Annotated in this window: 54 protein-coding genes and 3 pseudogenes (2 of these 57 cut by a window edge); 21 read left to right on the forward strand and 36 right to left on the reverse strand. The window is 41.4% G+C overall.

All coding sequences use genetic code 11. From position 1 onward, the window contains the following. Window positions 1-418 carry the 5' portion of an exodeoxyribonuclease III gene (gene xth / locus L6494_RS17870; RefSeq protein WP_237989030.1) on the reverse strand. 371 nt of this gene lie to the left of the window's left edge, so 418 of the gene's 789 nt are visible here — the first part of the coding sequence; the start codon lies at window positions 416-418; its stop codon lies off the left edge, out of view. Between the two features lie 425 nt (window positions 419-843). Between xth and L6494_RS17875 the strand changes: the two genes are divergently transcribed. From L6494_RS17875 to L6494_RS17885, 3 genes are all read left to right on the forward strand, one after another. Further along, window positions 844-1,905 (forward strand): glycosyltransferase family 4 protein, encoded by a 1,062-nt coding sequence (locus tag L6494_RS17875; protein ID WP_237996123.1) that lies wholly within the window; start codon window positions 844-846, stop codon window positions 1,903-1,905. Between the two features lie 63 nt (window positions 1,906-1,968). Further along, window positions 1,969-2,160, forward strand: a complete 192-nt coding sequence (locus tag L6494_RS17880) for a hypothetical protein (RefSeq protein WP_237996125.1) — start codon at window positions 1,969-1,971, stop codon at window positions 2,158-2,160. 158 nt (window positions 2,161-2,318) lie between these two features. Further along, window positions 2,319-3,341: a zinc-dependent alcohol dehydrogenase gene (locus L6494_RS17885; RefSeq protein WP_237989031.1), complete on the forward strand. Its 1,023-nt coding sequence runs from the start codon at window positions 2,319-2,321 to the stop codon at window positions 3,339-3,341. Window positions 3,342-3,384: 43 nt separating this feature from the next. On the opposite strand, the gene L6494_RS17890 is transcribed toward L6494_RS17885, so the two are convergent. Beyond that, window positions 3,385-3,693 (reverse strand): type II toxin-antitoxin system RelE/ParE family toxin, encoded by a 309-nt coding sequence (locus L6494_RS17890; RefSeq protein WP_237989032.1) that lies wholly within the window; start codon window positions 3,691-3,693, stop codon window positions 3,385-3,387. Further along, window positions 3,690-3,956 (reverse strand): type II toxin-antitoxin system ParD family antitoxin, encoded by a 267-nt coding sequence (locus tag L6494_RS17895; RefSeq protein WP_190704487.1) that lies wholly within the window; start codon window positions 3,954-3,956, stop codon window positions 3,690-3,692. Before L6494_RS17895 ends, L6494_RS17890 begins: the two co-directional genes overlap by 4 nt. 202 nt (window positions 3,957-4,158) lie before the next feature. Here L6494_RS17895 and L6494_RS17900 point away from each other — a divergent pair, with 202 nt between their 5' ends. From L6494_RS17900 to L6494_RS17910, 3 genes are all read left to right on the forward strand, one after another. Further along, window positions 4,159-4,770, forward strand: coding sequence for a hypothetical protein (locus tag L6494_RS17900; protein ID WP_237989033.1), 612 nt, complete (start codon window positions 4,159-4,161; stop codon window positions 4,768-4,770). A 182-nt stretch (window positions 4,771-4,952) separates the two neighbouring features. Further along, complete coding sequence (locus L6494_RS17905) at window positions 4,953-5,288, forward strand: DUF5674 family protein (RefSeq protein WP_237989034.1); 336 nt, start codon at window positions 4,953-4,955, stop codon at window positions 5,286-5,288. After that, the gene (locus tag L6494_RS17910) at window positions 5,288-5,650 is read left to right on the forward strand and encodes a hypothetical protein (RefSeq protein ID WP_237989035.1); all 363 of its coding nucleotides are present in this window, start codon (window positions 5,288-5,290) and stop codon (window positions 5,648-5,650) included. Before L6494_RS17905 ends, L6494_RS17910 begins: the two co-directional genes overlap by 1 nt. 25 nt (window positions 5,651-5,675) lie before the next feature. On the opposite strand, the gene L6494_RS17915 is transcribed toward L6494_RS17910, so the two are convergent. Both L6494_RS17915 and crtD read right to left on the reverse strand, forming a co-directional pair. Continuing rightward, window positions 5,676-6,035 carry a Dethiobiotin synthetase gene (locus L6494_RS17915; protein WP_237989036.1) on the reverse strand — a complete coding sequence of 120 codons (360 nt, stop codon included), beginning with the start codon at window positions 6,033-6,035 and terminating at the stop codon, window positions 5,676-5,678. Between the two features lie 180 nt (window positions 6,036-6,215). Next, window positions 6,216-7,730 carry a C-3',4' desaturase CrtD gene (gene crtD / locus L6494_RS17920; protein WP_237989037.1) on the reverse strand — a complete coding sequence of 505 codons (1,515 nt, stop codon included), beginning with the start codon at window positions 7,728-7,730 and terminating at the stop codon, window positions 6,216-6,218. A 173-nt stretch (window positions 7,731-7,903) separates the two neighbouring features. Here crtD and L6494_RS17925 point away from each other — a divergent pair, with 173 nt between their 5' ends. Then, on the forward strand, window positions 7,904-9,631 hold the full coding sequence (locus L6494_RS17925) for an ABC transporter ATP-binding protein (protein WP_237989038.1): 1,728 nt from the start codon (window positions 7,904-7,906) through the stop codon (window positions 9,629-9,631). A 367-nt stretch (window positions 9,632-9,998) separates the two neighbouring features. Here L6494_RS17925 and L6494_RS17930 read toward each other — a convergent pair whose 3' ends face one another. Together L6494_RS17930 and L6494_RS17935 are read right to left on the reverse strand one after the other, a co-directional pair. Next, the gene (locus tag L6494_RS17930; RefSeq protein WP_237989039.1) at window positions 9,999-10,724 is read right to left on the reverse strand and encodes a peptidylprolyl isomerase; all 726 of its coding nucleotides are present in this window, start codon (window positions 10,722-10,724) and stop codon (window positions 9,999-10,001) included. A gap of 167 nt (window positions 10,725-10,891) precedes the next feature. Beyond that, on the reverse strand, window positions 10,892-11,266 hold the full coding sequence (locus L6494_RS17935) for a c-type cytochrome (RefSeq protein WP_237989040.1): 375 nt from the start codon (window positions 11,264-11,266) through the stop codon (window positions 10,892-10,894). 209 nt (window positions 11,267-11,475) lie between these two features. On the opposite strand from L6494_RS17935, the gene petG reads away from it, so the two are divergent. After that, complete coding sequence (petG, locus tag L6494_RS17940; protein ID WP_010995538.1) at window positions 11,476-11,589, forward strand: cytochrome b6-f complex subunit V; 114 nt, start codon at window positions 11,476-11,478, stop codon at window positions 11,587-11,589. Between the two features lie 300 nt (window positions 11,590-11,889). Here the strand turns inward: petG and L6494_RS17945 are convergent, their stop codons facing one another. The 5 genes from L6494_RS17945 to carA form a co-directional block, all read right to left on the reverse strand. Continuing rightward, a complete protein-coding gene (locus tag L6494_RS17945) occupies window positions 11,890-12,192 on the reverse strand; it encodes a DUF1816 domain-containing protein (protein ID WP_237989041.1) in 303 nt (100 codons plus the stop codon). A 97-nt stretch (window positions 12,193-12,289) separates the two neighbouring features. Further along, entirely contained in the window at window positions 12,290-13,258 is a 969-nt protein-coding gene (gene rlmB, locus L6494_RS17950) for a 23S rRNA (guanosine(2251)-2'-O)-methyltransferase RlmB (protein ID WP_237989042.1), read from the reverse strand. A gap of 94 nt (window positions 13,259-13,352) precedes the next feature. Continuing rightward, window positions 13,353-13,832: a Mini-ribonuclease 3 gene (locus tag L6494_RS17955; protein WP_237989043.1), complete on the reverse strand. Its 480-nt coding sequence runs from the start codon at window positions 13,830-13,832 to the stop codon at window positions 13,353-13,355. 477 nt (window positions 13,833-14,309) lie between these two features. Then, window positions 14,310-14,681: an STAS domain-containing protein gene (locus L6494_RS17960; RefSeq protein ID WP_190697503.1), complete on the reverse strand. Its 372-nt coding sequence runs from the start codon at window positions 14,679-14,681 to the stop codon at window positions 14,310-14,312. 190 nt (window positions 14,682-14,871) lie between these two features. Beyond that, a complete protein-coding gene (carA, locus tag L6494_RS17965) occupies window positions 14,872-16,038 on the reverse strand; it encodes a glutamine-hydrolyzing carbamoyl-phosphate synthase small subunit (protein WP_237989044.1) in 1,167 nt (388 codons plus the stop codon). Window positions 16,039-16,380: 342 nt separating this feature from the next. On the opposite strand from carA, the gene L6494_RS17970 reads away from it, so the two are divergent. Beyond that, window positions 16,381-17,463: a retropepsin-like aspartic protease family protein gene (locus L6494_RS17970; RefSeq protein WP_237989045.1), complete on the forward strand. Its 1,083-nt coding sequence runs from the start codon at window positions 16,381-16,383 to the stop codon at window positions 17,461-17,463. Here L6494_RS17970 and trpD read toward each other — a convergent pair. The 5 genes and pseudogenes from trpD to L6494_RS17995 form a co-directional block, all read right to left on the reverse strand. Then, complete coding sequence (gene trpD / locus L6494_RS17975) at window positions 17,393-18,502, reverse strand: anthranilate phosphoribosyltransferase (protein WP_237989046.1); 1,110 nt, start codon at window positions 18,500-18,502, stop codon at window positions 17,393-17,395. The genes L6494_RS17970 and trpD overlap by 71 nt on opposite strands. A 139-nt stretch (window positions 18,503-18,641) precedes the next feature. Further along, the gene (locus L6494_RS17980) at window positions 18,642-19,601 is read right to left on the reverse strand and encodes an inorganic phosphate transporter (protein WP_237989047.1); all 960 of its coding nucleotides are present in this window, start codon (window positions 19,599-19,601) and stop codon (window positions 18,642-18,644) included. A gap of 15 nt (window positions 19,602-19,616) precedes the next feature. Then, window positions 19,617-19,745, reverse strand: a pseudogene (locus tag L6494_RS17985) (arsenosugar biosynthesis arsenite methyltransferase ArsM); the annotation flags it as partial. Window positions 19,746-20,023: 278 nt separating this feature from the next. Beyond that, window positions 20,024-20,389 (reverse strand): annotated as a pseudogene (locus L6494_RS17990) (response regulator transcription factor); the annotation flags it as partial. Window positions 20,390-20,609: 220 nt separating this feature from the next. Further along, entirely contained in the window at window positions 20,610-20,897 is a 288-nt protein-coding gene (locus L6494_RS17995; protein ID WP_237989049.1) for a Mo-dependent nitrogenase C-terminal domain-containing protein, read from the reverse strand. A gap of 296 nt (window positions 20,898-21,193) precedes the next feature. Here L6494_RS17995 and L6494_RS18000 point away from each other — a divergent pair, with 296 nt between their 5' ends. Next, the gene (locus L6494_RS18000) at window positions 21,194-21,802 is read left to right on the forward strand and encodes a class I SAM-dependent methyltransferase (protein WP_237989050.1); all 609 of its coding nucleotides are present in this window, start codon (window positions 21,194-21,196) and stop codon (window positions 21,800-21,802) included. 58 nt (window positions 21,803-21,860) lie between these two features. On the opposite strand, the pseudogene L6494_RS18005 reads toward L6494_RS18000, so the two are convergent. Then, window positions 21,861-22,315, reverse strand: a pseudogene (locus L6494_RS18005) (GNAT family N-acetyltransferase). A gap of 198 nt (window positions 22,316-22,513) precedes the next feature. Between L6494_RS18005 and L6494_RS18010 the strand changes: the two are divergent. Beyond that, the gene (locus L6494_RS18010) at window positions 22,514-22,720 is read left to right on the forward strand and encodes a hypothetical protein (protein WP_237989051.1); all 207 of its coding nucleotides are present in this window, start codon (window positions 22,514-22,516) and stop codon (window positions 22,718-22,720) included. A gap of 189 nt (window positions 22,721-22,909) precedes the next feature. Here the strand turns inward: L6494_RS18010 and L6494_RS18015 are convergent, their stop codons facing one another. Then, window positions 22,910-23,359 carry a DM13 domain-containing protein gene (locus tag L6494_RS18015; protein ID WP_237989052.1) on the reverse strand — a complete coding sequence of 150 codons (450 nt, stop codon included), beginning with the start codon at window positions 23,357-23,359 and terminating at the stop codon, window positions 22,910-22,912. Window positions 23,360-23,597: 238 nt separating this feature from the next. Here L6494_RS18015 and L6494_RS18020 point away from each other — a divergent pair, with 238 nt between their 5' ends. Continuing rightward, window positions 23,598-24,401 (forward strand): sulfite exporter TauE/SafE family protein, encoded by an 804-nt coding sequence (locus tag L6494_RS18020; RefSeq protein WP_237989053.1) that lies wholly within the window; start codon window positions 23,598-23,600, stop codon window positions 24,399-24,401. 43 nt (window positions 24,402-24,444) lie between these two features. On the opposite strand, the gene L6494_RS18025 is transcribed toward L6494_RS18020, so the two are convergent. The 4 genes from L6494_RS18025 to L6494_RS18040 form a co-directional block, all read right to left on the reverse strand. Continuing rightward, on the reverse strand, window positions 24,445-24,984 hold the full coding sequence (locus tag L6494_RS18025) for a L,D-transpeptidase (protein ID WP_237989054.1): 540 nt from the start codon (window positions 24,982-24,984) through the stop codon (window positions 24,445-24,447). 339 nt (window positions 24,985-25,323) lie between these two features. Further along, window positions 25,324-25,653: a ribulose bisphosphate carboxylase small subunit gene (locus L6494_RS18030; protein WP_237989055.1), complete on the reverse strand. Its 330-nt coding sequence runs from the start codon at window positions 25,651-25,653 to the stop codon at window positions 25,324-25,326. A gap of 43 nt (window positions 25,654-25,696) precedes the next feature. Further along, window positions 25,697-26,104 carry a RuBisCO chaperone RbcX gene (gene rcbX, locus L6494_RS18035; protein ID WP_237989056.1) on the reverse strand — a complete coding sequence of 136 codons (408 nt, stop codon included), beginning with the start codon at window positions 26,102-26,104 and terminating at the stop codon, window positions 25,697-25,699. An 84-nt stretch (window positions 26,105-26,188) separates the two neighbouring features. Beyond that, window positions 26,189-27,619: a form I ribulose bisphosphate carboxylase large subunit gene (locus L6494_RS18040; RefSeq protein ID WP_237989057.1), complete on the reverse strand. Its 1,431-nt coding sequence runs from the start codon at window positions 27,617-27,619 to the stop codon at window positions 26,189-26,191. A gap of 804 nt (window positions 27,620-28,423) precedes the next feature. Between L6494_RS18040 and L6494_RS18045 the strand changes: the two genes are divergently transcribed. The 4 genes from L6494_RS18045 to L6494_RS18060 all read left to right on the forward strand — a co-directional run bounded on the left by L6494_RS18045 (window position 28,424) and on the right by L6494_RS18060 (window position 32,110). Continuing rightward, the gene (locus L6494_RS18045; protein ID WP_237989058.1) at window positions 28,424-29,545 is read left to right on the forward strand and encodes a ligand-binding sensor domain-containing protein; all 1,122 of its coding nucleotides are present in this window, start codon (window positions 28,424-28,426) and stop codon (window positions 29,543-29,545) included. A gap of 75 nt (window positions 29,546-29,620) precedes the next feature. Then, the gene (gene panB, locus L6494_RS18050) at window positions 29,621-30,391 is read left to right on the forward strand and encodes a 3-methyl-2-oxobutanoate hydroxymethyltransferase (protein WP_237989059.1); all 771 of its coding nucleotides are present in this window, start codon (window positions 29,621-29,623) and stop codon (window positions 30,389-30,391) included. 49 nt (window positions 30,392-30,440) lie between these two features. Next, window positions 30,441-31,166, forward strand: a complete 726-nt coding sequence (locus tag L6494_RS18055; RefSeq protein WP_237989060.1) for a Uma2 family endonuclease — start codon at window positions 30,441-30,443, stop codon at window positions 31,164-31,166. A gap of 89 nt (window positions 31,167-31,255) precedes the next feature. Then, complete coding sequence (locus L6494_RS18060) at window positions 31,256-32,110, forward strand: HIT family protein (protein WP_237989061.1); 855 nt, start codon at window positions 31,256-31,258, stop codon at window positions 32,108-32,110. A 92-nt stretch (window positions 32,111-32,202) separates the two neighbouring features. Here the strand turns inward: L6494_RS18060 and L6494_RS18065 are convergent, their stop codons facing one another. From L6494_RS18065 to hemF, 5 genes are all read right to left on the reverse strand, one after another. Beyond that, window positions 32,203-32,574: a hypothetical protein gene (locus L6494_RS18065; RefSeq protein ID WP_237989062.1), complete on the reverse strand. Its 372-nt coding sequence runs from the start codon at window positions 32,572-32,574 to the stop codon at window positions 32,203-32,205. Between the two features lie 368 nt (window positions 32,575-32,942). After that, entirely contained in the window at window positions 32,943-35,585 is a 2,643-nt protein-coding gene (locus L6494_RS18070; protein WP_237989063.1) for a DNA polymerase III subunit alpha, read from the reverse strand. A gap of 365 nt (window positions 35,586-35,950) precedes the next feature. Beyond that, window positions 35,951-36,283 carry a hypothetical protein gene (locus L6494_RS30985; protein WP_330911023.1) on the reverse strand — a complete coding sequence of 111 codons (333 nt, stop codon included), beginning with the start codon at window positions 36,281-36,283 and terminating at the stop codon, window positions 35,951-35,953. Window positions 36,284-36,746: 463 nt separating this feature from the next. After that, window positions 36,747-38,150 (reverse strand): tyrosine phenol-lyase, encoded by a 1,404-nt coding sequence (locus tag L6494_RS18080; RefSeq protein ID WP_237989064.1) that lies wholly within the window; start codon window positions 38,148-38,150, stop codon window positions 36,747-36,749. A 798-nt stretch (window positions 38,151-38,948) separates the two neighbouring features. Then, on the reverse strand, window positions 38,949-39,992 hold the full coding sequence (hemF, locus tag L6494_RS18085; RefSeq protein ID WP_237989065.1) for an oxygen-dependent coproporphyrinogen oxidase: 1,044 nt from the start codon (window positions 39,990-39,992) through the stop codon (window positions 38,949-38,951). Between the two features lie 254 nt (window positions 39,993-40,246). Between hemF and acsF the strand changes: the two genes are divergently transcribed. From acsF to L6494_RS18100, 3 genes are all read left to right on the forward strand, one after another. Beyond that, a complete protein-coding gene (gene acsF / locus L6494_RS18090) occupies window positions 40,247-41,302 on the forward strand; it encodes a magnesium-protoporphyrin IX monomethyl ester (oxidative) cyclase (protein ID WP_237989066.1) in 1,056 nt (351 codons plus the stop codon). A 696-nt stretch (window positions 41,303-41,998) separates the two neighbouring features. Next, on the forward strand, window positions 41,999-42,340 hold the full coding sequence (locus L6494_RS18095; protein ID WP_237989067.1) for a hypothetical protein: 342 nt from the start codon (window positions 41,999-42,001) through the stop codon (window positions 42,338-42,340). A 114-nt stretch (window positions 42,341-42,454) separates the two neighbouring features. Beyond that, entirely contained in the window at window positions 42,455-44,677 is a 2,223-nt protein-coding gene (locus tag L6494_RS18100; RefSeq protein ID WP_237989068.1) for an SUMF1/EgtB/PvdO family nonheme iron enzyme, read from the forward strand. Window positions 44,678-45,535: 858 nt separating this feature from the next. Here the strand turns inward: L6494_RS18100 and L6494_RS18105 are convergent. The 8 genes from L6494_RS18105 to L6494_RS18140 form a co-directional block, all read right to left on the reverse strand. Continuing rightward, complete coding sequence (locus L6494_RS18105) at window positions 45,536-46,801, reverse strand: glycosyltransferase (RefSeq protein WP_237989069.1); 1,266 nt, start codon at window positions 46,799-46,801, stop codon at window positions 45,536-45,538. Between the two features lie 117 nt (window positions 46,802-46,918). Further along, a complete protein-coding gene (locus tag L6494_RS18110) occupies window positions 46,919-48,175 on the reverse strand; it encodes a glycosyltransferase (protein ID WP_237989070.1) in 1,257 nt (418 codons plus the stop codon). 29 nt (window positions 48,176-48,204) lie between these two features. Further along, on the reverse strand, window positions 48,205-49,464 hold the full coding sequence (locus tag L6494_RS18115) for a glycosyltransferase (protein ID WP_237989071.1): 1,260 nt from the start codon (window positions 49,462-49,464) through the stop codon (window positions 48,205-48,207). A gap of 194 nt (window positions 49,465-49,658) precedes the next feature. Then, window positions 49,659-50,126 (reverse strand): DUF2141 domain-containing protein, encoded by a 468-nt coding sequence (locus L6494_RS18120; RefSeq protein ID WP_237989072.1) that lies wholly within the window; start codon window positions 50,124-50,126, stop codon window positions 49,659-49,661. A 35-nt stretch (window positions 50,127-50,161) separates the two neighbouring features. After that, complete coding sequence (locus L6494_RS18125) at window positions 50,162-51,169, reverse strand: glycosyltransferase family 2 protein (protein WP_237989073.1); 1,008 nt, start codon at window positions 51,167-51,169, stop codon at window positions 50,162-50,164. Between the two features lie 101 nt (window positions 51,170-51,270). Next, window positions 51,271-52,272, reverse strand: coding sequence for an NAD-dependent epimerase/dehydratase family protein (locus tag L6494_RS18130; RefSeq protein WP_237989074.1), 1,002 nt, complete (start codon window positions 52,270-52,272; stop codon window positions 51,271-51,273). A 165-nt stretch (window positions 52,273-52,437) separates the two neighbouring features. After that, window positions 52,438-53,616 (reverse strand): ABC transporter permease DevC, encoded by a 1,179-nt coding sequence (gene devC, locus L6494_RS18135; RefSeq protein WP_237989075.1) that lies wholly within the window; start codon window positions 53,614-53,616, stop codon window positions 52,438-52,440. Between the two features lie 77 nt (window positions 53,617-53,693). Continuing rightward, window positions 53,694-54,902, reverse strand: coding sequence for an ABC exporter membrane fusion protein (locus L6494_RS18140; protein WP_237989076.1), 1,209 nt, complete (start codon window positions 54,900-54,902; stop codon window positions 53,694-53,696). Window positions 54,903-55,595: 693 nt separating this feature from the next. On the opposite strand from L6494_RS18140, the gene L6494_RS18145 reads away from it, so the two are divergent. Both L6494_RS18145 and L6494_RS18150 read left to right on the forward strand, forming a co-directional pair. After that, a complete protein-coding gene (locus L6494_RS18145) occupies window positions 55,596-56,924 on the forward strand; it encodes a ParB/RepB/Spo0J family partition protein (protein WP_237989077.1) in 1,329 nt (442 codons plus the stop codon). A 686-nt stretch (window positions 56,925-57,610) separates the two neighbouring features. Then, window positions 57,611-57,671: the 5' end (the start) of a hypothetical protein gene (locus tag L6494_RS18150; RefSeq protein ID WP_237989078.1), read on the forward strand. It continues 218 nt past the right edge of the window; only the first 61 of its 279 coding nucleotides appear in the window; its start codon is at window positions 57,611-57,613; its stop codon lies off the right edge, out of view.

The following is a 57,671-nucleotide window of genomic DNA, read 5'->3' on the forward strand; positions in this document are numbered from 1 at the left end:
GTGTTTGCAAATATTCCCGCAGCACTGTCAACCAGCGTAGTTTAAATTCGTACTTCTCGCTGCCCACGGATGAACCATTGGGAACATAGAGGTTCACAATCCGCACACCATCTATTACACCAGTGATTACCCGTTTTTGCTCGTCCCATGCTGGATCAATATCTGGTAAAACTGCTGTGAATCCGGTAGTAACATCTTTAAGTGGTTGCTGACTAATGAAGGCCACACCGTTATAGGCTTTTTGTCCTGACACATACAGGTGATAGCCTAAATCTTCTAAAGGCGATCGCGGAAAATCTGCATCTACAACTTTGGTTTCTTGCAAACAGAGAACATCTACGGGATTTTGCCTTAACCAATCAATAACCTGTTCTAGACGAGTGCGAATTGAGTTGACATTCCAAGTAGCGATTTTCATTAGTTAATTAACAGTGTCTGTATAGAGAACAAATTTTTAACGATGATTTTTTAGAATTATTTAATATTTATCAGGTTTCTTTATTTTTAGCCATTTTCTCTAAATGGACACCATAAAAAATTGATCCCATCTATAATTTTTAGTATTGTTAGCTACAAAATTTCACTATATTGTGAGTTCTGCTACAAAATATTTTACTAGTTTCTGATCCCCAAGGTAGATGAAACTTAGAATACATGAGTTATATTTAAAAGGCGGTGGGTTAGTGGCTATGACGTATGATCTCAAATTAACCAAGATTACCCTTTAAGGAGTCTATTAGGTTAATTTAAATTGCAAAATTGTCAGTAATAATTTTATTTCCTCATAATATTATTAAAGATTTTATTGTGGGGAGCATCTTACCGACAGAACCAAAACAATTTATGAAAATCGCTCAAGTTGCCCCCCTGTGGGAACGAGTTCCACCTCCCAATTATGGAGGGATTGAACTGGTAGTGAGTCACTTGACCAATGAATTAGTACGTCGTGGTCATGAGGTTACATTATTCGCTTCTGGTGATTCTCAAACCTTGGCTAATTTAGCAGCAGTTTACCCACGTGCATTACGCTTCGACAATACAGTCCAAGAGTATGCCGTGTATGAAATGCTAGAACTTAGTCAAGTTTACCAACAAGCAGAGAAATTTGACCTGATTCATTCTCATATAGGGATTTCGGCATTACCCTTGGCGAGTTTGGTTTTAACTCCGACTGTACACACTCTGCATGGTAGTTTTACTAAAGATAACCAGAACCTTTTTAGTTATCACCAAAAACAGCCATACGTCAGTATTAGTAACGCCCAGCGTCAAATTCATCTCAACTATATTGAAACCGTTTATAACGGGATTGAACCAGCAGATTATCCATTCATTGCCCAACCGCAAGAACCGCCTTACTTAGCATTTTTAGGGCGATTTTCTCCCGAAAAGGGGCCACAATATGCGATCGCAATGGCTAAAAAAACTGGCTGGAAATTGAAGATGGCGGGGAAAGTTGATGTAGTCGATGCCAATTTTTTTGAACAAGAAATTTTTCCCCAGATAGACGGGCAGCAGATAGAATATTTAGGCGAAATTAACCATACACAAAAAGCTCAATTACTTGGTAACGCTGCAATAACTCTTTTTCCTATTAGCTGGCAAGAACCCTTTGGGTTAGTGATGATTGAATCAATGGCAACTGGTACACCAGTAATCGCCATAAATCGAGGTTCTGTAACAGAGGTGATAGAACAAGGCAAAACAGGTTTTATTTGCGAAACCTATGATGAAATGGTTCAGATGATTCCGGCGGCTCTGGAATTAAATCGTCGCCAGTGTAGAGAATATGTAGAAGACAAATTTAGTGTTATCCAAATGGTTAACAAATATGAAGCCGTCTATGAACAAGTGATCAATAATCAAATCCAATTAAGCAGTTATATTCATGCGGCTCAAATCTAATTTTAAACAACAACTTTTTTTAACATTTTTCAACAATAATTTCTTGAAGAGGAGATTGGTATGATGAGTATGCGAGTAAACAATTGCCCATGTTGCGGTGGTTCTCTCCTGCGCCACGTTCGTCACAATGAATTGTATTGGTTCTGTTTGTCTTGTAGACAAGAAGTTCCGCTTTTAAATACTAATCGCTTACCAAATGTGGATACGCGCAATACTGGTGTTGTTGCTCAATCGTCTGTGAGTGCTGAGTTGTGAGTGCTGAGTTGTGAGTGCTGAGTTGTGAGTGCTGAGTTGTGAGTGCTGAGTGCTGAGTTGTTTCTCTCTCGTGTACTGTAATCTCTTGGGTTTTCAATGTGTAGTTTTTGGCTCTACCTGATAAAATCAGGTGGAGCTAAATTATGGGGTAGAAGGCTGTGTTAGCAGCATTACTATATGGTCAAGAAGATTTACGCTTAGAACAAGTTGCAGACCCCTATCCAGATGTAAGTGAAGTAGTAATTAAAGTAGGGGTTGCTACTACTTGTGGTACAGATTTAAAAGTGTGGCGGCGTGGTGGTCATGCCAAGATGTTGAAACCGCCAACTTTGTTTGGTCATGAAGCCGCAGGACAGATTGTTGCAGTGGGTGCAGGTGTAACAGGTTGGCAAGTAGGCGATCGCATCATTGCTAATAATTCTGCCCCCTGCATGAAATGCTTTTTTTGTCAACGCCAAGAATATTCTCTATGTCCGCATTTAACTTGGAATAACGGCACATTTGCGGAATATTTGAAAATTCCTGCCCCGATTGTGCAGCATAATATGTTGCGTGTTCCTGATGATTTGCCGTTAGAATTGGCGGCTATGACTGAACCATTGGCTTGTGTGCTGCATGGGGTCGCCCGTTCTAATGTTAAACCCAAAGATAGAGTTGTGGTTTTAGGAGATGGGGCAATTGGGTTGATGTTTGTTGCAGCGTTGGCGGATACTACTGAGGTGCTGCTGTGGGGAGGTAATGACCACAGACTAGAAATTGGTCAAAAACTGGGTGCAGCTAAAACCTTTAATTATCATCAAATTACCGATATTCCTGGTGTGGTGAAAGAACTAACCCCAGGTTGGGGTGCAGATGTGGTGATTGAAGCAACGGGAGTACCCAGCGTTTGGGAAACTGCGATCGCCTGCGCTCGTCCTGGTGCTACAGTCAATTTATTCGGTGGTTGTCCACGAGATACAACAATTACGGTCAACACAGAACAATTACACTACAGCGAACTCACCTTAAAAGGCGTATTTCATAACACCCCCGAATATGTGCGGGCTGCGCTGTCATTGATTGCTAGTCGTAAAATCCCCTTTGAATTATTGATTAGTGAACAGCGACCATTAAAAGATTTAGAACAGGTTTTTCATGATATGAAAGCGCGGAAAGTAATAAAAGTGGCTATTAATCCTTAATAATAAAATAAGGTATTTAATATGGCACTAATAAGTTTATTAATTATAGGTTTTCTTCTGGATTTGCAAATAGAGATGTTAAATTACGTCTGGCACTGACAACTCTAACAATTTCAATTCCGTCGTTAGTAGTTATGTAGAAAATAATATATCCATCTAATGGAAGTCCTCTTAAGTCTGGAAGCAAATCTTGGTATTTTCTTCCCATATGAGGAAAGTTAACGAGTTGTTGACATTTTTGATTAAACGCATATAAAAGTCGTTCACCAGCCTCAACATTTTCTACCGCGAAGTAATCTGCAATAGCTTGTAAATCACGAGAAGCAGGTAGTGAGATAATATACCGATTCATTTCTCAGCCTTTTTTGCTTGCTGCAACTGTGTTAAAAGCTGATTCACAAAAGTTTCACCATCAATTCCTTCTCCCCTTTCAAGTGATGCTATACCTTCATCAATCTTGGTGCGAGTTTCTTCCAGCCACCCTTGATTAGAAATAGTCTCTTCTTCTAAAAGGCGTAATGCACTTTTAATTACTTCATCAACGCTGTGGAATCTACCTGTGGCTAGCAAAACTTGAATTATCTGTTCTTGCTCTGGGCTTAAGGTAATACTCATAAATATTCCATTTCTTGCCTTTCTCTTATGATAGAGCGTATATATAGCGTTGCCTTGTCTGCTGAGGTACAAATTTAACGGTTGTCAAGACACATTACCCTTCTAATTTGACATTATCTTTCTATAAAACGGGAATCCTATAGTTATCCCTTCATTGTCACCACACAATGAAGAAATTTCTCTGTGAGTCCCGTATAAGAAAATGCTCAAAACATCTCAGCTTAACTTTTTGATTTGCGCCTGTTCTCTAGTTTCTGGGCTAGGCGTGGGAATGGTATTTGATACCAAAGCGAATGCTTTACCAGGACAAAGTACAGAGGATGTTGGTACTTGGATTAAAGCCCATCCCACCTTACGCCCTGGTAGGGGAGAGAAATTATATATTCAAAAAAGTGATACAGCAGCCCAGCGATTTACTTTTCAGGCTTCCGTGTTGCCTCCTGGTAGAGTAGAATTCAGCAAAGACCGGAGTAGGATTCGCTACGAGCGTCTAGCTATGTACGATGCTGTTAATGGCATGAGCTTTCAGCGTTTGCAAGAATCATTGCGGGTAATTTACGGTTTAGATATTTATCAAGACTTTAAAAATGCCCAAACTATATATGAATATCCTAACCAGAGTGCAATTAACTCGGCGCGTTTTGCGAAAACTCCTATTAGAGAAGCTTTAAGGGGAGAATTACGAGTAGGCGATCGCTACGCCTATTGGGTAGAAATTGCCCAACCACGAACTGGTAAAGCTTTCACAGGACAAATGACTGTTTTACTCAAAACTGACTTAGATAAGTTAGAAGCAGAACTGCGAAATCGTTAGTTAGTCTATGACAGCCCTAATTTGTTTTGAGAAACTAGAACCCCGACTTTTCAAAAGAGTCGGAGTTTTGTTGTTCAGATTGCTGATTTTTGCACTTGCAACTGAGAATCACCCACTTGGCTAGGCTACGTTAATTAGTGTATAAATTGACGTTGTTGATTGCTGAGTAGGATTAATTTCAATTGGTTTTAATCATCCGTGAACCTGCTACCTCTGAAGAGATAGAGGAAATGCTGAAAACTTGGGACGTATTTATTAAGATAGCAGTAGACATAGAACGCAAAATTCTTGCAGGTGGAGGCGTTCGCCACTACGAATGTGAACAAGAGTTGCTGAAAGACGGTAGCAGACAAAAGGATATTTGGGGTGCTGATTGGTCTCCTTACACTGAGGAAATCGTGTTTGAGTCAATCATCAATATCCGCCCTAGCCAAAACAACCGTAGTATGATCATCCAATCTCCACAAATTCGAGAACAAGTTAATCAAATTACCAAACGATTGCTAGGAGGATTGTAATGCCAAACTGGAGTGCAATTGAAGCTATTTTTGTACGCCAACCCCACGCACAACAGTTGGGAGAATTGGCAGCTTGTTTAGCACGCCTCAACTCTTGGTCACAAAAAAATGCTAACCGTGAATTAGTTCCAGTATTGTTGGAAGAAAGTTTGTTGTATTTGTCTTTGGTACAACAAAAAAATGAGACAAATAATTTTGAATTAAATCAACTCCAAGACTTGCTACAGGGCTGGAAACAAGATTGGATAAATATTTGGGACAAGCCAACAGAGACAGCACGTATTGCATCTGCTGCATCTAATTGGTCACAGCGAGTATTGGATATGTCTGGGTTGCTGACCTCTGAATCTATGAGTGCTTAGTCTCAAGTTATCTATTTCCTACTTCCTAAAAACTTCCAGAAGGTGGAGTTTGCCAAACGCCAGAAAAAATACTTTCTACAGCTAAAGCGATTCTCAGCAAATCTTCCTTGAGTAATGGCGGCCAATCTACACCAGCCCTTCGCCCTGCTACAAATAGCTGTTGCGCCTTAATACTTAATTGATAAAGGGCAAAAGTTAATTCTCTATCTAGGCTGGGGGATTCTTTCAGTGCTTCAAATACAACCTTCAAAGCTAATAAAATCGAAGTGATTTGACCGGGTACCGGTGGCTTTCCCCACTTCATCCGCGTCAATAGGGCATCTGGGTTATCCTCAGTTGCTATTGTTTGCCCTACTAGAAGTTTGCGAGCTGTTTCGTAATTCATCTATCCAGCGTAGCGTAAGTTTTTACACAGTATAGATACTTGGTTATGCGCTATCTTTTGCTATCTGGAATGTCACCGTTTGGTGCTAAGTCCTCAAGGGCAATGTCTGACGACAAGCCAATTTAATCTACGCATCCCGTAAGCCTAGGATAAATATATCCTTATATGTTGTGTATAACATTAAGATTCCGCTTGAATTTGTCTGACAACTGTCAAGGCGGAATAACTTACCCCGGCTGTACCTTCTCCTGGATGGGTGGAGTCACCAACTAACCATAAATCTTGGATGGGTGTCCGATTAGCAAAACCAAAGGGGCCAAAGGTGGGGATTCTTTGACCAATACCGCCAACTATACCGCGATCGCGCGCAGTATAGTAAGCAAAAGTTCGGGGCGTAGCGGCTTCTTGATAAACTATGGTTTCTGGTTTGAGATAAAAGTATTGTGCTAGTTTTGCGATCGCTTCTTGGGTAAACTTTTGTTTGAGTCCTGAATAATCTTCAGTACGCCTCCACTGTTCAGGGTCTACAAAGGATGAGGCGATAATTGTGGCTTTCCCTGCTGGTGCGCGACCATCACCCGCGTGACTGACAGAGACAAACAAAGAATTATTTTCGCCAATCTCTCCATCAGCATCATACAGAAACTGTAAGTGGGGCGGACAATCCAGAGGTATAGCACTAGCATCTACACCCAAATACACCACAAACGCACCAGATGCAGAAGGTAGCTTTTCTACACGCTGTTGATAACCTGATGGTGCGGATTCTCCTAGGAGTTGTACTAAATTTTGGACAGTGACGTTAGCAACTACATGATCTGCTGTTTCTGTCCAGACTTCGCCTGTTTTTTGATTCCTAATCACAACAGCCGTAGCTTTGCCATTCTCAACTTTGATGTGTTCGACAGTGTGGCGCATTAATAATTTACCACCGTCTCTTTCTAAAGCTTCAACTAGGCGATCGCTTAATACCTGCATACTACCCTGAAGATGAAATAATCCTTGGGGTAGTTGGGATACACTCAAGGCTGTAGCGGCGTAAAGTAAAGCCGTTTCTTCAGCACTGACTTGAGAATATAGCTTCAGTTGTAAATCTAAAAATGTCCGCAGTCGTCGGTCATTTCCCAACCCAAATAACCTTAAAGCATCACCTACAGTGAACAAAGTGAAGGGTGCAGTAATAAATGTACTCGGACGCACTGCTTGAATTAACTGACCTAAATCCCACAAATTGCGGGGAGGTAGCACAGGGTCACGTCCTTGGAATTCCCAACTGGCGTTAAATAAAGTTGCCATCAGTTGCCAAAAAGGTGCGCTACCAGGAAACTGCCTTTGTCGTTCTGCTTGCCATTTTTCAGGGTCACGCCAGACATTAATCGGTGTATTTTCTCCAGGTAAAAAGACTGCACAAGCTGGGTCACAAGGGATTGCATCTGGTAACTCGATTTCTAATTCGGAAAATATCCGATGATGGATTCCTCCAGGTTCTAACCCTGCTACCTGGGTTGCGCCAACATCAAAGGTAAATCCTTGGCGTTTGAATGTAGAAGCACACCCGCCTGGAACAAGGGCTTGGTCTAGAATTAACACGCTGTAACCACGATGGGCTAATAATGCAGCCGCCGTCAGTCCACCAATTCCCGCACCAATGACGACTACACGAGGTTTACTTTGATCAACAAAAATATTAGACATTAATATGAGCGTTACAAAAATTAATATTGTTACTCATAATTTTACCGCCATTTTCTGAGCGGATACCAATCTTCTCAGTATGAAAGCTGCATTAGTCAGGAAATTAACTTTGAGAAACTACCCAAAAGCTGGTAGCGTCTAACAAAGGATAATATTTTTGTGGACGTGAGAGCTTGAAAAGTCGTTCTAATTACTGGCAACTGCTGCCCTATATTAGACCCCAGTGGCAGAATCTTACTAAGGGACTAGTCGGCATTGTGGGATATGTGCTGGCGACGCTGACGCTAATTAATTTTGCAGGGAAGTTAGCAAATCCTTTTGGTGAAGGTAATGTAGTAGCGATCGCACAATTAGCGGCAATTTTGGCCTTAGTGTTTCTTGTCCGTGGCGTTTTTCAGTCTGTGCAAGACATTTATATGTCGAAAGCAGCTTTAAGAGTCGCTTTCTATCTCCGCAAGCAAGTGTACACCCACTTACAAAAATTAGATTTAAGCTATTTTGAAACCGCCAAAGCTGGTGATTTATCTTACCGCCTCACCGAAGATATTGATCGGATTGGTGAAGTCATCCATAAACTGTTTCACGACTTTCTTCCTTGCGTGTTGCAATTGATAGCTATCCCCATATATATGATTTACCTCAACTGGCAACTCACCCTAGCTACAGTGATAGTTGCGCCGTTAATGGGTGTATTAATCGGTTGGTTTGGGGAACGTTTACGTAAATATGCGTTAAAAAGTCAAAATCGCGTATCCGATTTATCGGCAATTCTCACAGAAGTTTTTAGTGGGATTCGCCTAATTCGAGCGTTTGCGGCTGAAAAGTACGAAGTTGCTAGATTTAGCCATGAAGCAGAACGCAGCTTTCAAGCAAAATACTCAGCCGAACGCCTGAAAGCTGTGCAGATTCCCATCATCGGATTTTTGGAAGCTTTAAGTGCTTTATCCCTAATTTTGGTGGGAGCATGGCAAATTCAGCAAAAAAATTTAACCGTGGGGGAGTTTTTCAGTTACCTAACCGCCGCAGGTTTATTAATTGATCCCATTGGTCATGTTACCAACAACTACAACGAATTTAAGCAAGGGGAAGCCTCTGTAGACCGGATTTTTGAATTGATGGCGATACAGCCAACGGTGACAGAAAAGCCTAACGCGATGAATTTACCCCCAGTGGAGGGTAAAGTTGAATACCGTCATATCACCTTCGCTTATAAGCCAGGGGAATCGGTCTTAAAGGATATTAATTTATTAGCGATGCCAGGGGAAGCGATCGCTCTTGTCGGTGCGTCTGGTGCTGGTAAAACCACCTTCGTTAATCTTCTCCCCCGTTTTTACGATCCCACAAATGGGGAAATCTTGATTGATGGCGTGAATATACGAGATGTCTCTTTAGAGAGTTTACGGCGACAAATTGGCATAGTTCCCCAAGAAACCATCATGTTTTCTGGGACTGTTGCTCAAAATATTGCTTTTGGACAAAATTTCTATGACTTAGAAGCAGTTGCAGAGGCGGCGAAAATTGCTAACGCCCATCAGTTTATTACCCAGCTACCAGAGGGCTATCAAACTTGGGTAGGTGAAAGGGGTGTAAATTTATCTGGTGGACAAAGACAAAGAATTGCGATCGCCCGTGCTGTATTGCTGAACCCACGGATTTTAATTTTAGATGAGGCGACATCAGCCTTAGATTCCGAGTCAGAAGCCTTGGTACAGCAAGCCTTAGAAAGACTCATGCAACAACGGACAGTATTTATTATTGCCCACCGTTTAAGTACAGTCAGAAAGTGCGATCGCATTTTAGTATTAGAACGAGGACAAATTGTAGAGTCAGGAACTCATGAAGAATTATTAGCCCTTGAGCGTCGCTATGCAAGGTTCTATACTCAGCAATTTAGTCATTAGTCAAGTCGCTTCTCTACGAGACGCTACGCGAACGCTCCAATTCAAAATTCAAAATTCAAAATTCAAAATTCAAAATTAAAGACAATTAGTGTCCGATTGAACTCACCCCTAATTGTTCGCGTAGCGTCCCGTAGGGAAGACCGCCAAATCATTCGCGCAGCGTCTGTCTACGACACGCTGCGCGAACGTAGAGAAGATTGTGGCTCTTTCTTGTACCCACAATTAATTAATTTAAAATTATTTCCATTCTTCCTAACAGAATTTTGAATTTTGCATTTTGAATTCAAAAAAGGTCATTTCTACCTTCCAGTCCCCAGTCCCCAATCCAATCCCCAATCCCCAATCCCCAGTACCCAGTCCCCAGTCCCTAACTCCGAATTACCTCAACTTGCTGTTGCTGTTCTTTTAACCAACCTTCAAATAATTCATTCAATAGACGCGCCTTCATAGGATCATCTAGTTGGGCGGGGATAAACTTCTCCACACGCACAATTACCAACCACTCTGCAATGCGGGCTGGGGGTGAGATTTGATTGGGTTGACAATTAGTAAGTAGTTGTACCATTGTGGGATGAAGCGTGTTGAGTTCCACAGGCCCTACTAAGCCCCCAGTTTGAGCTTCTGGTCCTTGTGAATACTTCTGTGCTACATCTGCAAAAGATTGTTCTTTAGCTTGAAGTCGAAAGTATAGTTCTTGCGCTAGTCCAGCATCTTGAGTCCGTAGCAGAGAATATATAACTTTATCCAGTTTGCCCTTTAACTGAAAAAAATAAGATTCTAGTTTGTTACCCCAAGTGACTTGCTTAAATTTTTCTAATTTTAGTTTGCGAGAAATAATATTATCTAATTGCTCAGAACTCAAACCTTGCTGTACCATCCATGCTTGAATATCAGCTGCTTGTGTTAACTGTCTTTCGGCATAAAAACGCTGTTTAGCTTGGGTAACTTCTTCAAGATTGCACTCTATATTTGCTATACCCTCGTCAATAATTAACTCCCGTAGCAATTGTGGCAGTAGTTGATAATTAGCTAGTAAGGGAATAATTTCACTAGCTTGGATTTTGCGATCGCCGATTTGCAGCACTTCAGTCATATTTGTTTGGTTTATGTATATTTAGGCGGTGAGGGATTGTCCTTTAGATCCCCGACTTCTTCAAGAAGTCGGGGATCTAAACTAAACTACAAGCAAGTTTCACAAAAAATAGTAGGCGATCAACAAGATGATTTACCTACTGCTTTTACTATGGACTGAATACCAGTTTATAAACTTTCTAAATAACTCAAAAGATCCGCCATTTCTTGCGTATTGGGCTGAAATTTTGGCATTGGTGGTGTTTGACCACTAATGACTTGATGAATTAGTCCATACTTGGACTTGTGTTTAGAAACGCCTTGCAAGCTAGGGCCTACTCGCCCATCGGCTTCTAAACCATGACAGCCAGCACAATTGATTTGAAAGATAGCGTGACCTTGTATTTGGTCTCCTGGCAACGCCATAACACTCTTGACGTATGGGTCAGAGGCTTGAACCATCTGAACACCAAAAATGCCCAAAAAGACTGCTAGCAGTATCGCCAGAGCCAGTAAAGCGCACTGCTGAATCAGAGTTTCCGGTTTGGTAATCTGGTTATCCAAAAGTTGTGCTGTGAAAGTCTAGTTGTTTTCAAAAATTTTCATTTCCTACACATAGCTTAAAAGTTCTTGATGCTGACTGCAAGCATATCTGGGACTTTTATCGTAACTAGCCATTGTCTAAAATCTTGATAGAAAGCGGGATTCATCCCCAATTTGGTAAAATCATAAACAGGAAATGAATGTTGAAAATCGTAAACAGGAGACTTAAAGTGGTTGAACCCCTGCTTTCAGGTATTGTTCTTGGTTTGATTGTAGTTACCCTCGCTGGGTTGTTTTACGCTGCCTACAAGCAATACAAACGACCCAATGAGTTGGGTGGTTGAGTTAGTGCCGTTAGCGTAACCCTTGCTGTAAAGCCCTGCGGGCATGGCTGCGCTTAGAGCGGTAGCGCGGCGTTTAGCCGGTGCTAAGTGCTGAGTGGGTGATAAGGTGGATGAGGAAGCAAGGGGAGTAGCTAAAATAATTAATCTTCTACCTTGCGGTTACTCCTAGGGAGAACGCAGAAAGTGACCGTTATCGGATCTCAATCCCCCTCATCCTCCTTATCTATAAATTTGTCTAAACTGTGTGCATCTGAAATTAACACGCCAATTGCTGGAAGTTGGCTTGACTATTTGCCTAAACTAAATCTGACCGCTAAAGGCAGGCGTTACTTTGCGGTCAATCCGTTCCCCCAGGTCTTCAGCAATAGTTAAATTATCTGGCTTGCATCGCTTGACGTTTACCAGTATCCCTTGCGCTCCTTCTGCTTCTAAATCTTCTACGTAGCCTTTGGTTTCTACCTTGGCATCAGTGGAATTGAGAAAAGGCCCGAAGTAATAAGTACAACGGGGATTTTGAGTCTCAATTTCTACCCACCAAGCCAAGCCAAGGGTATTATACGTATTAATTGCAGTTTCCTTCAGGTTATGCCAAATTGTTGTCATGGTTGCTGCCAATTTATCAAAGTGGTACTGAATATTAAATGTTTGGTGTTGTCGTTTGTTCTATTTACATTTCTTTATACTCTTTTACTGATAATTTTCAAAGAGGTTTTGGTAATTTATCTAGGTATAAAGTATTTACAGCACGTTGACGAAAAATCTCGTACAGTGCCATACCTGATGCTACAGAGGCGTTTAGGCTGGGGGTCTTACCCAGCAGGGGAATTGATACCAATACATCACAGGATCGTTGTGTCAACATACTAAGACCTTCGCCTTCCGAACCTACGACTAAAACGATAGGGCCACGGAAGCTGACAGCATGGAGGGGTTCGCTACCATCGGCCGCAGTACCATAAATCCAAAAACCAGCTGCTTTCAATTCTTCTAAAGCACGACTGAGGTTAATTACTCTAGCTACAGGAAAGTTTTCTAAAGCACCGGCTGCGACTTTTACTACTGTAGAGGTAATCCCTGATGCTCTTCTTTGAGGGATAATGAGACCTTGAGAGCCGATAGCCTCAGCAGTACGAATAATTGCACCCAGGTTATGGGGATCGGTGATGCCGTCAGCTACTACAATAACGGGATCAGTGACTGACTTAGCCTGCTCTATCAATTCGTGTAATTCAATGTATGAATAGGGAGCTATTTGTGCAGCGATTCCTTGGTGGTTGGCTTGGTCTGTGATTTGATCTAGCCGCTTGGGTTCTACTTCGTCAATGACTGTGCCGTTTTCTTTGGCTTTGAGAATTAGATTATGAAATCGGGGATCGTAACGCAGACGAGAAGTAACCCAAATGCGGTTGAGTTCCCGTTGATTTTGTAAGGCACTTAAGACTGGATGACGACCATAGATCATGTCGTTATCGCTATCTCTTTCTCTTTCTTCTATTGGTTTGGGAGATACCGATGGAGGAGTAAAGATACGGCGTGGATGTGGCTGATTGTCTCCTTGTCTGGGACTGCGACTCGTCGAGCTAGTTACAACACGCTTGCCTTTAAGTTTGAGGACTGGCCCGCGATTAGGTTCGGTAGCAGTTTTGATTTTTTTAGGTTTATTGTTCATAGGAGTTTTGGGTACAACGCATGAATAAACATACCGATTCCTGAACTCACTGAACCATTACGTACTGATTTTCCAATCATGGAGATTAAACCGTTTATTTCTCTAGATGGATTTTTTGCAATAGTTCGGTTAAGCGTGGCAAATCGGTGAGATACAAGTAGCCAATTAAAGTTTCTAGACTAGTTGCTTGTTGATATATTTCGGGATTAACCCGTTTAGGTCGTCCTGTGGCGGCGTTACGGCCTCGCCGGACAATTTCTAATTCGGATGTTGTCAAGTAAGGAGTTAGCGATCGCAAATGTAGCGCCTGTGTTTCTGCTCTTACCTGTGCTACTACCATTTTATGATAAGCTTCTGGCCTTTGTAGTGGTAGCAGGTAATACATTCTAGCATAAAGCTCGTAGATTGCATCCCCCAAATACGCTAAAGCTGAGGGGGAAATTTGCCGTATTTGCCCCTGGGAAATCTGTGGTGTGAATTGCGCTGTATTTGCTAAGAGCGATTGATGCCAAGATGTATCCGTCAGGGGATCTTCATCTTTGCTATCTAACAACTCTTCCTCCTTTGACTTCACAAATTAACTATTCCTTATCGGGCTAGATTATGATACATATCTGCAAAAATTAGCTTTATTTGCCCACAACTCTGCTGTGTGTATATACCCAACATAATCAACACTATCAGAATTATTTACTAATTTTATCTTTTTTGATGGTGATTTTGTATTAATTGGGGACTGGGGACTGGGGACTGGGGACTGGGGATTGGGCAAAATCAATTCCAATTTTAATAATGCTTTCCGTCTCCTGGCTTATTCTAAGTATAAATATTTGTATCAATATTCTTAAGGTAATAAATCCACTCATAGCAATTTTCGATAGAGAGAAGCAAATTTAAATTTTCTTATCTGTAACCTGTAACCTGTTCCCTGTCACCTAATTTGGTGGCTTTTCCCTCTCCCACTGGGAGAGGTTATTGCCAGCCTGTCTGTGAAATTAAGCTATTCCATACATTATTCGGAATAGCTTAATTGCTGGATTCGGTCAAGCGATCAAGACTGCTTGATGTTGTCTAGAGCTGCTTCAACAGAGGTTTGCAGCGAGAGAAACTTCTCTAAGCGCACAAGCTTGACCGTTTGAGTTACACGGGCATTGGTGACGATTTGCAAAGTTCCTTCGGCGGTTTGAGCTTGCTTGGCTAGCTGTACCAAAGCACCCAACCCAGAACTATCAACAAAGTCAATTTGCGAAAGATCCAGAATAATGTGCTTTGGTCCTTCTTCAATTTTGTTGCCAAGAACCTTGCGAAATGTCGGTTCAGAAAAGGCATCTAACAACCCTGTGAGGCGGAATAGCTGATAATTATCCCGTGCTTCACGAGTGCCTCTCAGGCTGACGGTTAGATTTAGTGGTTCAGCAATAATTCCCTCCTCATGGTTAAACTAAACGCTCAAGTATAGATGTTTTTAGGCTTATTGTCTACAGGTCTTTGGAGTAATGAGTAATGAGTAATGAGTGCTGAGTGCTGAGTGCTGAGTAAGATTACCCGCTTGCAACTCTTGACTCGGAACTCGGAACTCGGAACTCCGAACTAACTTTTTACCCAGTCTTTTTTTAACTCACTTCGGCTGTAGTTGTTTGACTTGCTGTTTGCATGGCTTGGACAAACTGCTCAAACAAGTAATCAGCGTCGTGGGGGCCTGGACTGGCTTCTGGGTGGTACTGCACTGAGAAAATGGGTAGGGATTTGTGCCTTAATCCAGCAACGGTGCGATCGTTTAAGTTGAGGTGACTAATTTCCACAACTGCTTCAGGTAAAGAATCTGGGTTGATCGCAAAGCTGTGGTTTTGGCTGGTAATTTCTATTCTTTGTGTTAATCCCGCAGGCTGATTTAAACCCCGATGCCCAAATTTTAGCTTAAAGGTTTCTGCTCCCAAGGCATGACCAAGAATTTGGTGTCCCATACAAATGCCAAAAATGGGTTTTTGACTTTCGAGCAGGGTTTTAGCCGTAGCAATCCCTTCTGAGACTGCTGACGGATCACCTGGCCCGTTGGAGAGGAAGATACCATCAGGATTGTATTTGAGAATTTCTGCTGCTGGTGTATCGGCAGGTACAACAATTACCCGACAACCATAACTAGCTAAACGGCGTAAGATATTGCGTTTTACGCCAAAGTCTAGGGCGACAACCGTCAAGGATTCCTGGTTATTGACAGCAGTTTCTGGCTTGAATTCCCACGCGGGGATTGTGGGATCTGACCACTCGTATACTTGGGTTGTGGTGACTTCCCGAACTAGATTTAAGCCTGCCATGTTAGGAGCTGCCTGTACCTGCTCTAACAACTCTGCTTCATCCAAAATTTCTGTAGAGATACCACCGTTCATTGCTCCATACATCCGAATTTTGCGGGTGAGAGCGCGGGTATCTATGCCGTAGATACCTGGAATGTGGTGTTGTTGGAGGTAGTCAGGGAGGGATTGTGTCGATCGCCAATTACTTGGTTTATAACAAATATTGCGGGCGATCGCACCTCGTACTTGTGGTTTGTCCGATTCTTCGTCTTCGGGATTAACGCCAGTATTCCCCAACTCAGGATAGGTGAATATGACAATTTGACCGCAGTAACTGGGATCAGTCAAGACTTCTTGATATCCAGTCATGCCAGTGTTAAACACGACTTCTCCAATGGTGGTTGCCGTCGCACCAAAAGACCAGCCACGGTAAGCAGTTCCATCTGCTAAGACAAGTAGAGCAGGTATTGCGTCAGACAGGTGCATAAGCGGTAAATGGGTTTGGGGATTGGGGATTGGGGACTGGGGATTGGGGATTGGGGATTGGGAACTGGGGATTGGGGATTGGGGATTTCCTGGTCTGTGTCCCTTTGCTCACGTCTGAATGTCTTGTTAACAGTGAGCAGTCTTTAGTCCCCAATTTGGTTAATACTGCGACTGTTAATTATCCCATGAGTTGGCGAATTGAATGTCACCAAAGAAATTAATTAAAAATTAAAATGAAGGAATAATTCTGAAATTCTGGGTTTTAAATTCTTCAATAGGAAATTAAATCTACAATGGGAGTTGGTGGCAGGAGTCCTGGGACAGTTAAAATCGAAATTAATTATGCTTCAGCCCTTTTTTTCTCGTGCAACCCTAATTGTTCTCTCTGGTGCGATCGCAGTTGGGAGTGTTGGTTGTAGTGCAGGTAAGCCGAAGACGGGTATTCTGCGGAATCAACAGTCTGTAGTGACTGATGATTTAGCCGTAGTACAATCTTCAAATAAAACTACGCCAGCACCCAATATCCCAGCATCAACAGACCTGCCATCATCGGTATTAGAACCTAGTTCTTTTGAATTGGGATTAGATAAGGCGGCAGGTGCGACAAGTATCAGTCAATCGGCTCAATCACCAGATGATTGGTATTTGGTGGCGAGTCAGTATCATGATGCGATCGCTTTGATGCAGAAAGTGGAACGGCAAAGCTCAGAGTTTGCGATCGCGCAAACGAAAATTTCTGAGTACGAAGGACACATGAAATATGCTATCCGGCAAGCTAATACTGTGGCTCGTCCATCATCTAAGTCGGTAGCGGTAGCATCTCAAAAGGGAAAGGTGGCTATTTCTCGTCCGGCTTCACCCCCATCTGAGACTTCCGCATCATCCAGATTTACCATTCCTGTTCCTCCCCCTGAAACTACAGAACTACCACCTGAAACCAGCACTTTTCCCTTATCAGCCGCTATTTCTCCAGAAAAAGTATATTCTGCCCCAATTAAACGCCGGGTTGGGGGTACGCCTGTAGTGAGTGTGACTTTTAATGGTCAACAGCAATTTGACATGATTGTTGATACAGGCGCAAGTGGAACTGTGATTACCCAAGAAATGGCGCGTGCTTTGGGAGTTGTGGTGGTGGGGAAAGCTAAAGCTAACACCGCTAGTTCTAAGGCTGTGGAATTTGCGATTGGTTATCTGGATTCGATGACCTTGGGGGGTGTGAGAGTGAATCGAGTTCCTGTAGCGATCGCTGGGACAGAACTGGAAACGGGTTTACTGGGACATGACTTTTTTGGTAACTATGATGTCACCATTAAACGCAACGTGGTAGAGTTCCGCCCTCAATCGCACTCAGATGCTAACTCTGTAGGAATTCAACTAACTGTTCCAACTTTGTCCACGCAGTACCAGTCTGTAGGATCTCCTTAGCCACTGTCACACCTTGGGCATGATCCAACAATGGGATCGCACCGGCTACTTGTAGTGCCAAGGAAGCATTCAGGGCTACAGCGTCTTGTTGTGCTTGAGTTCCTTTCCCTTGTAGCACTGCTTTTAAAATCACGGCGTTTTCTTGGACATCGCCACCTTTGAGGGCTGTAATTGGTGCTGGTGTGACACCTACCTCTTGGGGATTGACTGTAGTTAACTTGACTTCACCACCAGATAACACAGCCAAATCTGTTAAATCACCTAACCCAGCCTCATCAAGTTTTTCTCGTCCGTGGAGGACAATCGCCTTTTCTTTCCCCAAATTGTGTAAAGCTTGGGCAACAGTTTCTAGAAGTGTGGGTGTAAATAACCCTACCACTTGCCCAGTTGGACGCAGAGGGTTTACCAAAGGGCCAAGCAAATTAAACACTGTGCGGATTCTTAAAGTCCGGCGTAATTGTGCCACTGCTTTGAGTGCGGGATGCCAACCAGGGGCAAACAAGAAAGTAATCCCGACTTCTGGGAGTGCAGCTTGGACTTTTTCACTATCAGCAGCTAAATTGACCCCTAACGCTTCTAAGACATCGGCACTACCTGTCAAACTTGATGCAGAACGATTACCATGCTTGGCGACAGGTACACCATAAGCAGCCACCACAAAAGCCACGGCTGTAGAAATATTGAAAGTGGAAGAACCATCCCCACCAGTGCCACAAGTATCAATGATAGTGCTGAGTGTGGGGGAAGTTTTCCCAGTCCCCAGTCCCCAATCCCCAGTCCCCATCTTCGATTGAGATTGTAAGACTTCCGCCATTCCGGTGAGTTCCTCGGCGGACACGCCTTTAAAGTTGAGTGCTGTTAAGATTGCGCCGGATAATTCTGGGGGAACTGCTTCAGTCAGCCAACCTTGCATTAGTTCAGCAGCTTGGGCGCGACTGAGGGATTGACCATCGATTAACTGTTGCAGGATTAGATAGGGTTCGGTGGAGGCGATGGGCTGCGCCCCACCGGAGGTGATCGCAGAAGCAGAAGTTGTCATACTAAATTGATAACTGTTAGGGATAATTACATTAATTGTGTATGGCAGTTATCCTACCGAAAATTTGGACTTTTTAATTAAATAAAATTACTGTGGTGGCGTGACCCGAATAAAATGATGCTACAAATATGATTCTGGTTTACTTTTGCAGTAATCTATAAATTATGCCTCCAATAATGGTAGCAATCGGTAATGTTAAAATCCATGCCATAAAAATCTTCAAAAAAACAATTTTGTCGTTTTTTTTAGTTATTAATCCCACGCCAAAAATTGAACTAACAGTAACATGAGTTGTAGAGATAGGCAGACCAAAATAACTAGCTGCAATGACTAAACTACTTGTAATGATGTTTGCTGATAAACCCTGAATATGATTCATAGGTGTGATTTTCATGCTCATAGTTTCAGCAACTTTTTGAGAGCTAATTAATCCACCTAATGCCATAGCCATTGCAATGGTAATCATTGAACCTTGCCTAGAAAAATATTCAATTACCATCACAAGAGAAACAAGTTTTGGTGTATCATTAAAGCCTTTCGTAAAACAGATCATTCCAGCACTAATATAGTGGGCAATCTTAATGAAACGTTGGTTTACGGGGAAAGAAAACTTTGGCTTGATATATTCAATTAAGCTGTAAATTCCTGCTCCTAAAACAATAGCAATAATAGGACTGACAAATAAGGGTAAAACAAAGTAACTTAAAAGAACTGCAAAATTAGCTTTAAGTCCGACCGCTACTAATGCTCCGCCAAGAATAGCACCTGTTAAACTATGGGAAGTCGAAATAGGTAAGCCCAAAATAGTAGCAATTAATACCGTTAAACCAGTGGCGATCGCTACTGCTATATGAAAGTTAGGGGAATTAGCGATCGCATCTTTGACAATACCCTGACCGGAAAACGTTTTAACTAACTCATTAGCAAATATAGTAGATGTTAAAGCACCTGCAAAAGTTGTGAAACTTGCCCATAAGATTGCTGTTTGGTAGCTAGCTATACGACTACCAAAAAGTGTAGCCACACCTTTAAAATTGTCATTAGCTCCTTTAACATAAGCCAGAAATAGCGTAGCAATAAATATACTTACTAACCACATTTTAAAGATGATAAATTAACAACAAACACCACCACTATAATGCCAGGTTGAATCAGTAATCATTATTTCGGATGGTTTTAAAACTCCTAGTTTAGCAGCAGTTTTATCACAAACTACTGCCGGAATGCCACGTTTCAATAAATGATATGAGGTTTGGATAATTAGTTGTCTCTTACCTTGCACATTTTATAACCTTTATACAGTCAGAGTTTGAGCAATATCATAAAAATATGCTTCTGGCATATTGTGCTAGTAAGCTGTTGGACATTTAACTTGCATAACTAGGGCGGGTAATATGCGCCAAATCAGTCGGCTCTCCTGACGGAGACGCTACGCCAACAAGTCGGGAAACCAGCCCAAGTTAATGCTTAGGCTGCATCTCGTAGGGAAGTTTGCCGACCCAGGCTTTAGCACTCAAAACTCTGAGGCTTTCTACGTAAATAAGCGTTAACTTTAGTTAATAGTTCTTCTATATTGAAGGGTTTGATTACATAATCATTAACAGTAGTATCTAACACTGAGATGCGATCGCTCACCTCATCTTTATTGATTAGCAAAATTATCGGCACTTGCTTATCCATACTTCGCAAGCGGCGACAAAATTCTAATCCTGAGCTTCCTGGCAGTGTATCATCTAAGATAATCAAATCTAGCTGTAACGCCCGTGTTGCCATAATTGCAGTCAATCCATCGTAGGCGACGCTTACTTGATAACCTTCATAGTTCAGTTCTAACTCCATAAATCGAGCTAGCTTGACTTCATCTTCAACCAGCAAGATGTTCGTCATGATCAGGCAAAAGTAAAAAGGTAAGGTAAAAATTAATAGATAACCTATAATATGAGCTGTTGTCTGCACATAGTATTTTTACTGCTACTGTGCTTTGCTAGCTGATGACATGGGTATCTAAATAGTTCTCCGTTAGCTTAGTATACTTTTGCGTAACTAACAAGAGTAAACCTGTAATTACCGATTATAAATTGCTGCTGGTTGGACTAATTGTTATCATTTAGCAATAAGCTGTTATATCTTCACCACATTCATCAGCTAGATAACAAAGTGCCTTGAAGCGTAAACCTACTACTTGTTCGTAGAAAGGATTTAATTTACACATTGGCGGAATGTGGAATAGTTGACGACCAAACAGCTTAATATCTCTTTCAAATGGACATTGAGCAGGAATAACTCTACATAACAGATGAGCTAGTTTATGGTTATGAATTTCGATTCCTTCTAACCATCTGCGAATAGGATTAAGTAGGTCGTTGTGGGAGTGAAGTTGAGTAAAGCTTGTCATAATCCATTGCCTTAATTATTATCACTTGTTTTGTGTATTTAACCTTCTATACATAAATACAGTTAGGCTATGTCTTTTTATGCAGTTCTCAATAGAGACAGATATCATCTTTGGGAACAGTCTTAACTACATATGCAGGTGTTGCTATTTCAGAAGATTGTCCAAACAGCATCACATATCTGTTGTGCTAAACGCTAGTCTAGATAAGGCTGGCTCTTGTTGTGATTCAATTTTTTGGAGGCGCAGCTCAAAACTCATCACTGGAAGCATCTAGCTGAAAGCAGCTGCGAAAACAAATGACTAACGACTTTCTCAAGAACAAAAAGTTTATTTTTGACCGATGGGCTTCTAGCTATGACTGGCTTTTACCTTCAGTGTTTTATCAGGCTGTCCATAAACGGCTGTTAGAATATGTCGATTTACCAGAGCGAGCAAATGTACTTGATTTAGGCTGCGGTACTGGCCGCCTACTAGAACGTCTAGCTACTGATTTTCCCCATTTGCAGGGTACTGGTTTAGATTTATCGTCTAAGATGTTGCAAGTTGCACGACTGAGTAACCGCCACCATCCCAGGTTAATTTTCATTGAAGGTAAAGCCGAGGCTCTACCTTTTGGTGATGGTCAATTTGATGCTGTATTCAACAGCATTAGTTTCTTGCACTATCAAGAACCAAAACAGGTTTTGCAGGAAGTAGCGCGGGTGTTGACTCCTGGTGGACGTTTTTATTTAGTTGATATCACTACGAAAAAAGAGAAAGAACCACAAACATTGTCAATTTCCCATCAGGGAATTAAATTCTACAGTCCCCAGCAACGGGAAATTCTTGGTGCTGTTGCTGGTTTGTCGTGTTTGCATCATCACTATTTATTAGGGCCTGTTTTGCTGACAGTATTTGCTAAATAGTGCTGAGTTGCGCGTGTTGAGTGTTAAATTATCAATTTCTACTCAGCATTGATTTATGTTAATAGTGCATAAAGACTACAGGAACTCTCAGGATTTTTCTGGCTAGATGAGAGAATTTGAACTTGTGCTGGAGAGATTTTGGTAAGTTTTCAAAGTCGATTTGCATAAAACCAAAGCGTTTGTAAAATTGTGCTAGCCTTTCACCTAAACATTCGAGATATAAAGGTTCTGTGGCTTGAGTGATGAGATGTTGTATGAGCAAAGTTGCTAAACCGTGACCTCTCCAATTTGGTGTAACGACTAAACTACCAAGTTCTTGGGCTTGTGCAAAGTTACGTAGTTGTCCACAGGCTATAACATCCCCTTGGGATTCAATCACCCAAAACTGCTGCCAACGTAATTGGGTAGGGTAAGTATAGCTGAAAAAACTAACCATTGCAGCGATCGCATATCCCTAGATGTCGCTTTACGCAGTGTACATCCAGGTGGTAATGATAAATTACTCTGCTTCATAAATTAATTGAAGATAGTAGTGGAAGTCGTTTTTATTGATAAAGCTGTGATTTTTTGCATTTTTGCAAGTATACATAAATAAGATTAAACAATACTTCCGATAGATTTATAAATTAGCCATAACTACATTTTAGATAGATACATTTACCATCCGTATATATTTAAAATGATGTCTGAACTAAATGCAGGTGTATAGTTATGTCTGAAGAAAAAAAACAAAAACAAAAATCTAAAAATCAAGAAACTACTCCCTCGGCTGCTGGTGGATACCAAACTCCACTGCAAGAGGATATCCGCAAAACTGGTGATGCTTCTCAATCTGATGCTAGAGATTCGGCTAAACCTGAAGCCCCAGGAGAAGATGACGTAGCTGGTAGCCCCAATCAAGGGACTGAATCGCGTTAATTTGGCAGTAATCTAACGTAAAAGCGTTTAATTGGCTTTTTTCTAGTTAATCCAACTCAATAAAAAATGAGTAGATATGTGTTGTTTACCTCTACACTTCTACTCATTATTTATTTAGCCAATCTTTTTTATGTTCTATAAAATTATCTTCTTGCTCAGGACTGAGCAAAAGGAATTTTACTTTTGATTTTATAAAGTGGCATAGCCAAAAGTAGTATTAAATTTTCTACACCATATAGCTACAGATTTATAATTTGCTAACTTGATATTAGTAGTTAAAGCATAGCGTTGATTGCCACTTATCTTTTGTAAAGGGGCAAGAGTCACATAATCTTTTTCTTTAATTCCAGATATTGGTGGTGCGTCAGAATTATGAAGAATTACGAATAAGTCAGGGCCATTATCCGTTTTAAAATTTTGATCAAACTCTAAATATTGTTTACCTTGTTCCGTCACTACTGTTACTTTTCCCTTGGTTGGGTGTCCCCCGTTTTGAAAATTGCCAGCCTTAGCACTTGGACTAGTTGCAGTAGTGGTAGTTGAAGTTTGAGTATCCACTTGATTAGAACTCTCTTCTCTTGTACAGCCTATAGTTACAGTCGTAACAATTGCCAAAATTACTAAATGTTTCCATTGCATAGCTTAAATCTCCTTAAATTGTTATCTAAAGACAATTTAAAGCTTTCTGCTGGCTACAAAATTAAATTACGCTGAGAATTTGTTAAAAATTAACTTTATATAAGTTTCCAGTAAATTATTTAAGTATTAGTGCTGAGATCATCCATGTTGATCGGTCTATAATCGAGCAAAATCCTAGCTAAAAGCCATCTCAATATCATATTTGACTTTTGACTTTTTTCTGTTGCATACCCAAATTATGATAATTGCTCACTTTTTAGCTGTTTGTGTCGGTGTGAGCTTGGGCTTAATTGGTGGTGGTGGGTCGATTTTAGCTGTACCCATCTTAGTTTACGTGCTGGGAGTGCCAATTAAGTCAGCGATCGCTATGAGTTTAGTAACTATTGGTGCTGTCAGTCTCGTTGGTATTATTCCTCACTGGCAACAACACCATGTAAACTTTAAAACAGCCTTGCTATTTTCTCCAGGGGCAATGGTAGGTGCTTACATGGGGGCGCGTCTAGGTACTCTCCCCATTGTTACACCAGCATTACAGCAAATTTTATTTGTAATTGTGATGTTTATAGCTGCGTACTTTATACTTCGCAATAGCCAGCATCAATCATCAGCAAATCTAGAATTGGAAGTGAATCAACCCAGTGTTGAAGTAAATTCATCAGTCAGCATAGATCAACATATTCCCTGGTGGCTAGCCATCCCCACGGAAGGCTTTGGGGTGGGGATTATGACTGGACTAGTGGGAATTGGCGGCGGGTTTATGATTATTCCGACTCTCGTGATTTTGGGTAACACACCCATTAAAGAAGCTATTGGTACTTCTTTAGTGATTATGGCTTTTAAATCCGTGACAGGTTTTGCTGGATATTGGGGTCATGTTCCCATAGATATAAATTTAATGCTGACTTTTACCTTAGCCGCCAGTTTGGGAATGCTAGTTGGTGCTTACTTAACTCAATTTATTGAAGCAAAAAAACTAGAAACAGGTTTTGCTTATTTTGTAATTGCGATCGCTATTTTTATGCTATTCAAAACTGTTTTTTGATTCCCCATTCCCTTGTAGGGAAGGGGGTTAGGGGGTTAGGTTTTTACCTTCGCACCACAACCAAAGTGCCATGAGAAGCCCAATTAAAGAGTTTCTGGGCTTGTTTGACTGGTAAATTTACACAACCGCGACTAACGGGAGTGCCAAAGCGATTATGCCAATAAGCTCCATGAATAGCATAACCTTTGTGAAAATACATGGCGTAAGGAACATCTGGAATATCGTAGCCACGGCCTCGCATCCGGTTAATACGATATTTGGAATTAATCCTAAATTTGCCTAGAGGTGTGGGAGTGGAACGTTTCCCGGTAGAAACCCGAAAAGAATATACTAGTTTATCCCCTTCCCAAGCAAATAGACGCTGTGCTGATAGGTCAATGACGATTCGCCGAGTTTGGGATATTTCTTGAATATTAGATGTGGCGATATTGTTGTCACTGAATGATGCAGCTACCGCCTTGGGTGGATTGGGATCAGCTGCGGTTAGTGGTAAACAAGATAGCAAACCTGCCATCATTATTACTACACCAGTAGAGAATTTTCCTAAGCAATGTCTTCCGGTACTGCGAATCCAGTTTTGCATATTACTAAGGTCATCAATTCCTAAACTTTGGATTACGGAAAATACAAGATTCAAAACATGAAACTTAATGTTTGGGGACTGTAGAGTGTTTTGAATTGTAATCTAGCTAAAGTCAGGATTTACGCAGATTTGTTGAGGCAGAGAGATTAATTCTTTGTTCTATAGTTTATTTCAATTTCAGTTATCCCAATCCCGGAAAATAATAGTGATTGTCTGGCTTTTCTAAGGACTAAAGTCCTTACTACGAACAATAAAAAAGAGAGGTAGTTAATCTTACCTCTCTTATCTAAATTACGTTAACAAAAACAAAGGTATTAGAAGTTTTACCTTTTACCTTGTTTAGTATCTGCTGGGTTTGTGAACAATGAAGCTGAGAACTTGACACTGCTTGATGTTGTCAAAACCTACAACACGGACGTAGCAGTTACCATATTGAGAACGACAAGCTTGTACTTCACCCAGAACTTCTTGAGTGGATTTAGCACCGAACAAAGGCAATTTCCACATTGTCCAGAAAAGTTCGGTAGGCTCAGAAGTTTCGTTAAACTCAACTGCTGGGATGTAACCTTGAGTGAGGATGTACTGAACCTGTTTGGCGATTTGAGCATCGCTGAGGGGGGGAAGATAAGAAAGGGTCTCGAAACGACGCTCTTTTGGTAAAGTTTGCATGGCTGTTGATAATGGGGTGGGATTTTTTTAGTACGTTGACCAACTAACTGGATAAGTTATCCAAGTTCGTATCTAAGTTGGTTGGCTGTTCTGCTGGTGGACTGGGTTGGTATGTGTCTATGCTTGTAATCCGCTCTAGATGCTGGCGACGTTTTTCTATGTTGGCTTTTTGAATGCCAGTCAGAACCATTTCAGGTAAAAATTCTGTAACTTCCTCGGCAATGTGTTCTCTGACAGTCATAATTCGTAAGGCCAAATCTGGCTGCTCACTAAAAAGCTGCTCAATATATGCTTCTCCGTCCTGAATTTTACCTGCGGAGAAGTTTTGCAGCCAATATGCCAACGGAGGATTAGTTTCGCTCAGCTGTGCCAGAACCGTCCTTAGTGCCTGATAAGTCAGGTAACTTTGGAGAGTCTTGGCTGTGTCTTTCGCAATTTGCTTGAGATCCATGCTTGACCCAGCCCCTCTAAAGTATGAAGTACAAAGGATGAAGAGATTTTTGTTTAACCTTCATCCTTACACCTTCAGGCTTTATCAGACGGTATCCATTGCCTCAAACTCGAACTTGATTTCTTTCCACAGTTCGCAAGCAACGGCTAGTTCAGGAGACCACTTAGCCGCTTCGCGGATAATGTCGTTACCTTCACGAGCCATGTTACGTCCTTCGTTACGAGCTTGGATACAAGCTTCCAGAGCTACGCGGTTAGCGGTTGCACCAGGAGCGTTACCCCAGGGGTGACCAAGTGTACCACCACCAAATTGTAGTACGGAGTCGTCACCGAAGATTTCTACCAACGCGGGCATATGCCATACGTGGATACCACCGGAAGCAACTGCCATTACACCAGGCATAGAAGCCCAATCTTGGGTGAAGTAGATACCGCGAGACTTGTCTTGCTCAACGTAGTTTTCACGCAACAGGTCAACGAAGCCCATTGTGATACCACGTTCACCTTCCAATTTACCAACAACTGTACCGGTGTGAATGTGATCACCACCAGACATCCGCAGGGTTTTAGCTAATACACGGAAGTGAATACCGTGGTTCTTTTGACGGTCGATAACGGCGTGCATCGCACGGTGAATGTGCAGCAAAATACCGTTCTTACGACACCAATGAGCCAAGGTGGTGTTAGCTGTGAAACCTGCGGTCAGGTAGTCGTGCATGACGATGGGCATTTTGAGTTCTTTAGCGTACTCAGCCCGTTCCAGCATTTGTTCGCAGGTAGGTGCGGTGACGTTCAAGTAGTGACCCTTGATTTCGCCGGTTTCTGCTTGTGCTTTGTGGATTGCTTCTGCTACAAACAAGAAGCGATCGCGCCAACGTTGGAAAGGTGCGGAGTTAATGTTTTCGTCGTCTTTGGTGAAGTCCAAACCACCACGCAAACATTCGTATACAGCACGTCCGTAGTTTTTAGCAGACAGACCTAATTTGGGTTTGATTGTACAACCCAACAAAGGACGACCGTATTTGTTTAATTTGTCACGCTCAACTTGAATACCGTGGGGAGGACCTTGGAAAGTCTTCAGGTATGCTACGGGAATCCGTAAGTCTTCTAGACGCAATGCGCGCAAAGCTTTAAAACCAAATACGTTACCTACAATAGAGGTCAACATATTGGTGACAGAGCCTTCCTCAAACAAATCTAGAGGATAAGCAACGTAAGCGATGTATTGGTTATCTTCGCCTGCAACTGGTTCGATGTCGTAGCAACGACCTTTGTAGCGATCTAGGTCGGTAAGTAAGTCTGTCCATACAGTGGTCCAAGTACCAGTGGAAGACTCAGCAGCTACAGCAGCACCTGCTTCTTCTGGTGGAACTCCGGGTTGGGGAGTCATCCGGAAAGCAGCAAGAATATCTGTATCTTTAGGTGTGTAATCAGGTGTGTAATAAGTTAGTCTGTAATCTTTAACCCCGGCTTGATACCCAGATTTAGCCTGAGTTTTCGTTTGAGCGTACGACATATTTATCCTTCCAAGATGTCACTCTTTTTATTTATCAAACCACGTTTTGTGTAAATTTTTCTCACGTTCACTCTACCTGACTATCAGCAAGGAGAAAAACAGGAAAATTATTTTACTAATCGCTACCTTCGCGCTAGGCAGAAAGTATGACTTATATCCCTGAATTCCAGATGATTTAGGAAATTGGGCTAGTTTTCACAAATTTCCGCCCACACTTTCCTGATGTCTTCCTGATTTACGGGAAACATTGAACAGGAGAGAATTTGCTTGACGCAATATCCAGTAGAGTGATGAGCGAAAGATCAAAATTGCACACCGCGTAATTTGTAACTTGTCTCACAATATATCAAGAAATTGCATAAGTTAAACTTTGAAAGTTTTTAACTTATTGATTTGAATTAGTTATTACACAAATAGTTAAACATTTTGTTACGATGACTTTACAAAAGTATTCTTTAGCTGTAGAGAGTGCTGAGTAGTGAGTTGTGTTAGCGGTAGCGCGGCGTTTAGCCGGTGTTGATTGAATTTTGTAGCTGGCTTTGCTACGCAACGCTACCGCGAACTCTGGAAGAGTATTTTGCATTTTGAACGAAATTTGGGGGTTTAAGTCCCCTACCTGTATAGGCAGTGCGTTTTGTGTCGGGGATTTAGACCCCAACACAAAACGTAATTACGTTAGCGTAGCGGTAGCGAGTCCGCGAGCGTCATTGCGAATTGCGAATTGCGAATTGCCAAGTTCTACCTGTTTAAAAACTACCAACTCCGGGAAAACTGAGATCAATTGTTAGCTAGCCAGTTTAGGCAATGGCTATAGGTATTGTCTCTCAAGGGAATTTCGCCGTGGTATTATTTCAAAAGCAGACTAGTTTACTCATTACTTCAATGTTGTTGGGGTTAATGGTTGTGCCAAATATTTCAGTTAAGGCACAAACAACCTCTAAGGTTGATTCTGTTAATCCTTCTGACTTAGCCCCTTCTTATCCTGCAACTGCGCCACCGCCACGAGTCGCTCCCTTACCTGATGAACGGGAGTTGGAAGAGCGTTCAGTAGAAACTGATTATCGCGTTAGTAACTTACTAGCAGATTTTGCAGGTAATCTTTGGGTAGGTTCTTGGCGGGGATTATCTCGCATTGACCCTAAAACGGGGAAAATTTTGGCGCGTGTTAGTCTACCTAATACTGCCATTGGTGCTTTAGCGCAAGATAAAGTAGGGCGGTTGTGGGTAGGTAGTTATGAAGGGTTGATACGAGTAGAACCGCGTACTAATGAAATTACAGCCCAGAATTTATTTTTGCCTTCCAAGCGGGTTTTGTCATTGCTTGTTGACAAGCGGGGTTATTTGTGGACTGGAACTGACAATGGTTTGGCTTTAATTAGTCCTGACCAAGGTTTAATTATGACCACACTTAAGAATTTGCCTGGTGTGAGTGCCAATACTCTAACTTTAGATGCTGATGGTCAACTGTGGGTGGGAACTTTGGATGGTTTAGTGCGAGTTAATACCGCCAGTGCGTTGATAATGAAGCGAATCAACGATTTACCGGGGACGACAGTACAAGCTTTAGCTATTAGTCCAGAAGGGTTGATTTGGGCGGGAATGCCTAATAATTTACTAGTAATTAATCCCAAAACGGGGATAGTGTTGCGGTCTGTGGCTCGATTGCGAGGTAAGAATGTGACAGCCGTTCGTTTTGCTCAAGATGGTAGTGTGTGGGTAGGGACTCACAATGGTTTGTTACGATTAAATCCAAATACAGGCGCGTTGTTGGATGAAGTAGCGGGACTTCCCTCTAGTCGAGTGCTTACACTTGTACCCGATGTTGCCAATAAATTATGGATTGGCACAAGTGAAGGTCTAGCTTGGTTAATGCCGACTATGAAGAGTGCAAAACCTCATCTGGCTTTCAGTCGTGCTGTGAAATGAGGGAACAGGTGACAGATGACAGTTCTCTCCTGTAACCTACAACCTGTAACCTGTCACCTGTAACCTGTAACCTCTATGGCAATTACTACCCAGCAATTAATTCAATTCAAACAACAGGGACGTGCAATTGTGGCGTTGACGGCATGGGATTATGCGATCGCTCATATCCTCGATGCGGCTGGTGTAGACTTAATCCTGGTGGGGGACTCGATGGCGGCGGTTCTGGGGTATAAAAATACTCTGCCAATTACTTTAGAAGAAATGCTGCACCATGCCAAAGCTGTATGTCGGGGGGTAAAACGTGCTTTGGTGGTGGTGGATTTGCCGTTTTTGACCTATCAAGAAAGTATCCAACAAGCAATCCGCTCGGCTGGACTGGTATTAAAGGAAACAGGAGCGCAAGCCGTCAAATTAGAAGGTGGTTATCCCGCAATGGTGGAGACGGTAACGCGGTTGGTGCAGGCGGGAATTCCGGTGATGGGTCATGTAGGTTTGACACCGCAGTCAGTACATCAGTTGGGTTTGCGACAACAGGGGAAGACTGAGGAAACAGCCAACAGAATTTTAAACGAAGCGATCGCACTAGAGCAAGCGGGTGTATTTGCGATCGTTTTAGAGCATATACCCGCAGATTTGGCAATGCAGATTACACAAAAACTTACCATTCCCACAATTGGTATTGGTGCAGGTTCTCATTGTGATGGTCAAGTTTTAGTCACTTCAGATATCCTGGGATTATCAGAAAAACAACCACCATTTGCCAAAGTCTATACAAATTTACGGGAGACAATCACTAAAGCTGTACAAGATTACGCCACAGAAGTACGCGATCGCAAGTTTCCATAACAGATGCAGTTAACCGTCATCAGTCATCAGTCAACCATCAACAGTTATTATGGTTCTACAAATCAGCCCTACTGAAAAAAAGTTAAATGTTACGTGGGAAGCACTCCCAAGTGATTTTATTTTACCTGACGACCCTGTGGAAAATATTCAGCAACCTCCTCTTGCAGCAGCACTGACAGATGCTTTAGGTTCTAACGGACGCATTCAACCCGAAATGCTCATCGGCTCTAATTTTGGACTAGTAGCGACAGTTAATAAAAAAATCGTTGTCAAAGCACCTGATTGGTTTTATGTACCGCAAGTACAACCTGTAGCAACTGATGTAATTCGTCGTAGTTACACACCCCATTTAGAAGGCGCGGCTGTGTCTGTGGTGATGGAATTTCTCTCAGATACGGAGAATGGAGAACTATCAGTACGCTCCAGTCCCCCATACGGTAAACTCTATTTTTATGAAAAGATTCTCCAAGTTCCCACCTACGTCACCTACGACCCCTACGAACCAATTTTAGAAGTACGGTGTTTGCAGGATGAAAAATATGTTTTACAGCCACCAGATACTAACGGGTATTTTTGGATTCCTGAGTTGGAGTTATTTCTGGGAATTTGGCAAGGTGAAAGACTTTGCCAAACTATGAATTGGCTACGGTGGTGGGATGGAGCAGGAAATTTATTATTGTGGAGTAGCGAACAAGCAGAGCAAGAACGTCAACGTGCGGATAGATTAGCTGCTAAGTTGCGTGAGCTAGGTGTTGACCCGGATGCGATCGCCTAATGCTATCAGGGAATAATTAATTATAGACTCCCTGTGGCAGCAAGTATGCGATCGCTAATTAACAGCAGGGAAAATCAACACCAAATTGCATGAAGCAGCAAAAGAATCAATTCAGCCATCTTACGGCGATTGAAAGAAACTACCTGTCATTCCCTGCACAGTTTTTATTAAATCAAAATCTACTACAAGGCAAAATATTAGATTTTGGTTGTGGCTTTGGTAATGATGTTAAATTATTACAACAAAAAGGCTTTGATATTACAGGCTATGACCCTTACTATTTTCCCCAATACCCTCACAATAAATTTGATACGATAATTTGCTTTTATGTTTTAAATGTTTTATCTCCTGAAGAACAAGCGAATGTGATGATGGAAGTAGCCCATTTATTAAAACCAGGAGGTAAAGCTTATTATGCTGTTAGACGAGATCTGAAAAAAGAAGGTTTTAGAGAGCATTATGTGCATAAAAAGCCTACATATCAATGTATTGTAAAACTCCCCTTCAATTCCATTTATCTAGATGAAATGAGGGAATTATATGAATATATTCATTACAATCATCAGCGACATTCAGATAATTATTGTATATTTTGCAATCCACGTAAAAATCTAAATTTATTAACTGAATCAGCAACAGCCTATGCAATTTTAGATGCTTATCCTATCAGCAAAGGACACGTTTTAGTAATTCCTAAGCGTCATGTGAGTAATTATTTCGAGTTACCCTTTCCAGAACAATCTGCGTGTTGGTTAATGGTGAATAAAGTTCAAGAAATTATTAAAGCTGAATTCACACCTGATGGTTTTAATGTAGGGATGAACATCAACCGCGCTGGAGGGCAAAATATTATGCACACCAGTATTCATATCATCCCTCGTTACCAAGGTGATAGTGTTGGTGTAAAAAGCGGTATTAGAAATGTTATTCCTAAAAAGAAATAAGTAATACCAATTGAATTAGATATGTAATAGCCCCTCCTCGCTGGCGGGGAGGAGGGGGGTGGGGTTCTTGTACCTCACTGAATCGAGAAACCCTATCTATTATTGTCTTGGAGTTCGTTAGCACTTCTCTTAGCTGTATCCGAGTACACAGAACCCCATTGCTTTAAAGCTTCGCCAGATTCTTTAGCAATTCTTTTAGCTCTTTCACCAGGAGCATCTTCCGTTTGACGCGCTTCTTTATTCCATTCTCCTGTGGTTTTGGGTCTATCAGCATCATCCTGATGTACAACTTTGTCCAGCCTTCTGATTACAGTATCGCGGCTACGTCCAGAATCAATGTTAGAATTTAAGCTTGTTGTTAGCACTAAAAAACCAACTAAGGCAATAGCAAAAAATCGCTTAAATTCAAAGGTTTGAGATATAAACTTGATCAGATTAATTGCCTTAGTAAATAAATTCTTCATTGTTACACTCCATTAATTGAAGGTGAATGATTTTCAAATTGGCAGAAATGTATTGCTTAGTTAATAAGCTTAACTAGGGATGATATTCAGTAAAAGCATATTGCTGATATTGCCAATTTAGCTGCCATGCACTATTTAAATTTAGAGATAAAAAGCGAGTTATTCATCTAACAAAAGTTAGAAATTATTTTATAGATTAAGGAAGTTTTTTAAACCTACTTTATATAGTAAGTAAGTCGGTTTTAATATTTCAAAGTATGTTAAGAAATTTTAATGTAGGGTGTGTTGTCGCACAGCGCAACGCACCGTCAACAATTCAAGGTACGTTAGCCTTGACACGCCACTATAATTTAATGTTTACTACACCCTTAAGATTGAGCAAATACATTTGCTTGTTTAACTTGTAATAAATCTAATTCTCGTGCAAATATTTCGTCAATCGGTAACATTTGACCATCTGTAGTCATAAATTTATGATCTTTTGTCGCCCGAATAATTGACCCATCTTCTAAGCAATATTCAAACACTTCTTGTTGACCGCGATTATGCCACTGAGCAATGGTTTGAGTATAAACAGTGCCATTGCTATCAACAGTATATACTGTACATTCAATTTGTTTTTCTACAATCTTGCCAATGGGTAAAAAGCCATATTCAACTGTTAAAATTTCCGTTTCATAACTTAAACAATATTCGGCGAATTTTAACATATCTTCAAATAGCTGTTCGGCTACTTGCTTTTTCACGCCGTTTTTAGTTGACCCATCAATAAATTTTTCTTGCTGCTTCTGCATCTCAGAAACTTTCTTTTTACCCATAGCACGGCGCAGCAAGTCGGCTTGTCCTAAAGAATAGCCAGCCATATCCTGAGCAATTTTCATGATTTGCTCTTGATAGACCATGATGCCATAGGTTTCATTTAATATGGGTTCTAAAATCTGGCTGTCATAATCAATATTTTCTCTACCATGTTTACGGTTAATAAATTTAGGAATTAATCCTGCATCTAAGGGGCCTGGTCGATATAGTGCCAAAATGGAAGAAATATCTTCAATATTGGAAGGTTTCAAATCTCGGACTATCTGCTTCATCCCCGAAGATTCTAACTGAAATATCCCTTCTAATTCCCCAGATTCTAATAATTCATAGGTTTTTTGGACATCTTTAGGCAGAGTTTTATGCTCACCTTTAGCTAATATTTTTTGGGCTTTGCGTTCTTGATTGGTAATTTCATAGGGGTCAACTGTAAAACCATGATTTTCTTCAATTAAATCAATGGTTTTTTGAATCATGGTTAAGTTTCTTAGACCCAAAAAGTCCATTTTCAACAAACCCATTGATTCCAGGTCTTCCATGAAATATTGCGTAATTACAGACCCGTCATTATTTCTTTGCAATGGGACTATTTCATCTAATGGGTCGGCAGAAATTACGACACCGGCGGCGTGAACTCCAAAGGTTTTGTTCGTCCCTTCAATTCGCATCGCCATATCCAGCCAACGGCGCACAGTGGGGTCATTATCATATTTTTCTTTAAACTCTGGTGCTGGGGTAGCATCAGAAATCATCACTTTGAGTTTAGTTGGTTTACCTCGCACCACAGGAATAAGTTTCGCCATTTTGTCGGATTCCCCATAGGGAATATTTAATACTCTGGCGACATCTTTTAATACTGCTTTAGAAGTTAGACGGTTAAAGGTGATAATTTGCGCGACTTTATCTTTACCGTATTTATCAGTTACATAATCAATCACTTTATCCCGTTGTTCAATACAGAAATCTGTATCAATATCAGGCATTGATTTACGTTCTGGATTCAAAAATCGCTCAAATAGTAAGCCGTGATGCACTGGGTCAATATTAGTGATTCCCATTGTATAGGCGACTAGTGAACCTGCGGCTGAACCCCGACCTGGCCCCACGGGAATATTATTATCTTTAGCAAATTTGATGTAGTCCCACACAACTAAAAAGTATGTGGAGAAACCCATCTGTTGCAACATTTTTAGTTCATATTCCAGTCTTTCTTTGTAGACTTGATCAACTTCACTGCGGGATTTGCGATTTAATCTTTCTAATAATCCTTGCCAAGAAACTTCTTCAACATAAGTATCAGCAGTGTGACCAGCCGGAATGGGATAATTAGGAATACGCGGCTCACCCATAATTTGGTAAGGCTCGACTTTATCAGCAACTTCTTCGGTTGTGGCGATCGCTTCCGTAATGATATCATCGGGTAAATGGTCACGAAATAGGATCTGCATCTCTTCAGCAGATTTCAGATACTCTGTACCGCTATAACGCATCCGATTTTCTTCACTAATCAGCTTGGCTGTTTGAATACACAGCAACGCATCGTGAGCTTCTACGTCAAAACAAGAAATAAAATGAGAGTCATTGGTAGCAATAAATTTAATGTTTAATTCTCTAGCTATTTTGACAATTTCGACGTTAACAATGCGGTCTTCTTGCGAGCCGTGGTCTTGAATTTCTAAATAAAAATCATCCCCAAATACATCTTTATACCACTGGGCTACTTTCCTGGCTGCATCTGGTCTACCGCTCATAATCGCTTGGGGAATTTCACCCCCTAAACAGGCACTAGTAACTATTAAACCTTCACGATATTGTTTTAATAAGTCTTTGTTAATACAAGGGCGAGAAAAAATACCTTTACCTTGTACACCGTTAAGGTGAGAAATTGTAGTTAATTTGACTAAGTTTTTATAACCTTTATTATTTTTGGCTAACACAACTTGATGATATTTAGGACGGCGTTCCTGCTTTTCGATATCGCCGTTAATGATATACATCTCGTTGCCAATAATTGGCTTAATATTCTTACTACGGCAGATTTTCAGTAGTTCGACAGCACCATACATTACACCATGATCAGTGATGGCGATCGCTTTCATCCCCAGTGCGATCGCGCGATCAATCAAATATGGTAGCTGACTTGCACCATCAAGCAGACTGTAATCACTGTGAATATGTAAAGGTACAAAGGACATACGAAGTAATTAAAAATTAAAAATTAAAAATTAAAAATGAAAGAAATTACTGATGCCAAGCATCCTAGCCCTTAGTACTATGCAATTTTAAAGCACTAATATATGGGGAGGATAGTTTTGTCAGCAACAGCATCCTAGATTAACGCGTTTACGAAAATTTCACTTCCGCATTTAATGTGTTATAAGTTACATTATTCATTAGTCATTAGTTCTTTTAACAAAGTGTAGGGGATTAAGTCCCCGGCTTCTATCAAACTGCAAGTGTTGTGGCGGGGTTTAAATCCCCGTTACAACACGGAAAAAGCCCCGTTTTGTGGACGAGGCTTAATTTCCAGATATGTAGTTATTGAGCCAATGTTGAAAATCTAATGCTGTTGTGGCCCTTTAGCATCACATTCTCTATACCAGCACCGTTCTAAAAGTCCAATGCGCCAGCTATAGGCAAAACGACGGGGATTGAGTTCTAATCTAGAATCACGGCTAAATAACGGTTGGTTAAGGTACTGCCAAAGAGGAAATTTAATTTTGTCGTGTTTATCAGCCATAGTGAGGAACAAAGTAGTATAAAAACTGTTGGCAATACTTATCGCTGGGGAAAAACACTGCCAGATACTGAATTTCTTGTTAAAGATGCCATGATATACATTCAATTGTCCTGGTGACAATTGCGGAATTTTACTTAAACATTTCTGCCACATTTAGAAGACTGACAGTTAAACGAAAAGTTCCTAATAAGAGTATTTATACTTATAGCAACCATAGGTTAGTTAAGTGCTACCAGTAAAGCTTTGATGGTGCATGAGGGTAGTTGGATTTAATTTGCCCTAATTCTTTTTTGCCCAGATAATACTGAAGAATAGTTGTATAAACGCTATAAAAAGTTTACAAAACTATATTTTATCAACAGTATTATAGCGATCGCCATCAATAATTAATGATGCACGCAAGATATTTAATTTTTCTAACTCAAGTATAAAAATGTTACTTGATTTTCAGAATTCATATAGTCATCATTACAGTCTAAATTGAGGAAAGCAAGAGGTTCAACATTAAACTTTGTGATGTAGATAAATGTATTTTTTGATGTATTTATATTTAATTTCGTAGGGGAGCAAATTCTTGCGCCCCCACAATCATAGATTCCATGCAGCTAAATTACGATTACAGCAGTTCAAAGCGGGCTTGAAAGAAGCGGAGATATTTAGGTTCGTAAATCATCTGCATTCCACCCAGGCGATCGCGATTGTAATATACTTCATCAACTGCTTCAGCTGTTAAATCCATGTGGGCTTGAGTATAAACACGGCGCGGAATCGTCAGACGCAGTAGTTCTAAGTCTGGATAATAGTGGTCGCCTGTATCTTTGTTGCGTCCGGCGGAAACAATACCCCTTTCCATAGACCGAATTCCTGCTTCTACATATAATTCTGCGGCTAGGCGTTGCGCGGGAAATTGGTCTTGGGGGATGTGGGGTAAAAAGCGTTTGGCATCTAAATAAATCGCGTGACCACCAATTGGCATCACAATGGGAATATTCCAATCTATGAGCTTCTGACCGAGATATTCAACTTGTCCCACACGGGCGCGAATATGGTCATCTTGGACGGATTCTTCAATCCCCCGCGCCATCGCTTCCATATCACGTCCAGCCATACCGCCATAGGTATGTAAGCCTTCGTAGATGACTACGCGATTACGGGCTTCTTCGTAAGTATCAGGATCGTTAAGTGCTAGCCAACCGCCGATATTGACTAGGGAATCTTTTTTCCCGCTCATCGTACAACCATCGGTGTAAGAGCAAAATTCCCGTAAGATAGTAGCGATCGCTTGATCACGATAATCTGGTTCTCGCTGTTGGATAAAGTAAGCATTTTCCACAGCGCGGGTAGCATCTAAAATTACCCGAATGCCATGGTTTTGAGCTATTTGGAAAACTTCCCGCATATTAGCCATAGAAATCGGCTGTCCGCCAGCCATGTTCACAGTACCCGCCACACTAATATAAGGAATGCGTCCTGCACCAACTTGGCGAATTAAATCTGTGAGTTTTTCTAGGTCAATATTGCCCTTGAAAGGATGTAAAGATTTAGAATCATGAGCTTCATCAATAATCACATCAATAAATGTACCGCCTGCTAACTCTTGATGTAGCTTGGTTGTGGTGAAATACATATTGCCGGGGATGTAGTCACCTGGTTTAATCAGAATCTGCGACAGAATATTTTCTGCACCCCTTCCTTGGTGGGTGGGGACAATATAGCGATAACCGTAATATTTCTGGATATTTGCTTCTAAGTGATAAAAGTTTTTACTACCGGCGTAGGCTTCATCCCCCATCATCATCCCCGCCCACTGGGAGTCACTCATAGCAGATGTTCCACTATCTGTAAGTAAGTCTATGTAGACATCTTCGGAACGTAATAAAAAAGTATTGTACCCAGCTTCGGCGATCGCCTGCTCACGTTCAGCACGAGAGGTCATTTTCAACGGCTCAACCACCTTGATTTTATATGGTTCTGCCCAGGAACGGCGACGGCGTGGCGAATTGTGCTTAGTATCAGTCATCGATTAATTACTCCCGTATCAGATGCACTGGTTTGTGCATACTATTTTGGTAGGTATAATCTCAAGTGGCAAATACTGTTACAAATATTGCGATTTTGATTGGTGATCATGAACCCCATGTTTTCCCAGCAACTAGGGTTCTGGAGTCTCAGCAATAATTTAGGATTTTTATCTGAGTTACTACTTTTTATACAAAGTTAAGCCAGCGTTAAGATTTTTTTCAAGATTACCCATCTGAGAATATTTAATATTTTGATATAGGAAAATAAATATAAGCATCAACAAATATCTTTTTGTAAATTTTTGTTTTAATCTTAGCTAGAAAATATCTTTATCTCCGGTATTTTCTAGCTGGATTAATTTATTAGCAATTGCATTTGTCTAATTGCGGGACATTAACAATTGAATTTAATAAAAATCGGAGGTTTTCATATGGCTATTCGGAATAACCTCATTACTAATTTCCGGCAAAAATTCAGCCAAGATTCTGTTAGTTGGGGTTCTTTAGCTCTTTGGATTAGTAGTTTAGTTGTACTTTTCCTAATTTTGACAAGATTTTTTCTGCCTGCATCATGAATCAATTCAAAATTCAAAATTCAAAATTAAATACAGCCACCTACATTCGCGCAGCGTCCCGCAGGGAGGGGTGGGGTTTCTACCGTTCGGCTGACGCTCACGGCGGAAGCCTACCTTGAGAAATAAGGATTTTTTCTCTGACGTTCTCTTCTCTTCTCTTCTCTTCGAGAGGCTACGCCAACGAGAGGCTACGCCAACGAGAGGCTGCGCCAAGGACTTCTTCTACGCCCAATCTCTAGGCTGGAGAAAAACTTCCGTCAGTTCTGCTTCCGGGCTTCCTGCTTCCGGTTCATAGCAATATTCCCAACGTGCTAAGGGTGGTAAAGACATGAGAATCGATTCTGTCCGTCCCTTAGTTTGCAAACCAAATACTGTTCCTCGGTCGTAAACCAAATTAAACTCAACGTAACGACCCCGACGGTAAAGTTGAAAATTACGCTGGCGATCGCCATACTCAATTCCTTGCCTGCGTTCTACAATAGGCAAGTAAGCAGGTAAAAAAGCCTGACCGCAAGACTGCACAAACGCAAAGATATCTTCCCAATTCCGCGCTACATTTCCCACTTTTTGGCTGTAAATTGCGGCTGGACTATCTGTTTGACTTTCAACGTACAGCTTACCGCTAGCATCTTGATAGTCGAAGAAAATACCGCCAATACCTCGCTGTTCTTCCCGATGTCGTAAATAGAAGTATTCATCACACCAGCGTTTAAATGCTGGATAATACTCTGGATTATGGACATCACAGGCATTTTTTAGCGTCTGATGAAAGTGAACCGCATCCTCTTGAAAGGCATAGTATGGCGTTAAATCAGCCCCACCACCAAACCACCAAATAGGGCCAGCTTCAAAGTAGCGATAGTTGAGATGTACTGTTGGTACGTAGGGATTGCGGGGATGCAACACCATTGAAGTTCCTGTGGCAAAAAACTCATGTCCGGCTGCTTCTGGACGTTGCGCCAAAATTGAAGCAGGTAGGCTATTTCCCCACACTGCGGAAAAGTTCACGCCACCCTGTTCAAACACCCGCCCTTCTCGAATCACGCGGGTACGTCCTTCTCCCCCTTCTGCTCGCTCCCAGTGGTCTTGGTGAAAGCTTGCTTCCCCGTCAAGTTGCTCTAACGCTGTGCAAATCTCATCCTGTAAGGTCTGCATGAATTGCTGCACACGCTGCTGTGAATCCTTGGGTATGGTATTGGTAGGTGAGGTCAGCAATACTGTGTGATTTGGAGATTCTTGCAGAGAATTATCGGAATGACGACCCATGTTAAAACCTCTGAAACTTTGAGTAAGGGTATTTATCACTAGTTAATAACTTTATAGTTATTAAGTAAAATTAAAGCAGAGAATTTTCAAAACTTAATAAATTCATTAACCCCTACTCCTCAAAGCTTTTCCAATTTTACTTTATATGTAGTATTTCCAACTTTGCTGAAGGAATGTAAAGAGTGCTAGTCAAAGAATCCCACCTATTATAACTTGATAGCTATGAAATCATTTACTTGATTACCGCATTACTTATGGTTAATACCCTACCCAAACCAGGAATCAAAACCCCCAGCAAAGAAACTGTACTCACCCCCCGGTTTTATACTACAGATTTTGAAACCGCCGCCAACCTGGATTTGTCTGCCCAGGAAAACGAGTTACAGGCAATGTTGGCAGAAATGCGGGCAGACTACAACCGCCACCATTTCGTTCGAGATGAAGCCTTTGAACAGTCGTGGGAACACATTGACGGTGAAGCCAGACAGGCGTTTATTGAGTATTTGGAACGTTCTTGCATTTCTGAGTTTTCCGGCTTCTTACTCTTCAAAGAATTATCCCGCAAGCTGAAAAATCGCAGTCCAGTTTTAGCAGAAATGTTTCAACTGATGGCGCGTGATGAAGCCCGCCACGCCGGGTTTCTCAACAAAGCAATGGGCGATTTTAAACTCTCCCTAGATTTAGCCACGGTGACTAAAACCCGCACCTATACCTTCTTCCCGATTGAGTGGGTACTTTACACCGTTTATCTATCAGAAAAAATTGGCTACTGGCGTTACATTATTATTTTCAGACATTTAGAAAAGCACCCGGAAAACCAGTTTTACCCCATCTTCCGCTACTTTGAGAGTTGGTGTCAGGACGAAAACCGCCACGGGGACATATTCAAAGCACTTTTACGTTCTCAACCGCAACTATGGAACAACTGGAAAGCTAGGTTGTGGAGTCGCTTTTTCTTGCTATCAGTATTTGCTACCCACACCCTGACAGTTCATGAACGTTCCGGTTTCTACAAATCCCTGGGACTTGATGCGACAGATTTTGATCTTCAAGTTGTCCGCAACACCAACGAAACGGCGGGACGGGCTTTTCCTGTAATGTTGAATACCGAACATCCCAAGTTTTTCCCCCTACTGCAACGCTGTGCAGGTTACAACTTGAAAATTTCCGAAATTGAGCGCAGTTCTCAGCCGAAATTTGTGAAACTGATTCGTAAACTACCTTTAATTGCAGCCATTGTTTGGAATCTCTTGATGGTTTACCTCATCAAACCCATTGATACTGAAGCTGTGCGGGAAACCGTGCGTTAGATTTTTGAGGCGATGTCTAAGGTGGTAAAATACTAGGTTATCAAGTTTGTAGTAAGGACTTTAGTCCTTAGAAAAATCAGGACTAAAGTCCTTACTACGAACCTTGATTCTTGACTGTTGACTGTCAACAGTCAACGACTGCAAAAAGTGGTGATGCAATTTAGCTGGGCATTAGCTTAGACTGTCAGTAACCCAGCCCTAAAGGGACTGGGCTTGTAAGAGAAATCAAGCAAGCCGTACTGACCAGATCACCTAGTAATAGGTAAACGTTATTTGAGTCATGACACCCTGTGGATGCGTAGCTAGTCCCCTGCTCTGTCGCTTGTGATTAAACAGTTCTAAGGTCACTGGAACAGTGTTGCAAGCCTAACAAGCTCTTATAACGGATCGAAGCTAACATTACTCCCGCAAGGGAAGGCTCTATTGAGCAAAACATTATGCGTACAGGGTGAAAAGTTTGAAACGGTAATTGTCCCGTCTAAAGTGCATTACAAAAGCACACCAAACAGATTAACCCCAAGGCGGTAATGATTCTAATATTCAATGCCGTTAAAACGGTTTCTCCTTCGGAGACGCTGCGCGAACGTGTCGCGGCTGGTGAGCCACGTCGAACCATCCCTCTCAGCCCTAAAGGGACTGAGTTTCTTGCATACCGTGAAGTCTTATGATTAGTAGTTATAAACGCCAATAGTTTATATGTCTGATTCTATACAGTATGTTACCAATCAAGATGGAGAAAAAGTTGGTGTGCTGTTAGATTTAGCCACATACCAACAACTGACAAATTCATCACTAGAAGATGATGAAGTTTTAACTGGCTTAAGCTTGGATGAATTACAAGCTTTGGCAGGTAGTATGTTGTCTCCAAAAGTCCAAATCGAGTTAAATGATTTATTGGAGCGAAATGCAGAGAATTTGCTTGCTGCTGAAGATGAAGCTAATTTAGACTATTTATTGGCACAGATTGACCAACTAAATATTTTAAAAACCAGAGCTAGATATACTTTAAAAATTAAAGGAATATCAAAAGCGGCGTGAGTATTTCTATAATTTTTTGCTTTAGCGCGGAGAGTGTCAATGATTGCGCTTGCCAGATTTAACGCTTAACAATTACACTAAAATTGATTAAGCTTCTCAGGGTTTACACTCATCTTGAACACACTGGCGGGACGCTACGAAATTATTCGATTACTAGGCGGCGGTGGCTTTGCTGTCACATATCTCGCTAGGGATAACTTGCAACCCAGCAAACCTTTGTGTGTCGTCAAACAACTGCGTCCCAACCAAACCGAACCCCGTGTAATTGAATTTTTTGAGAAAGAAGCCGCTATCCTCGAAAGGTTGGGGAAACATCCCCAAATTCCCCAACTTCTGGCACACTTCAACCAAGACCAGAATCTTTATATAGTTCAAGAGTTTATCGAAGGACAAGACCTGAGTCGAGAAATAGTCCCTGGTAAGCGACTGAGTGAAAGTTATGTCACCAAACTTTTACAGGATGCTCTAGAAATCTTATCTTTTGTACATCAACAGGGAGTGATTCACCGCGACATCAAACCCCAAAACCTGATGCGACGACAACAAGATGGCAAAATTATGCTGATTGACTTTGGCGCGGTAAAAGAACTTGGGACATTAATGGTGAACTCTCAAGGTGAAATCAATTCTAGCGTTGTGATTGGCACACCTGGTTATATGTCCTATGAGCAATATAGGGGTAAACCTTGTTGTGGTAGCGATATTTATGCGTTAGGGGTAATGGCTATTCAAGCTTTAACAGGTGTTTTGCCCTCAGAATTAGAAGAAGACACCCAAACGGGGGAAATTATCTGGCAAAATCAAGTGCAGGTGAGTAATCATTTGGCTGAAGTATTAACCAAAATGGTGCGCCATCACTTCAGTATGCGCTATCCTAACGCCACGGAAGCATTGCAAGCTTTAATCTCGGTGTCAGTATCATTACCACCTACAGTCTTAGTTGAGATTAACAAGGAATTATATCTGCAAGAAGTCACGAGTCGCGCCCAGCAAGGTCAAGGTAATTTTTCTGTCTTTGCGTTGAGAATACTGGAATCTAAGCGCGTTGAGTTGGGATTATCTGAAGATGAAGCTAGAGAAATTCAAGAGCAAGTTTTGCAACCCTATCGGGGGTATGAACGCAAGTTACAAGAGTATGAACAGGCGTTAATTGATGCGGTAAAGCAAGAATATCCCTTTAGCCAGGGAACGCAAAAGGACTTACAAGACTATCAACAATATTTAGGATTGCGGGATGAAGATATCGCGGCGATAGAAGCAAGGGTGTTTGCGCCACAACAATCACAACGCCAGCAGCAGGAAGCGGAAAGATTACGCCAAGAACAACAGAGACAAGCTGAATTACAACGCCAGCAACAGGAAGCGGAAAGGTTACGTCAGGAACAACAACGAAAAGCTGAATTACAACGCCAGCAGCAGGAAGCCGAAAGGTTACGTCAGGAACAACAACGACAACGACAACGACAACAGGAAGCATCTAAGGCTCAATCTAACCCAGGTATTCAAACTCAGACTTTTGAATTTGACACCGCTACTATTACCCTGAAATCTGGGTTTTTGGGTATAGGAAAGAAACATGAAATCAACCACAGTCGGGGACGCGCTGAGTATTTTAGAGAAAACTTAGGTAATGGTGTTGCTTTAGATATGGTGGCGATTCCTGGTGGTAAATTTCTCATGGGTTCACCAGAAGATGAACCAGGACAATTTTACTCATTTAACTCTGAACGTCCACAGCATAAGGTCAGTGTTAAACCCTTTTTTATGGGTAAATTGCCCGTTACCCAAGCTCAATGGAAAGTTGTTGCTGCTTTTGCTAAGGTAAATATTGATTTAAATCCCGACCCTTCTTTTTTTAAAGGTGTTAACTGTCCTGTAGAACAAGTTGCTTGGGATGAGGCGTTGGAGTTTTGCGCTAGACTATCTCGAAAAACTGGGAGAATCTATCGTTTACCTAGTGAGGCGGAATGGGAATACGCTTGTCGTGCTGGGACGACCACCCCATACTATTTTGGTGACGCGATTACCAAGGATTTAGCAAATTATTATAACAAGCAAACAACGGATGTCGGGCAATTTCCTGCTAATCCCTTTGGGTTATTTGATATGTATGGTAACATATACGAATGGTGTCAGGATGAGTGGCACGAAAATTATAATCAAGCTCCAAATGATGCTAGTGAGTGGCTTGGCAGTATAAATGAATACAAACTTCTGCGTGGCGGTAGTTGGGGCGACTATGCCTGGGATTGCCGTTCTGCCCATCGCACTTGGGGCGCGCGCGCGAGTCGTAACATCAATGTTGGTTTTCGCGTGGTGGCTGTGGCTGTGGCGTGAGGATTCTTTACCCTTTGCACTCTTGCCCTCTACACTTCTTTCTATTTTCCCTTCTTAAGTTCTCGTGCTTTGCGTGAGAAAGTTTTTTTATTTTTTCGCATGAATAATTATCACAATACACAATCCTAGCGATTTGTCATTCTGAGTGGAGCGGAGCGGAAGGAAGAATCTCGGACTTGCACCGTAGTCTCTAGATGTTTCATTTCGCTGTCGCTACATACTCCTAGGTCAAAGCAAGCTACAACATGACAAAGGAGAGAGGCTTTAATTTTCCCCCTTCCCTACTAGGGAAGGGGGTTAGGGGGTTAGGTTTCACGTTAACTTTTCCACATAACGTGACAAATCAGACTAAATACTCTGTTACTGCTAACAGCACTCCTAAGAGGTTGTTTGAAAAGTCTCTATTGGTGTAGCAAAACATTTTAGATCCCCCTAAATCCCCCTTAATAAGCTACGGTGTATACACAAGTCAGATTTTCTTTCTAGATCAAGGTTTTACCCCCCTTAATCCCCCCTTGGAAAGGGGGGAAACCGGAAAATATAGTTCCCTCCCCTTTCCAAGGGGAGGGTTAGGGTGGGGTAATTCGAGGACAGATAGTGTTCGATAACTTGTGTATACACGGTAGCCTTAAAAAGGGGGACTTTAAGAAGCTTTCCCCCCTTAAAAAGGGGGATCGACAAGTGCTTAAAATCACCGCCAACCACTTTTCAAACACGCTCTAATAGTCAGGACTTACGCAAGTGTCACAGTCGATGGTTGGTGCGTGACGCTATAAGTCTTATGACTACGTTCAAATACTTTTACAGCGTCACACACCCTACATCAAAAATATGCCAGTTGCGTAAGTCCTCATAGTTTTAAACTGAAGTAGTTTCTACTGTGTCTGATACTTGCACCAACTCATACAGCTTGACTTCAAACTTCTCCATACAAGCTGACCAATCATATTCCAAGATGGAAGGACGAGCCTGTTTAGCCATAGCTGCTTTAAGTTCAGGGTTGGAGAGAATATCTATCACCTTTTGAGCAAAATCTGCGGGGTTGTTGGGTTCAGCTAAAAAGCCATTATGACCAGGAGTTACTTGCTCTGAGGTGGATGGTGCTAAGGCTGCAACAACAGGAGTACCAGAAGCTAAGGCTTCGTTAGTTGTGGTGCAGAAGTTTTCTGTGACGGAGGGATTGACAAAGACATCCGCACGAGCAAACCAACCTAATAGTTCTGTACCGTGAGACTCACCCCAGATAGTAATACCTGAGCCAAACTTTTCCGCACGTTTGCAAATTTCTGCATCTAGAGGGCCACTACCCACAATCACTAAATGAATGTTGGGAATTTGAGCAGCAATCAGAGGATAGACATCTAGGAGTTGTGGGACATTCTTTTCGGCGGTGATGCGTCCGACAAAGAGAATAGTTGGTCTATCGTCATTAGGGATGGGGTTGTGAGAGATATTACGAGGGTGGAATTTCTCGCAATCAATACCCTGATAGGGGACATATTCACTCGGTTGACATCCTAATTTTTGGTATTTAGCTAGTTGTTCACGAGAGGAAAATATATTCAGATCGTAAGTTCGGCTAATTTGCTCCACCAAATAGGGGATGATAGGACTCAACAACTTAAAGAAGACATTCCCTAAGTAATATTTGATGTAAGCCACAATATCTGTGTGGAAGACCGAAATAATCGGGGTTTTAGTCCGTCGTGCATACTCCACACCCACCGGACGACCATAACCTTGGATTAAGGCTGAATATAAACCGCGCATTTGGGCGGCTTCTTCCACCACAATGATGTCAGGTTGGAAATCAACCAGTAACTCGGTATCGCTCCAATGACGATAACTCAAAGGTTGGGGTAGAGACTTGTAGAATATCAGTGGCTCTGTGGGGAATGAGAAAGAAGAGAAATTGGGATAAGATTTTAACTCCTCTAACCCAGGCATGGGGCGATCGCCTACTTTTTTGGGATACTGATCATTAAATTGCGGATGGACTAAAAATACTTCATGACCCTGTTGTAGTAACCAACGCGCTCTCTGGTGAACTGCAACGGAAACCCCGGTCAAAAAAGGAGAATACAATCCTGAAAACAAAGCGATGCGAAGTTTTTGCTTATTCATAATCCTATGTAATGTGTGTATCTTGTCTCAGCCAGAGGTGTTTGAAGAGGAAGCACTTCTACTAAGCAAGTTGGATAAGAATTTAGGATTTACGCATCGATAGAGAGATTAAAGAGTTCACAGAGAAATTTGGCGATCGCTTGGTTGATTTCCTTGCTGATAAGGGCGATATTCCATCAAATGTATTTGCCAAGCCCCTTTCACTTCATAGGTAACACCACGCCAATGTACTATGGGCATATCGAAAGCTCGAAACATAGCTAACCCATATACCCATTGTGTCAAGGGTATTCCCATGATCATCTTCCAGATGAGAGGCCAAGACAATTCTGTGATTGGCTTACCTTGGGAACGAATTATTGGCTGTATGCTCATTTCCAAAAACAACGTCAGCATAACTAACGACAGGATATAAATCCCATACCAGATGAAGGCGATCGCAGCTGTACCGCCTTGTCCGGTAAACCAAGCCAGGATAAACACCACAACTAACAAATTGGGTAGCAAAATCGTCAACACAGCCTCAGCCACCACCCCCGGCCAAAAAGGATGGTAAAGTCGAGAAGTCATTATTTGACGTTGTAACCAATACCTTAAGCTAGGTAAATCCGCCTCCTCCTGATTCAACATAATCAAAGAAGGTACAAACTTCACCTGGAGGTTATGTTGACTCAAGACACGACGAATCATAGTGTCTTCATCAAAGGCTTGTCCCCACTTCTCTAATAGTCCTGTTTGGTGTATTACCTCTGTTTTTATAGCCAAACTACCACCCCAAGGAACGCCGTATAGATACATCTGGGCGATCGCCGAAACATTCCAGATATAACGAACTAACGAACCCCAATACGTACCTGTGGGTACATACCAACGGTTTCCAGTCGTTGCACCTACGGAGGGATTATTTAAAGGGGAGACTAATTCCCGCAACCAATTAGGGTGAACAATCGTGTCAGCATTCACCAACGCCACAACCTTGTAAGTCTCGTCTAGTTCCGAGACAGCTTGTAACAGGGAACTGCACTTGAGACTACAGGTTGATCGGATGTTTCGCAAATGACTGATTTGGTAATTAGTTACACCCAATTGACCGATAGTATCGCTGACAACTTGCCAAGCCGGATCATCCTGACTATCGATAATCAGCTTCAAATTATACTGTGGATAGTTTTGCTGAAGTAGCGATCGCAAACAATCCGGTAAAAACGGGTCAGCACCACGTAAACATAACAACACCGCCGTTTTCGGTAACTGTTCATCGGGTAAACTTTTAGAACCTGAATTTAAACTCCCCACAAACAGTAGTACGAAACCCACCTGAACAACTAACCAAGCCACCAAAAATTTCGATATCGATATCACCAAATCATTCATTTGTTGATGACCCTTACATGATGTATCATTCAAAGAGATATCTTGCTATCCACAGGTTGATCTAAAAAATCATAGGGATGGTATTCCACCAAACGAACATTCCAAGGGCCTCGAATCCGATAGACAATCCCCCGCCACTTCACCGTTGATATCCACACAGAAGAGAGCATAGCTAACCCATATACCCACTGTGTTACGGGAATAGACAACAACATTCTCCCCACCATTCCTATTGATAACTTTGTCCCCGGCTGACCTTGGGCGCGAATCACCGGCTGTAAAGCCATCTCCATCAACAGCATCAACGACAGTAATCCCAAAGTGTAAATGCTGTAGGATTTAAATAATAAATCCGCTACTTCCCACTGAGCATCACCTAACGATAAGAAAAACAACACAATCACTAAAGTGGGAAACAAAATACTAGAAACAGCTTCACTCACAATAGCTAGCCACCGGGGATGGTACAGGCGCGAATAGAGGATGAGACGTTTCACATAGTCGATTATCCCCAGCAAATCGCACTCTTCACGATTCACCATAATCAACGAAGGTACAAACTTCACCCTCAACCCATGTTTTTTGAGGATATTGTGCATCATTAAATCTTCACCGAAGGCTTGCGCCCACTGTTCTACAATTCCTGTTTGACGCAATACCTCTGTTTTTAAAGCCAAAGTCCCACCCCAGGGAATACCAAATAGGTACATCTGCACAACTGAAGCTATATTCCCTGTATAGCGTACCAACGAACCCCAGTATTTCCCTGTGGGTACATACCAACGATGGCCTGTTGTCGCCCCAACTTTAGGATTATCTAAAGGACTAACTAATTCCCGCAGCCAATTAGAATGAACTATGATATCGGCATCAACAAAAGCTACCACTTCATAAGAATCATCCAAATCAGAAATAGCTTGAATCAAAGCACTACATTTAAGACTACAATTGTGGCGGATAACTCTTAAATGACTAATATCAGCATTAGTTACTTCTAGTTGCTTGATAGTATCCCCAGCAATCTGCCAAGCTGGGTCATCCTGACTATCAATAATCAGCTTTAAATCGTAGTTTGGGTAATTCTGTTTTAACAACGCCTCAATACAGTTGGGTAAAAAAGGATCAGCCCCACGCAAGCAAAGAATTACCGCCGTTTTAGGTAACTGTTCATCAGGTAAAGTTTTTGTCCGCGATAATCGCACATACAACAAAAACATCAGAGAAATAAAAACCTGAATCCCCAACCATCCCAGCAAAGACCTAAACAAAAATGCTGCCAAATCTCTCATGACATCTATAAGTCTCCGGCAAATTTCGCCATCTGTAATAGTTGAGAGGAAATAAGTAATTCGTAATGGGCTGCGCCCCGCTACGCTAACGTAATTCGTAATTCGTAATTACAGTTCGTAGTAAGGACTTTAGTCCTTATTTATTTCTCAGCACTAAAGTGCTTACTACAAACCATCAAAAAACTAACAAAATTCTAGCGATCAAGTGAGTATTTCAGAGTAATATCGACAGTGGTATTTTTGGTGACAGCAAAACTTGATTTATTGAACTTGGGTGTACCTGTTTGGATGGATACAGTAGGATTATTAGAAATCCCAAATCCTTCCTTGGGAATGCCAAAGAAATCAGAATCAAGTTTTTGATTACCGTTTTGATCATCTACAACAGCTACAGCATAAGTCCCACGCTTTAAACCATAGAAATGCTTAGTAATCGACTTACCTGTAATGGGTGTACAGCCACTTTGCACTTCACTGGTGTCACTCATCGGAAACCCTTTCTCGCTAGCGTAAACTCTCATGCAAATCTGGCCTTTTTGATGCCGGATACCATTAACTACAACAGTTAACTTAGCTGTAGGTTCTGCATTCAATGGTCGAATACAAGTGAAGCTCAATAAAGTCGCTAGTAAAACATGATGTAATCGAGCAATCTTCAACATATTGTTGTCCTCATTAATAGATAGTTTTGGAATGGCTACTTTTGTTCAGAAGCGATAAATTGCGTTTCTACTTCCTGTGCTTGGAATCTGGTATGATGCCAACTCTGCCAAAGTTGTTGTGCTGCTATCAGCAAATCTTTCAGTAATAAAGACTCCTTTCCTCTGAGTTTCTGATATAAACTGATAGCGCAACAGATATAATCATGTAAACTCATTTGCAACAGACATACAGAAACGATATATTCCCATAACATTCGCCAATGAGGGAACAAAATCTTGCCTTTCTTCGATGAGTCAAACCACACTGTATAGGCATAAAAATCTGGCAGCATATTCAATGAGTATTTGTTATTGCTATTATTCAGCAACTTATATTCAGGAAAGAACATACTCATTGATTGTTGCGAATGGCTTCTGGCGAAAAATATGTATTCGGCAATTTCGTAGAATTTACCTACTAAACCAAGCCTTAATAAGAAAATGCCATCTGCGTTGCCATAGCTACCCATAGGCGGGATTTTTCTCAGCGCATCCGAGCGAATTACGCCGTACAATTGATAGCACAGATGCTTAGTCAGTAATTCATGAAAACGCTGGTAATTTTTAGGTGAATCTGCCTTGATTTGAATATCATATTTTTGCAAAAATTCACCATGTTCATCAATGAAATATACGTGAGAATGGCACAAGATAATTGTTGGGTCTTCATCTAGTACCTCAATACATTTCATGAGAAAGTCAGAGGCGTGTAAATCATCATGGGCTGCCCACTTGAAATATTCACCAGTCGCTAATTCAAAAACACGGTTAAAATTCCGGGCGCAACCAATATTTTCGGTATTCCTATAGTAACGGATGCGTTTATCTTGAGCAGCATAGGCTCGACAAATTTCTTCAGTATTATCTGTAGATGCGTTATCTGAAATAATTAATTCAAAGTCTGTAAATGTTTGAGCCAACAATGAATCTAGGGCTGCTTGAAGAAATTTCTCGCCATTATATACAGGTAAACCAATGCTCAATCTTGGTGAATTGTTGGTCATAATGGTAGGGGATTAGGGACTAGGGATTGGGGACTGGGGACTGGGGACTGGGTAAGAACTTTTCCCTTGTCTCTATTGTCTTCCTTGTCTCCCTTGTCTCCTTATTTAAGTAGCTTTTCAATGTCAGTCTTTTCTAGCCATGTTTTGGTTTGATGCAGTCCTGTTTCTAAATCAATTTTTGGTTTGTAATCTAATAAGCTTTGAGATTTAGCAATAGAACAAGCATAAGGACGACTCATAAAATCTACCGATTCTGGTAAGATGTCGGCTTTTTTGCGAAACAGTTTTTGCCCCTGATGACGCAGTTTTAAAAACAGTTTGATTTCATCTTTACCTAAAGACATCGGCGCAGGTAAACCTTCCATTGCGGCTAGGCGCATAAAATATTCTTTCCAGGAAGTTGCTTCTCCGTCGGTGATGTTAAAAATTTCGCCGTATGTCTGTTTTTCAATTGCCAAAAAGATGGCATCAATGAGGTTATCTACATAGACATGATTAATTACACCTTGCCCATCATTGGGGTAAGCAAATAACTTTTGTCGCATGAAGTGAATTGGTCTGACAACCCAAGGTAGACTTCCCGGCCCGTAAACATCGCCAGCACGAATAATAATCATGCCGAAATCTGGGGGAGAGTTGAGGGGTAGAAGTTCAGCTTCGGCGGCGATTTTGGTTTCACAGTAGGGGTTATCGCTACCGGAGAGTGTACCGGATTCCGTAATGCGATCGCAATAATCAAACCCATAGACTAAAATACTAGAAAGATGCACAAAAGTTTTTACACCAGCACTTTTGGCAGCTTTGGCTATATTCACCGCACCGCCAACATTCACTTCCTGAAACTGTTTGATAGGCCCAGCTTCTTCGGTAATTTGGGCTGTATTTAAAACAATGTCTACTCCCTGACAAGCTTTTTTAGCAACAGCCGCATCGGTAATACTCCCAATAATTACTTCAGCCCCCAATTTCTTAGCTGTGTCAGACTTATTAGAACTTTGCAACCCACGCACCTTCATTCCCTGTGCTATGGCTAACTCGGCTGCACGCAAGCCGATAAATTCATCAATTCCAGTAATTAGGAGGGTTTTGTCTTGTAAATTCATACTTATTAAAGAGGGTGTAGGGGTGTAGGGGTGTAAGGGTGTAGGGGTGTAGGGGTGTAGGGGTGTAAGGGTGTAAGGGTGTAAGGGTGTAGGGGTGAAATTAAGTTAAAATTCAAAAATTTTTGAATTTTGAATTTTGAATTTTGAATTTTTATACCCCGTGCCTTAAAAAATATCTGCCGGGTCTGCGGAACGCAGTTTGTTAATAGCAAGTGCGCCTGAAGTGATACACATTAAAACGGCGGAAACAAAGACTATTAAGGCATTATTGGCCGTCATCATAATGGGTAATTTTGTAGCTGCCATTGCAAAATCATACAAAGCTATAGAAACTAAAAATCCTGGTATATAAGCTAATAATGCCAAGATAATAGCTTGTTGAAAAACCACCTTTAATAGATAAGAATTGGGATATCCAATGGCTTTTAATGTGGCGTAAGCGATAAATTGTGTGGCAATATTGCTGTAGAGAATTTGATAGACAATTACCACACCCACCACTGAAGCCATTGTCAGCATTAGGTTCAAGATAAAACCAATTGGTGTTCTAGCAGACCAATATTGTTTTTCAAAATCAATAAAACCTTGGCGAGTGAACACCCTCACATCATTAGGTAAATTGGCTCGCAAATTTGCTAAAACTCTTTCTTGATTGGCATCAGGTTTAAGACTGATGATACCTATATCTATTTTCTCGACTGGGCGACTATTGGGATTAATCCGCAGAAAAGTTGCGTCACTGACAATCAAATTACCATCCACACCAAAGGAAGGGCCTAAGCTGAATAAGCCACCGACTCTAACTTTGTATCCTCTAGGCCCATCAAAGGGGAAGATTTCAATTGTCTGTTCGGTATCTCCTTTGTCAAAATTCGCCGCAATGGGGCCAAATTCTGGTCTTGCATCCCTATCAAATAACATGACATCAGGAATTTTCAGCCTGTCCAAGTTTTGCTCAATTTCAGGAATATTTAAGACAGATTTGCCTGGGTCAAACCCCATCACATATATAGAGTATTTCTCACCAGTAGCAGGGTTTTTCAATTTAGCAAATTGTAAATACATGGTGCTAATTGATTCCACACCATCAAAACCTAAAGTTTGGTACAAACGAGTTCGAGAAAAACTTTGATTTGATGTCAAAGATTTATATTGAGAACTTACTAAAAATAAGTCCCCTTTAAGACTTTGGTGTACTGCGGTAGCACTAGAATAGAGGGCATCTTGAAAACCAAGTTGCACAAACATCAGTAAGACAATGAAGGCGATACCAGCTACAGCCACCAAAAACCGAATTTTTTGTTGGACTAGCTGTAGCCATGCCAAAGGAATCTTAAAATTCATGGCTGTTTATTAATTAGGGAATGGGGAATTGAAAATGGGGAATGGGGACAACTTTTTTTCTGCCCCATGTCCAATGACTAAATCTGAATAGCCACATCAACCTGTAAATTTGTTAACCGGGATACCCGTTGATTATCTGCGGGTTTATCGATAGATACTTTAACTTCAATGATTCTGCGGTCTGTGTCAAAGTTGGGGTTAATGCTGAAGATGCTTTGTTTGTCAACTTGCAACCCAATTTCCTGAACTGTTCCTTGCAATTGACCGCTAAATGCAGGACTAGTGATGATTGCTTTTTGACCTAACTGAACCTTTTGAATATCGCTTTGATAGACTTCTGCAATGACATACATTTGGGAGGTTTTACCAATATCAGCAAATCCAGTGTTGCTAATAACCTCACCTTTTTTGGCGTGAATTTTTAAAATTTTGCCATCGATAGGAGCTTTAATATAGGTCAACTCCTGGTCTGCTTTCGCTTGTTTGATAGCTGTTACAGCACTCTTAACTTCATTTTGTGCCAACTCTACATCTACAGTCCGCACTTCTTGAACGCTGTTGAGTCTGGCTTTGGCTTCTTTGATTTGGTCGGCGAGGGTGTTTTGAATCCTGCTGAGACTAGCTTTGGCTTCTGTTAGTTGCTGCTGTGTTGTTTTCAGTTGTAAAGCTCTAGTGTCTGCTACAGAAGCAGAAACAGCACCTTCTTTGACTAACTTTTGATATCGCTCATTTTCCGTTTCAGCGTTATTAACTTCTGCTTGGATACGGTTAATTGTTGCCTCTTGAGTGGCAATTTCTCCTTTGAGTTGTGACTGTAACCTAGCAATGGTAGCTTTTTGGGCGGCAATGTCTCCAGGTTTAGCACCAGCTTTGACTTGTGCTAGTTGGGTTTTGGCAATTTCTAGTTTATCTAAAGCCTGTTGTAGAGCTGCGGTAGCACGGGCATAATCTTCTAAATACGCCAATACTTGCCCTGCTTTTACTTCGTCTCCTTCTTTCACCAACAGTTTTTCTACTCGGATACCATTAGTAGAACTAGGTGCTGACAAGGTAGTTACTTTACCTTCAGGCTGCAAACGTCCTAAAGCTGTGACAGCAACTTTCACTGGCGCAGCTTTGGGAGAATTAGCGGCGGGAATTTGGTCTTGAGAGCGAAATTTATTTGGCGTAAAACTGTGTAAAGCGACTATTCCAGCCGCTAACGTGATTGAAGCTGCCAAAATTAACCGCCACCTGCCTTGAGGTTTGATAAATAACTGGCGCAGGCGTTCTTTATTTACTTCCATATTTTTATTCCTAATTGGTGTGATGAGCCAGGAATACGATTGGGGACTGGGGATTGGGGAACTCGGTGCCCCCTCTGGGGATAAGGGGTAATGGGGATTGGGGATTGGGTAATAGAGCTTTTCGTGCGTCCTGGTGTACGCAGTTAATGCTGTGTACTATGAGCGATTTTTCCCTGTATTCTTATGAATGAGCTAAAAATCTGATTAGGTTTATGTAAATGCTTTAAGATTTTGATACCTACCGCAAACAAGTTACTTAGCGGCAACATTAATGATGGTGAATTGACTACAAATCTTTCTCTGTTTTACCTTAATTAGACTTCGCATCAAGTAGCGTAAAATACGCTTGCACTTTTGAACAACTTAAATTCCCATCAATACGAAGCGGGGAGTGGAAATTAATGAGAAGAATTTACTAAATACGTGTCTAATCATTGCAAAAAACTTTGATTTTGTCAATCGGTTGGGGATTGGGATAGGTTATTTGTATTCAATATTATTGATGAATTGCGATCGCCACTGTTGTGTAGTATTGGACATTATCATGGGTTATGTGAGTAAAATCATCGTTTCTAGATATTCTTGAAACATATGTGGCTTATATTAGTCTGGATGATTGGTGATTTGATTGACTGCACTGAATTTTAAATTTTGGATTTTGTCGCAAGAACCCGTAGAGTATTTAAATCGCTTATGTCTACAGTACCCATAGACCAAATTAAAATCGGTCACAACCGCCGTCCGGTCAAGGGTGACAAGGTTGATGAACTCAAGGAGTCAATTAAGGCTAATGGTCTATTAAACCCAATTACGGTAGACCAAAAGTTGAATTTGATTGCTGGACTACATCGGCTGACGGCTTGTAAGTTGTTAGGACTAGAGGCGGTTGAGTGTAATATCGTCGCTTATGCTAATGCTGACCAAGCACGGTTGGCAGAAATTGACGAAAATTTGATTCGCAATGAGCTAGAACCCCTAGAGCGTTCTGAATTGTGGTTGGAACGTGACCAAATTCTGGAACGCATGGGTTTACGGGCGAAGGTGGGAGATAATCAACATACTTTCAAAGGTGGTGAAACGATTTCACCACCCAAGAGAACTTTAGAGTTAGCTAGGGAAACTGGTTACTCAGAACGCACGTTTCAGCATGGTAAGCAAATTGCTAAAAGTATTCACCCAGAAGTTAAACAGCTAATTAAGGGTACACCCATTGCTGATAGTCCTACAGCACTTTTAAGTGTCGCGAGGGCTGGGACAAAAGAGCGTACCTTAGCTACCGCAGCACAACAGGCTAAGGAGTTAGCTCAAGCTCAAGGAGATACCGCCGAAGCTCAACGTCAAGCGCAATTAGTAGAAGAATTGCAGGCGAAGCAAAAAGAGTTACAGACATTAGCTTACAAAAGTGCTATGGCGCAAAAGGAAGCTAAATTAGCTGTGAAGAAAACTCAAGCGATCGCCTCCCCTTCACCTGCTCAGGCTTCCCCCACTATCCAAACAGGTGATGAATGGATATTAGGCAGACATCTCGTCTATTGTGGTGACACCTCCCAGCCGGAATTTCGCAACTTATTACCTTCAGATGCGGCGTTAGCGATCGCCACTCTCTCACCCACCTGGGAACATAATTACTTGGTAGATGAAGCCAAAGTTGTGGCTGTCATTCGTGCTGAAGGACATATTTATGATTTCTACAAACAAAATCAAATGCCTTTTCAATATGAATTATTACTAGGAAATCTCTATGTAGGGATTTTTTCTCATCAATTAATAGTAAAACCCCAAAACCCAATTAATATTGAAGGCGTGGAGGGAATTATTAATTATTTGCTCAATTTGTACACAAATACCAATAATTTTGTGATTGCTCCATTTATGGGACACGGCGAAATTCTCATTGCTTGTGAAAGATTAGGACGTATTTGTTTTACGGGTGACAGCAATTCAGAATTAGTTAACCGTGGACTGGGACGCTGGCAGAAATGGACTGGTAAACAAGCCCAGAACATAGGCTTGGTGTCTTAGTATTTTGTTGATTTTGAACCACAGAGGCAGAAAGGCACAGAGGAAATTAAATGTTTAAAGTTGCATACTTTGTTTATTCTGCACAATATATAGAAGGAATATTTGCTTAATAAATACTCCTTAATCATGTTCGGTCATTTATATTAAAAATTCATCAAAAAACCTCTCTTGATTATGATGTGCTGCTGAAAAATAAATTCTTGCAGCTATGTAATCAGATTTGTGTATCGATGAAATGTTTACCGGCTTGACTAGAAACTGTAATTTTTATCTGCATCGATATCAGGTCAACCTTACAGCCGACAGCAAGCAAATTGTCAGCTTGTGTTTATAAGTCCTTAATTATACTAATGTGCTATGGCTAATTTGAAATTTTCATCAACAAATATCTATCCTGTTTATAAAATTAATTTAAACCAATGATTTAGTTTCGATGAACCGTGCTATTCTTTGTATTAATTCAATGCTTAAAAGCAGCGAGGCAAATTAGTTATTTATGTGCGAGTAGAACAGTAGTAAAAAATGACTAAAGCTAGCTGTATCTCCATCGGTTTCTCAATGGTTGATAATTCGTTTAAAGGACTGTATTAACTCGGATTCAAGATGGTATTTCTTCTGTAACGAATTTGTCAACTTTTTGGGGTCGAATCCCATAACATATATTATCCTGGACGCTGAAACTGGCTATGGCATTCATCAAAATACAGAACGTTGTCATTAATACCAGCTACGTGGCTGCGGTAAAAC

The sequence above is a fragment of the Nostoc sp. UHCC 0870 genome (assembly GCF_022063185.1).
In the GTDB taxonomy this organism is placed as follows: domain Bacteria; phylum Cyanobacteriota; class Cyanobacteriia; order Cyanobacteriales; family Nostocaceae; genus Trichormus.

Coding starts and splice junctions, on each gene's coding strand:
- L6494_RS17875 (WP_237996123.1), top strand. CDS start 844: ATGAAAATCGCTCAAGTTGCCCCCCTGTGGGAACGAGTTCCACCTCCC.
- L6494_RS17880 (WP_237996125.1), top strand. CDS start 1,969: ATGAGTATGCGAGTAAACAATTGCCCATGTTGCGGTGGTTCTCTCCTG.
- L6494_RS17890 (WP_237989032.1), bottom strand. CDS start 3,693: ATGAATCGGTATATTATCTCACTACCTGCTTCTCGTGATTTACAAGCT.
- L6494_RS17895 (WP_190704487.1), bottom strand. CDS start 3,956: ATGAGTATTACCTTAAGCCCAGAGCAAGAACAGATAATTCAAGTTTTG.
- L6494_RS17900 (WP_237989033.1), top strand. CDS start 4,159: ATGCTCAAAACATCTCAGCTTAACTTTTTGATTTGCGCCTGTTCTCTA.
- L6494_RS17910 (WP_237989035.1), top strand. CDS start 5,288: ATGCCAAACTGGAGTGCAATTGAAGCTATTTTTGTACGCCAACCCCAC.
- L6494_RS17915 (WP_237989036.1), bottom strand. CDS start 6,035: ATGAATTACGAAACAGCTCGCAAACTTCTAGTAGGGCAAACAATAGCA.
- crtD (WP_237989037.1), bottom strand. CDS start 7,730: ATGTCTAATATTTTTGTTGATCAAAGTAAACCTCGTGTAGTCGTCATT.
- L6494_RS17930 (WP_237989039.1), bottom strand. CDS start 10,724: ATGACTGAAGTGCTGCAAATCGGCGATCGCAAAATCCAAGCTAGTGAA.
- L6494_RS17945 (WP_237989041.1), bottom strand. CDS start 12,192: ATGACAACAATTTGGCATAACCTGAAGGAAACTGCAATTAATACGTAT.
- rlmB (WP_237989042.1), bottom strand. CDS start 13,258: ATGAACAATAAACCTAAAAAAATCAAAACTGCTACCGAACCTAATCGC.
- carA (WP_237989044.1), bottom strand. CDS start 16,038: ATGCACCTGTCTGACGCAATACCTGCTCTACTTGTCTTAGCAGATGGA.
- L6494_RS17970 (WP_237989045.1), top strand. CDS start 16,381: ATGCTTCAGCCCTTTTTTTCTCGTGCAACCCTAATTGTTCTCTCTGGT.
- trpD (WP_237989046.1), bottom strand. CDS start 18,502: ATGACAACTTCTGCTTCTGCGATCACCTCCGGTGGGGCGCAGCCCATC.
- L6494_RS17980 (WP_237989047.1), bottom strand. CDS start 19,601: ATGTGGTTAGTAAGTATATTTATTGCTACGCTATTTCTGGCTTATGTT.
- L6494_RS17995 (WP_237989049.1), bottom strand. CDS start 20,897: ATGACAAGCTTTACTCAACTTCACTCCCACAACGACCTACTTAATCCT.
- L6494_RS18000 (WP_237989050.1), top strand. CDS start 21,194: ATGACTAACGACTTTCTCAAGAACAAAAAGTTTATTTTTGACCGATGG.
- L6494_RS18010 (WP_237989051.1), top strand. CDS start 22,514: ATGTCTGAAGAAAAAAAACAAAAACAAAAATCTAAAAATCAAGAAACT.
- L6494_RS18015 (WP_237989052.1), bottom strand. CDS start 23,359: ATGCAATGGAAACATTTAGTAATTTTGGCAATTGTTACGACTGTAACT.
- L6494_RS18020 (WP_237989053.1), top strand. CDS start 23,598: ATGATAATTGCTCACTTTTTAGCTGTTTGTGTCGGTGTGAGCTTGGGC.
- L6494_RS18025 (WP_237989054.1), bottom strand. CDS start 24,984: ATGCAAAACTGGATTCGCAGTACCGGAAGACATTGCTTAGGAAAATTC.
- L6494_RS18030 (WP_237989055.1), bottom strand. CDS start 25,653: ATGCAAACTTTACCAAAAGAGCGTCGTTTCGAGACCCTTTCTTATCTT.
- rcbX (WP_237989056.1), bottom strand. CDS start 26,104: ATGGATCTCAAGCAAATTGCGAAAGACACAGCCAAGACTCTCCAAAGT.
- L6494_RS18040 (WP_237989057.1), bottom strand. CDS start 27,619: ATGTCGTACGCTCAAACGAAAACTCAGGCTAAATCTGGGTATCAAGCC.
- L6494_RS18045 (WP_237989058.1), top strand. CDS start 28,424: ATGGCTATAGGTATTGTCTCTCAAGGGAATTTCGCCGTGGTATTATTT.
- panB (WP_237989059.1), top strand. CDS start 29,621: ATGGCAATTACTACCCAGCAATTAATTCAATTCAAACAACAGGGACGT.
- L6494_RS18055 (WP_237989060.1), top strand. CDS start 30,441: ATGGTTCTACAAATCAGCCCTACTGAAAAAAAGTTAAATGTTACGTGG.
- L6494_RS18060 (WP_237989061.1), top strand. CDS start 31,256: ATGAAGCAGCAAAAGAATCAATTCAGCCATCTTACGGCGATTGAAAGA.
- L6494_RS18065 (WP_237989062.1), bottom strand. CDS start 32,574: ATGAAGAATTTATTTACTAAGGCAATTAATCTGATCAAGTTTATATCT.
- L6494_RS18070 (WP_237989063.1), bottom strand. CDS start 35,585: ATGTCCTTTGTACCTTTACATATTCACAGTGATTACAGTCTGCTTGAT.
- L6494_RS30985 (WP_330911023.1), bottom strand. CDS start 36,283: ATGTGGCAGAAATGTTTAAGTAAAATTCCGCAATTGTCACCAGGACAA.
- L6494_RS18080 (WP_237989064.1), bottom strand. CDS start 38,150: ATGACTGATACTAAGCACAATTCGCCACGCCGTCGCCGTTCCTGGGCA.
- hemF (WP_237989065.1), bottom strand. CDS start 39,992: ATGGGTCGTCATTCCGATAATTCTCTGCAAGAATCTCCAAATCACACA.
- acsF (WP_237989066.1), top strand. CDS start 40,247: ATGGTTAATACCCTACCCAAACCAGGAATCAAAACCCCCAGCAAAGAA.
- L6494_RS18095 (WP_237989067.1), top strand. CDS start 41,999: ATGTCTGATTCTATACAGTATGTTACCAATCAAGATGGAGAAAAAGTT.
- L6494_RS18105 (WP_237989069.1), bottom strand. CDS start 46,801: ATGAATAAGCAAAAACTTCGCATCGCTTTGTTTTCAGGATTGTATTCT.
- L6494_RS18110 (WP_237989070.1), bottom strand. CDS start 48,175: ATGAATGATTTGGTGATATCGATATCGAAATTTTTGGTGGCTTGGTTA.
- L6494_RS18115 (WP_237989071.1), bottom strand. CDS start 49,464: ATGAGAGATTTGGCAGCATTTTTGTTTAGGTCTTTGCTGGGATGGTTG.
- L6494_RS18120 (WP_237989072.1), bottom strand. CDS start 50,126: ATGTTGAAGATTGCTCGATTACATCATGTTTTACTAGCGACTTTATTG.
- L6494_RS18125 (WP_237989073.1), bottom strand. CDS start 51,169: ATGACCAACAATTCACCAAGATTGAGCATTGGTTTACCTGTATATAAT.
- L6494_RS18130 (WP_237989074.1), bottom strand. CDS start 52,272: ATGAATTTACAAGACAAAACCCTCCTAATTACTGGAATTGATGAATTT.
- devC (WP_237989075.1), bottom strand. CDS start 53,616: ATGAATTTTAAGATTCCTTTGGCATGGCTACAGCTAGTCCAACAAAAA.
- L6494_RS18140 (WP_237989076.1), bottom strand. CDS start 54,902: ATGGAAGTAAATAAAGAACGCCTGCGCCAGTTATTTATCAAACCTCAA.
- L6494_RS18145 (WP_237989077.1), top strand. CDS start 55,596: ATGTCTACAGTACCCATAGACCAAATTAAAATCGGTCACAACCGCCGT.